At 43.7% G+C, this 57,392-nt stretch carries 59 protein-coding genes (1 of these 59 running past the window's edge); 25 read left to right on the top strand and 34 right to left on the bottom strand.

The features are described from left to right. The 3 genes from C4S61_RS13435 to C4S61_RS13425 form a co-directional block, all read right to left on the bottom strand. Positions 1-727 carry the start of a glycerol-3-phosphate dehydrogenase/oxidase gene (locus tag C4S61_RS13435; RefSeq protein WP_103925325.1) on the bottom strand. Its footprint begins 872 nt before the window's first position, so only the first 727 of its 1,599 coding nucleotides appear in the window; the start codon lies at positions 725-727; the stop codon falls past the left edge of the window. Positions 728-787: 60 nt separating this feature from the next. After that, on the bottom strand, positions 788-1,285 hold the full coding sequence (locus C4S61_RS13430; RefSeq protein ID WP_103925324.1) for a SixA phosphatase family protein: 498 nt from the start codon (positions 1,283-1,285) through the stop codon (positions 788-790). Between the two features lie 163 nt (positions 1,286-1,448). After that, positions 1,449-2,183: an RluA family pseudouridine synthase gene (locus tag C4S61_RS13425; protein ID WP_103925323.1), complete on the bottom strand. Its 735-nt coding sequence runs from the start codon at positions 2,181-2,183 to the stop codon at positions 1,449-1,451. Between the two features lie 108 nt (positions 2,184-2,291). Here C4S61_RS13425 and C4S61_RS13420 point away from each other — a divergent pair, with 108 nt between their 5' ends. Further along, positions 2,292-3,479 (top strand): hypothetical protein, encoded by a 1,188-nt coding sequence (locus C4S61_RS13420; protein ID WP_103925322.1) that lies wholly within the window; start codon positions 2,292-2,294, stop codon positions 3,477-3,479. A 60-nt stretch (positions 3,480-3,539) separates the two neighbouring features. On the opposite strand, the gene C4S61_RS13415 is transcribed toward C4S61_RS13420, so the two are convergent. Then, complete coding sequence (locus C4S61_RS13415) at positions 3,540-4,019, bottom strand: GNAT family N-acetyltransferase (protein WP_103925321.1); 480 nt, start codon at positions 4,017-4,019, stop codon at positions 3,540-3,542. A 70-nt stretch (positions 4,020-4,089) separates the two neighbouring features. Between C4S61_RS13415 and C4S61_RS13410 the strand changes: the two genes are divergently transcribed. The 4 genes from C4S61_RS13410 (at position 4,090) to C4S61_RS13395 (ending at position 9,210) form a co-directional block, all read left to right on the top strand. Further along, on the top strand, positions 4,090-4,860 hold the full coding sequence (locus tag C4S61_RS13410; RefSeq protein WP_103925320.1) for a type III pantothenate kinase: 771 nt from the start codon (positions 4,090-4,092) through the stop codon (positions 4,858-4,860). Between the two features lie 82 nt (positions 4,861-4,942). Then, positions 4,943-5,983, top strand: a complete 1,041-nt coding sequence (locus C4S61_RS13405; protein WP_103925319.1) for a quinone-dependent dihydroorotate dehydrogenase — start codon at positions 4,943-4,945, stop codon at positions 5,981-5,983. Positions 5,984-6,036: 53 nt separating this feature from the next. Continuing rightward, positions 6,037-8,523, top strand: a complete 2,487-nt coding sequence (locus tag C4S61_RS13400; protein ID WP_103925318.1) for an FtsK/SpoIIIE family DNA translocase — start codon at positions 6,037-6,039, stop codon at positions 8,521-8,523. A 33-nt stretch (positions 8,524-8,556) separates the two neighbouring features. Next, positions 8,557-9,210 (top strand): LolA family protein, encoded by a 654-nt coding sequence (locus tag C4S61_RS13395; protein ID WP_103925317.1) that lies wholly within the window; start codon positions 8,557-8,559, stop codon positions 9,208-9,210. A gap of 157 nt (positions 9,211-9,367) precedes the next feature. Here the strand turns inward: C4S61_RS13395 and C4S61_RS22670 are convergent, their stop codons facing one another. The 4 genes from C4S61_RS22670 to C4S61_RS13380 form a co-directional block, all read right to left on the bottom strand. Continuing rightward, complete coding sequence (locus tag C4S61_RS22670; RefSeq protein WP_146064409.1) at positions 9,368-9,586, bottom strand: AAA family ATPase; 219 nt, start codon at positions 9,584-9,586, stop codon at positions 9,368-9,370. A 186-nt stretch (positions 9,587-9,772) separates the two neighbouring features. Continuing rightward, complete coding sequence (locus C4S61_RS13390) at positions 9,773-10,339, bottom strand: anthranilate synthase component II (protein WP_103925316.1); 567 nt, start codon at positions 10,337-10,339, stop codon at positions 9,773-9,775. Further along, positions 10,323-10,868: a CvpA family protein gene (locus C4S61_RS13385; RefSeq protein ID WP_103925315.1), complete on the bottom strand. Its 546-nt coding sequence runs from the start codon at positions 10,866-10,868 to the stop codon at positions 10,323-10,325. Before C4S61_RS13385 ends, C4S61_RS13390 begins: the two co-directional genes overlap by 17 nt. Position 10,869: 1 nt before the next feature. Then, complete coding sequence (locus C4S61_RS13380; RefSeq protein WP_103925314.1) at positions 10,870-11,322, bottom strand: GatB/YqeY domain-containing protein; 453 nt, start codon at positions 11,320-11,322, stop codon at positions 10,870-10,872. Positions 11,323-11,382: 60 nt separating this feature from the next. On the opposite strand from C4S61_RS13380, the gene C4S61_RS13375 reads away from it, so the two are divergent. Both C4S61_RS13375 and C4S61_RS13370 read left to right on the top strand, forming a co-directional pair. Then, positions 11,383-12,099: a pyridoxine 5'-phosphate synthase gene (locus C4S61_RS13375; RefSeq protein WP_103925313.1), complete on the top strand. Its 717-nt coding sequence runs from the start codon at positions 11,383-11,385 to the stop codon at positions 12,097-12,099. Positions 12,100-12,582: 483 nt separating this feature from the next. Continuing rightward, the gene (locus tag C4S61_RS13370) at positions 12,583-13,341 is read left to right on the top strand and encodes an alpha/beta fold hydrolase (protein ID WP_103925312.1); all 759 of its coding nucleotides are present in this window, start codon (positions 12,583-12,585) and stop codon (positions 13,339-13,341) included. 62 nt (positions 13,342-13,403) lie between these two features. Here C4S61_RS13370 and C4S61_RS13365 read toward each other — a convergent pair whose 3' ends face one another. Continuing rightward, on the bottom strand, positions 13,404-14,738 hold the full coding sequence (locus tag C4S61_RS13365) for an amidohydrolase family protein (RefSeq protein WP_103925311.1): 1,335 nt from the start codon (positions 14,736-14,738) through the stop codon (positions 13,404-13,406). Positions 14,739-15,130: 392 nt separating this feature from the next. Between C4S61_RS13365 and C4S61_RS13360 the strand changes: the two genes are divergently transcribed. From C4S61_RS13360 to C4S61_RS21680, 3 genes are read left to right on the top strand one after another with little or no spacing between them, the layout of a single operon-like run. Further along, on the top strand, positions 15,131-15,487 hold the full coding sequence (locus C4S61_RS13360; RefSeq protein ID WP_146064406.1) for a hypothetical protein: 357 nt from the start codon (positions 15,131-15,133) through the stop codon (positions 15,485-15,487). Between the two features lie 10 nt (positions 15,488-15,497). Then, positions 15,498-16,331 carry a S8/S53 family peptidase gene (locus C4S61_RS13355; protein ID WP_103925309.1) on the top strand — a complete coding sequence of 278 codons (834 nt, stop codon included), beginning with the start codon at positions 15,498-15,500 and terminating at the stop codon, positions 16,329-16,331. Continuing rightward, on the top strand, positions 16,300-16,470 hold the full coding sequence (locus C4S61_RS21680; RefSeq protein ID WP_146064405.1) for a T9SS type A sorting domain-containing protein: 171 nt from the start codon (positions 16,300-16,302) through the stop codon (positions 16,468-16,470). Before C4S61_RS13355 ends, C4S61_RS21680 begins: the two co-directional genes overlap by 32 nt. An 18-nt stretch (positions 16,471-16,488) precedes the next feature. Here C4S61_RS21680 and C4S61_RS13350 read toward each other — a convergent pair whose 3' ends face one another. The 4 genes from C4S61_RS13350 to C4S61_RS13335 form a co-directional block, all read right to left on the bottom strand. Then, the gene (locus C4S61_RS13350) at positions 16,489-16,701 is read right to left on the bottom strand and encodes a hypothetical protein (protein WP_146064404.1); all 213 of its coding nucleotides are present in this window, start codon (positions 16,699-16,701) and stop codon (positions 16,489-16,491) included. An 82-nt stretch (positions 16,702-16,783) separates the two neighbouring features. Then, positions 16,784-17,521, bottom strand: coding sequence for a hypothetical protein (locus tag C4S61_RS13345; protein WP_103925307.1), 738 nt, complete (start codon positions 17,519-17,521; stop codon positions 16,784-16,786). Next, complete coding sequence (locus tag C4S61_RS13340; protein ID WP_103925306.1) at positions 17,503-17,850, bottom strand: hypothetical protein; 348 nt, start codon at positions 17,848-17,850, stop codon at positions 17,503-17,505. The genes C4S61_RS13345 and C4S61_RS13340 overlap by 19 nt, the downstream gene beginning before the upstream one ends. Before the next feature lie 11 nt (positions 17,851-17,861). Then, positions 17,862-18,176 (bottom strand): hypothetical protein, encoded by a 315-nt coding sequence (locus C4S61_RS13335; protein ID WP_146064403.1) that lies wholly within the window; start codon positions 18,174-18,176, stop codon positions 17,862-17,864. Between the two features lie 174 nt (positions 18,177-18,350). Between C4S61_RS13335 and C4S61_RS13330 the strand changes: the two genes are divergently transcribed. The 5 genes from C4S61_RS13330 to C4S61_RS13310 all read left to right on the top strand — a co-directional run bounded on the left by C4S61_RS13330 (position 18,351) and on the right by C4S61_RS13310 (position 24,218). Beyond that, entirely contained in the window at positions 18,351-19,061 is a 711-nt protein-coding gene (locus C4S61_RS13330; protein WP_103925362.1) for an SAM-dependent methyltransferase, read from the top strand. A 4-nt stretch (positions 19,062-19,065) separates the two neighbouring features. Continuing rightward, the gene (locus C4S61_RS13325; RefSeq protein WP_103925304.1) at positions 19,066-20,136 is read left to right on the top strand and encodes a dipeptidase; all 1,071 of its coding nucleotides are present in this window, start codon (positions 19,066-19,068) and stop codon (positions 20,134-20,136) included. A 58-nt stretch (positions 20,137-20,194) separates the two neighbouring features. Next, on the top strand, positions 20,195-20,458 hold the full coding sequence (locus C4S61_RS13320; protein WP_200820584.1) for a hypothetical protein: 264 nt from the start codon (positions 20,195-20,197) through the stop codon (positions 20,456-20,458). Between the two features lie 224 nt (positions 20,459-20,682). Continuing rightward, positions 20,683-22,164, top strand: coding sequence for an MFS transporter (locus tag C4S61_RS13315; RefSeq protein ID WP_103925303.1), 1,482 nt, complete (start codon positions 20,683-20,685; stop codon positions 22,162-22,164). A gap of 98 nt (positions 22,165-22,262) precedes the next feature. Then, entirely contained in the window at positions 22,263-24,218 is a 1,956-nt protein-coding gene (locus tag C4S61_RS13310; protein WP_103925302.1) for an alpha-amylase family glycosyl hydrolase, read from the top strand. A 15-nt stretch (positions 24,219-24,233) separates the two neighbouring features. On the opposite strand, the gene C4S61_RS13305 is transcribed toward C4S61_RS13310, so the two are convergent. Further along, a complete protein-coding gene (locus C4S61_RS13305; protein ID WP_103925301.1) occupies positions 24,234-25,262 on the bottom strand; it encodes a LacI family DNA-binding transcriptional regulator in 1,029 nt (342 codons plus the stop codon). 182 nt (positions 25,263-25,444) lie between these two features. Here C4S61_RS13305 and C4S61_RS13300 point away from each other — a divergent pair, with 182 nt between their 5' ends. From C4S61_RS13300 to C4S61_RS13285, 4 genes are all read left to right on the top strand, one after another. After that, positions 25,445-25,867 carry a beta/alpha barrel domain-containing protein gene (locus C4S61_RS13300; RefSeq protein ID WP_103925300.1) on the top strand — a complete coding sequence of 141 codons (423 nt, stop codon included), beginning with the start codon at positions 25,445-25,447 and terminating at the stop codon, positions 25,865-25,867. Positions 25,868-25,870: 3 nt separating this feature from the next. Then, positions 25,871-26,914: a zinc-binding dehydrogenase gene (locus tag C4S61_RS13295; protein WP_103925299.1), complete on the top strand. Its 1,044-nt coding sequence runs from the start codon at positions 25,871-25,873 to the stop codon at positions 26,912-26,914. 194 nt (positions 26,915-27,108) lie between these two features. Continuing rightward, positions 27,109-27,996, top strand: coding sequence for a sugar phosphate isomerase/epimerase family protein (locus C4S61_RS13290; RefSeq protein WP_103925298.1), 888 nt, complete (start codon positions 27,109-27,111; stop codon positions 27,994-27,996). 128 nt (positions 27,997-28,124) lie between these two features. Further along, positions 28,125-29,003, top strand: a complete 879-nt coding sequence (locus C4S61_RS13285) for an SMP-30/gluconolactonase/LRE family protein (protein ID WP_103925297.1) — start codon at positions 28,125-28,127, stop codon at positions 29,001-29,003. A gap of 199 nt (positions 29,004-29,202) precedes the next feature. Here the strand turns inward: C4S61_RS13285 and C4S61_RS13280 are convergent, their stop codons facing one another. Both C4S61_RS13280 and pheS read right to left on the bottom strand, forming a co-directional pair. After that, positions 29,203-30,348: an IS110 family RNA-guided transposase gene (locus C4S61_RS13280; protein WP_103925296.1), complete on the bottom strand. Its 1,146-nt coding sequence runs from the start codon at positions 30,346-30,348 to the stop codon at positions 29,203-29,205. A 334-nt stretch (positions 30,349-30,682) separates the two neighbouring features. Next, positions 30,683-31,711 carry a phenylalanine--tRNA ligase subunit alpha gene (gene pheS / locus C4S61_RS13275; protein WP_103925295.1) on the bottom strand — a complete coding sequence of 343 codons (1,029 nt, stop codon included), beginning with the start codon at positions 31,709-31,711 and terminating at the stop codon, positions 30,683-30,685. Between the two features lie 177 nt (positions 31,712-31,888). On the opposite strand from pheS, the gene C4S61_RS13270 reads away from it, so the two are divergent. Further along, complete coding sequence (locus C4S61_RS13270; protein ID WP_200820583.1) at positions 31,889-32,449, top strand: fasciclin domain-containing protein; 561 nt, start codon at positions 31,889-31,891, stop codon at positions 32,447-32,449. Positions 32,450-32,515: 66 nt separating this feature from the next. Here C4S61_RS13270 and C4S61_RS13265 read toward each other — a convergent pair whose 3' ends face one another. The 5 genes from C4S61_RS13265 to ytxJ all read right to left on the bottom strand — a co-directional run bounded on the left by C4S61_RS13265 (position 32,516) and on the right by ytxJ (position 38,072). Then, positions 32,516-32,983: a hypothetical protein gene (locus tag C4S61_RS13265; RefSeq protein WP_103925294.1), complete on the bottom strand. Its 468-nt coding sequence runs from the start codon at positions 32,981-32,983 to the stop codon at positions 32,516-32,518. Between the two features lie 2 nt (positions 32,984-32,985). After that, positions 32,986-33,612, bottom strand: coding sequence for a hypothetical protein (locus tag C4S61_RS13260; RefSeq protein ID WP_103925293.1), 627 nt, complete (start codon positions 33,610-33,612; stop codon positions 32,986-32,988). A 50-nt stretch (positions 33,613-33,662) separates the two neighbouring features. Next, positions 33,663-34,502, bottom strand: coding sequence for a hypothetical protein (locus C4S61_RS13255; protein ID WP_146064402.1), 840 nt, complete (start codon positions 34,500-34,502; stop codon positions 33,663-33,665). A gap of 224 nt (positions 34,503-34,726) precedes the next feature. After that, positions 34,727-37,606: a TonB-dependent receptor gene (locus C4S61_RS13250; RefSeq protein WP_103925291.1), complete on the bottom strand. Its 2,880-nt coding sequence runs from the start codon at positions 37,604-37,606 to the stop codon at positions 34,727-34,729. 130 nt (positions 37,607-37,736) lie between these two features. Then, positions 37,737-38,072, bottom strand: a complete 336-nt coding sequence (ytxJ, locus tag C4S61_RS13245) for a bacillithiol system redox-active protein YtxJ (RefSeq protein WP_103925290.1) — start codon at positions 38,070-38,072, stop codon at positions 37,737-37,739. Between the two features lie 74 nt (positions 38,073-38,146). Here ytxJ and C4S61_RS13240 point away from each other — a divergent pair, with 74 nt between their 5' ends. After that, positions 38,147-39,547, top strand: coding sequence for a DUF4403 family protein (locus C4S61_RS13240; RefSeq protein WP_103925289.1), 1,401 nt, complete (start codon positions 38,147-38,149; stop codon positions 39,545-39,547). Position 39,548: 1 nt separating this feature from the next. On the opposite strand, the gene C4S61_RS13235 is transcribed toward C4S61_RS13240, so the two are convergent. The 7 genes from C4S61_RS13235 to C4S61_RS13205 all read right to left on the bottom strand — a co-directional run bounded on the left by C4S61_RS13235 (position 39,549) and on the right by C4S61_RS13205 (position 48,327). Next, positions 39,549-40,220 (bottom strand): 3'-5' exonuclease, encoded by a 672-nt coding sequence (locus C4S61_RS13235; protein WP_103925288.1) that lies wholly within the window; start codon positions 40,218-40,220, stop codon positions 39,549-39,551. After that, positions 40,217-42,163 carry a DUF294 nucleotidyltransferase-like domain-containing protein gene (locus C4S61_RS13230; protein ID WP_103925287.1) on the bottom strand — a complete coding sequence of 649 codons (1,947 nt, stop codon included), beginning with the start codon at positions 42,161-42,163 and terminating at the stop codon, positions 40,217-40,219. The genes C4S61_RS13235 and C4S61_RS13230 overlap by 4 nt, the downstream gene beginning before the upstream one ends. A gap of 138 nt (positions 42,164-42,301) precedes the next feature. Beyond that, complete coding sequence (acs, locus tag C4S61_RS13225; RefSeq protein WP_103925286.1) at positions 42,302-44,194, bottom strand: acetate--CoA ligase; 1,893 nt, start codon at positions 44,192-44,194, stop codon at positions 42,302-42,304. A gap of 30 nt (positions 44,195-44,224) precedes the next feature. Next, entirely contained in the window at positions 44,225-45,910 is a 1,686-nt protein-coding gene (locus tag C4S61_RS13220; protein ID WP_103925285.1) for a sodium:solute symporter family protein, read from the bottom strand. A gap of 9 nt (positions 45,911-45,919) precedes the next feature. Further along, on the bottom strand, positions 45,920-46,183 hold the full coding sequence (locus C4S61_RS13215) for a DUF4212 domain-containing protein (RefSeq protein ID WP_103925284.1): 264 nt from the start codon (positions 46,181-46,183) through the stop codon (positions 45,920-45,922). A 233-nt stretch (positions 46,184-46,416) separates the two neighbouring features. Continuing rightward, on the bottom strand, positions 46,417-47,169 hold the full coding sequence (locus C4S61_RS13210; protein ID WP_103925283.1) for a ZIP family metal transporter: 753 nt from the start codon (positions 47,167-47,169) through the stop codon (positions 46,417-46,419). Positions 47,170-47,265: 96 nt separating this feature from the next. Next, positions 47,266-48,327, bottom strand: a complete 1,062-nt coding sequence (locus C4S61_RS13205) for an FAD:protein FMN transferase (protein ID WP_103925282.1) — start codon at positions 48,325-48,327, stop codon at positions 47,266-47,268. Between the two features lie 106 nt (positions 48,328-48,433). Between C4S61_RS13205 and ruvB the strand changes: the two genes are divergently transcribed. Further along, on the top strand, positions 48,434-49,465 hold the full coding sequence (gene ruvB / locus C4S61_RS13200) for a Holliday junction branch migration DNA helicase RuvB (protein WP_103925281.1): 1,032 nt from the start codon (positions 48,434-48,436) through the stop codon (positions 49,463-49,465). A 60-nt stretch (positions 49,466-49,525) separates the two neighbouring features. Here ruvB and C4S61_RS22665 read toward each other — a convergent pair whose 3' ends face one another. From C4S61_RS22665 to C4S61_RS13175, 5 genes are all read right to left on the bottom strand, one after another. Beyond that, entirely contained in the window at positions 49,526-49,822 is a 297-nt protein-coding gene (locus C4S61_RS22665; RefSeq protein WP_160111247.1) for a type II toxin-antitoxin system RelE/ParE family toxin, read from the bottom strand. A 2-nt stretch (positions 49,823-49,824) separates the two neighbouring features. Then, a complete protein-coding gene (locus tag C4S61_RS13190; RefSeq protein WP_235009981.1) occupies positions 49,825-50,079 on the bottom strand; it encodes a hypothetical protein in 255 nt (84 codons plus the stop codon). A 150-nt stretch (positions 50,080-50,229) separates the two neighbouring features. Next, the gene (locus tag C4S61_RS13185) at positions 50,230-51,582 is read right to left on the bottom strand and encodes an FAD-dependent oxidoreductase (protein WP_103925279.1); all 1,353 of its coding nucleotides are present in this window, start codon (positions 51,580-51,582) and stop codon (positions 50,230-50,232) included. A gap of 23 nt (positions 51,583-51,605) precedes the next feature. Next, the gene (gene kynU, locus C4S61_RS13180) at positions 51,606-52,892 is read right to left on the bottom strand and encodes a kynureninase (protein ID WP_103925278.1); all 1,287 of its coding nucleotides are present in this window, start codon (positions 52,890-52,892) and stop codon (positions 51,606-51,608) included. Between the two features lie 104 nt (positions 52,893-52,996). Next, positions 52,997-53,509, bottom strand: coding sequence for a 3-hydroxyanthranilate 3,4-dioxygenase (locus tag C4S61_RS13175; RefSeq protein ID WP_103925277.1), 513 nt, complete (start codon positions 53,507-53,509; stop codon positions 52,997-52,999). A gap of 410 nt (positions 53,510-53,919) precedes the next feature. Here C4S61_RS13175 and C4S61_RS13170 point away from each other — a divergent pair, with 410 nt between their 5' ends. The 3 genes from C4S61_RS13170 (at position 53,920) to C4S61_RS13160 (ending at position 56,946) form a co-directional block, all read left to right on the top strand. Beyond that, complete coding sequence (locus tag C4S61_RS13170; RefSeq protein WP_103925276.1) at positions 53,920-54,906, top strand: dipeptidase; 987 nt, start codon at positions 53,920-53,922, stop codon at positions 54,904-54,906. Beyond that, positions 54,906-55,610: a thiamine pyrophosphokinase gene (locus tag C4S61_RS13165; RefSeq protein ID WP_200820582.1), complete on the top strand. Its 705-nt coding sequence runs from the start codon at positions 54,906-54,908 to the stop codon at positions 55,608-55,610. The genes C4S61_RS13170 and C4S61_RS13165 overlap by 1 nt, the downstream gene beginning before the upstream one ends. Positions 55,611-55,746: 136 nt before the next feature. Further along, positions 55,747-56,946 (top strand): hypothetical protein, encoded by a 1,200-nt coding sequence (locus C4S61_RS13160; protein WP_146064401.1) that lies wholly within the window; start codon positions 55,747-55,749, stop codon positions 56,944-56,946. Between the two features lie 156 nt (positions 56,947-57,102). On the opposite strand, the gene C4S61_RS13155 is transcribed toward C4S61_RS13160, so the two are convergent. Continuing rightward, on the bottom strand, positions 57,103-57,392 hold a 290-nt coding region (locus C4S61_RS13155), incomplete at its 5' end, for a transposase (protein ID WP_146064400.1).

Below are 57,392 nucleotides of genomic sequence, written 5' to 3'. Positions count from 1 at the left end.
TTTTTTCTGCCTCGGGATTGTCCATTTGAAGAATTTTATCTGCAAAAACCCCGGTGGCATTCACGACCATTTTGGCATTAACCGAATATTTCTTCTTTGAAATCAAATCCAAAACTACCAAGCCTTTCAACTTTTGGGAGGGATCTTTTTCAAGGGAGACTACCTTGGCATAATTGATTATGCAGGCACCGGCATGATCCGCAGTTTGCGCTATGGAAAGTGCAAGCCGGGCATCATCAAACTGTCCGTCATGGTAGACTATGCCTCCAAAAAGACCTTCGGATTTGATTCCGGGCATTCGTCTGATGGTTTCTTCTTTAGAAATATAGCGCGAGGAACCCAAGCTTAGATTTGCCGACATGTAATCGTACATCTTAAGTCCGGCGCTGTATTGGATCCTATCCCAACGATTGTAAACCGGGATGATGAAAGCTTGATTTTGGGTCAAATGCGGCGCATTTTTGATCAGTCTACCGCGCTCTCTCAATGCTTCCAGGACTAAAAAAACATCGCCTTGAGCAAGGTAGCGCACACCTCCATGAAGGAGTTTTGTGCTTCGGCTGGAAGTGCCTTTGGCAAAATCAGCCTTTTCAAAAAGTGCTACGGAAAGTCCTCTGGAAACTGCATCCAGCGCAACTCCCAGTCCGGAGGACCCTCCACCGATCACGGCAATGTCCCAGATCTTTTCAGTGTTTTGAAGTTGTTTTAGGTTTTCATCACGGTTCATAGGTCCCTTTAACTTGTCAGTTCAAGATAAAGGAAATGAATTGGGATAGGAAAAATCGGGTTAAAAATCCTTGTAAACTTTTCGCTCAACAGAAGAAGTGTTTTCCTCCAAGTTGACTACATAAATAAAATCATATTCCAGATCGTCCAAATCTTTATATTTTTCGGCTTCCCCAATAAAATAATTTGCCAATTGGCTTACAGTATTACTGTGTCCAACCACAAGAACATTTCCTTCCAGGCTTTTTAGCTGCTCGACCAGCGCATCATGATTTGAAGGGTCATAAGATTGAATAGGTATTCCCACTGCTTCAGCAGTTGGCAGTGCTGTATTTCGAGTTCGGAGGTAATCTGTGGAAAAAATATGCTTGATATTCTGATCTTCTAAAATCTGCGAAAGTTTTAACGCTCTGACTCCACCGGCATAAAGTAAATCCGGATCATTGCCCACGAGTTGCTTCTCAGCATGGCGAACGATGTAGATCGTTTTGGGTTGGTTTTTGGAAGTGCAAGCACTCAGAATCAGGATGAAACTGAAAATAAAGAGAAGGTTTTTCATAAATTTTAGAAATAGGCTTCGCGAGTTACAATTGAGATATGCTGCGCGAAATACAGTTCTAATACATCCGCTAAAGCGGACGAAATAATTGAGGAATTTTTCTGGGATAAAGCAAATACCAACCTTTAAAACGAAGGTATTTCAACTGTATTTCTTTTTCAAATTACCCCGAAAACGTATTATCCAAATGCTGGTCTTTTACCCTTCGCTCTTCAAATTCAAGGAATTGCTCCCAGAATTCTGACTCAGGAAGTGCTGCTCGCATGTAGAGTTTTTCCTTTCTGGTCGGATGTACAAAGATCAGGTGAAACGCATGCAGGTTAATGCTTCCGTCGGGATTCGGCTTGGCAAAACCATATTTCACATCACCTCGGATCGGGCAACCCATAGAAGCCAACTGCACTCGAATCTGATGCGGACGACCTGAAATCGGACGAACTTCCAATAGCCAGTGATCATTCATGTAGCCCAAGGTCTTATAATTCAGCTCGGCTTTTTGTGATCCAGGAACTTCCTTTTCATGTGCAGTAACCACATTTTTGAATTCATCCTTGGTCAGGTAGTGCGTCAGTTTGCCCATCTCTTCGCGAGGCTTTCGCTTCACGATCGCCCAGTAGACTTTGTGGATCTCCCGCTTGCGAAAAAGCTCCATCATGCGCTCCAGGCCTTTGGAGGTACGGGCAAAAGCCACCAACCCACTTACCGGACGATCGAGTCGGTGAACAGGGTGAAGGAACACTTCTCCCGGCTTATTATATTTTTCTGCGATGTATTCTTTGCAATAGTCAGTCAGTGTTTTATCACCGGTTTTATCCCCTTGAACCAGGATGCCCGAGGCTTTATTGACAATCAGGAGGTGGTTGTCCTCATAGACAACGGTGAATGGCTTCTTTCTCATAACAGCCCGCAATTTAGCTATTTACTTTGAAGAGCATTGGAGAAAAAAACGGGCACAGTTGTTTCTAACTAAGATTTAGTATAGAATCGTCTTATTAACTGTATACCAATGAGACCACCCTTGATTTTTCTGACCGCTTTTTTGATCTTGAGCTGCGACAATTCTTCGACCAAGACCAAACAGGAACCTTCCAATCCACAGACATATTTTTTTGAAAAACTAGATTCGATCATTGTCAAGGATGTCATAGCTCGTGTGTTCATTTTCCAAGGCTTTCACGAAGGCCAATATTTTTTCAGGGATATGGCTTCCTCTAAGGTGTATCTATTTGACCAAGCTGGAGAACTTGTGGACCAATGGAATAAAGAAGGCGATGTGCCGGGAAAATTCTCCATGACTGCCTCCAATATTTCTTTTGATAAAAAAGGAAACCTTGTGCTGTTGGACATCATGGAAGGAATCAAGATTTTGAAGAAAAATTCAGACGTAGTCCATGATTTTAGAGTCTATCAAAATCAAGTGAGCCTTGGGGCTGCCTTCTCACTATTTGATACGGAGCAATTGATTCAAAAAGAAGGAAAGGAATACTTGATTTATTCATTGGATATCATCGAAGAATACAACCAAAAATATGATCCGGAATTCTTAGCTCGAAGGAAAAACCTCCTTGTTACCGATTTGGAAACGAATGAAACAAAAGAACACATTCCCTTTCCGGAAGGATCTCTTTTTCTTAATGGGAAAGTTTACTATTTCAGGGATTTAAGGCCAATTTTCCAGTATGATGAGACATCAGAGCGTCTGTATCTCATGTTCAAAAGTGAGCCGATTTTATATACCTACGATTGGTCTGGGGAAACTCCGGAATTGATTGATCAGCAAACGCTGCCATTGGAAGGTTTTCAAGTATTTGAAGGTTTTGAAGTAGGGGCTATAGACATGGGTCAAATCGGAAATTTCCAAACTCGTCCTTATCCTTCTGACATTATCAATATCTCAAAGTATGGAGATGACTTGTTGATCAGCTATTCCCCAACTCCTCAAGACAAATCAGCAATAGAACGTGTGATCGCGGGACAGTCCTCTGATGAAACCAAGATAAGACTTAGAAAAGAAGCCCAGATGAGGACAGTTTTACGCCGTCAAAACGGAGAAATCGTACCCGTTGAGCTTCCTGAAATGTATTACAACAGTTTTAAGGTCGATGGAAATACCATTTATTGGATGAAAAAACCTGACCCAAACACAGAAGCTGAAGAATTTACACTCTATTGGGGTGAGTTAAAGGCGAAATAAAGACCGGAGACAGTAGACCGAAGATTTCTTCCGTGTTCGGTCTACTGTCTTCCCGCCCAATTAACTTTTCAACAACTCCCTAATCTCATAATCCTGCAAGTGTGCATTTAGCCAGCCTGCCTCCAGTGTTGCTCCGTATTTTTTGTAAAAATTGATCGCAGGCTCATTCCAGTCCAGGACCTGCCACATCATCCCGGTACAGTTTGTCTCCAGGGATTTGGCCATCACCCGGTCAAAAAGCAGCTTTCCGGCACCATTTCCACGCTCAGATTCGGTCACTACAATATCTTCCAGGTAAAGTCTTTTCCCCTTCCAAGTCGAATAGCGATAATAATAGATGGCGATGCCGATGATTTCATCTGTTTCATTTTTCTCGCAGACATAGAAACCATAAACCGGATTTGGTCCAAACCCGTCTTCTTTCATCAGCTCAAGGGAATTCGTGACTTGCTCGGGAGCTTTTTCATAGCGTGCCAGTTCTTTGATCAGTTCGAGGACACGGGGTAGGTCTTCTAGTTTGCCTTCGCGGAGAGAATACATAGCGAAAAAGGGATTTGAATTTGGTATTTACTTCTTTGTTGGCCTAAATTAGTCAAAACCTGAGAATAGCATGTTTTTAGCCATCGATGCCGGCAACTCGAATGTCGTTTTTGCACTTTTTGATCAAAGAAGCGGAAAATGGACCAACCAATTCCGACTCGAAACTAAGACTCCGAGGCTGATTTCTCAGCTCAGCAAAAAAGTACCGCTCTATTTTATCGAGCATGGAATTCAGCTTTCGCAGATTGAAAAAATCGGCTTTAGTTCGGTAGTTCCCGAGGTAAACTTCATCATTTCGCAATTTTGTAAGAATTTCTTTGGTCTTGAACCCTACTTGATTTCACCCAAAAGCTATCCCAAACTTCCTGTCAAATCCCTTCGGCCAAACGAAATCGGCAGCGATCTGATGTGCAACGTTGTGGCCGCTTTTTCGAAGCATCGCAGCCCGGTCATTATTGTGGATTTTGGAACTGCCCTGACCTTTACAGCCGTAGATAAAAAAGGAGAAATCCTCGGAGTCAACATCGTGCCGGGACTACAAACTGCCATCAAGGCTTTATTTTCCAATACTTCCAAGCTGCCGGAAGTCGAGCTGAGCCTTCCCGATTCTGCACTTGGGAAAAACACGATCCACGCGATTCAAGCCGGAGTTTTGTACGGATATACCGGTTTGGTCAAAGGAATGATCGAGGCAATTGAAGAAGAAACAAAGCTGAAATTCACCATCATTGCCACAGGCGGACTTGCAGCGATATTGACCACTTTGGAAAATACGTTTGACGAAGTCGACCGGAATCTGACCTTGGAAGGACTGAGATTAATCTCAGAAGCAAACTCCTAGATCTTGGAATATCAGGGCATATTTCTGCCTGATTTTCTGCTTGCAATCCCTAACTTTGGTGCTCAATTCTGCTCCAGTCTACGTGTATAAATCTCTGCTCAAACCACTTCTTTTCCTCAAAAATCCGGAGGCAGCGCACCACTTCACTTTTTCGCTTATTAAAACCTTTTTCAATCTCCCGATTGCTCACGCTATAGTCAAATCCACCTTTGGCTTGGATGATCCAAAGCTGGAACGGGAGGTTTTTGGATTGAAATTCAAAAATCCGGTGGGTCTGGCCGCAGGCTTTGATAAGGATGCCAAACTCATCGACGAAATGGCAATGCTCGGATTTGGATTCATCGAAATCGGTACTTTGACACCTAAACCGCAAGAAGGAAATCCACTTCCCCGCCTTTTCAGATTACCACAGGATGAAGCACTGATCAACCGCATGGGCTTCAACAATGGGGGTGTTTTGGCAGCTGTGGATCGATTGAAGCAACGAAATTCCGATGTCATCGTCGGAGGAAACATTGGCAAAAACAAAGTCACTCCCAATGAAAATGCGGTGGACGATTACCTGTTTTGTCTGGAGACACTTCATCCCTATGTGGATTATTTTGTAGTCAATGTCAGCTCTCCAAATACGCCAAATCTTCGTGATTTACAGGAGAAAGAACCGCTAAAGCAACTTCTCCAAGCAGTCAAATCTGCTAACGATAAAAAACCGAATCCAAAGCCGATCCTGCTAAAAATCGCTCCTGACCTCACCGACGGACAATTGGATGACATCGTGGAAATCGTCCAAGAAACCGAAATTGACGGAGTCATTGCCACCAATACGACCATCGACCGTTCGAATCTGAGCACTTCTCCAACTGAAGTGAAGGCAATCGGAGCCGGCGGGGTTAGCGGCAAAGTTCTTGCAAAGAGAAGTACAGAAGTCATCCGATACCTACATCAAAAGTCAAAAGGAGCGTTTCCGATAGTCGGCGTGGGAGGAATATATTCGGCGGCCGACGCAATTGAAAAGTTAGAGGCAGGTGCGAGCCTGATTCAGGTCTACTCAGGCATGATTTATGAGGGACCCGCATTGATAAAAAATATCAAAAAAGGACTTCTGGCATATTTTTCCCGGTAAGATCCGATTCAATAGCCACGTGGCTAAAATTAAAATTGTACTTTCAAGCTTAAATGGCATCAGAATCTTCCGCTAAAAATACATTTCGAAAGAAAGCAGAGAACACTAAAAAAAGCCCTGTCAAACCAAAAGGGCCGGGGTTTTCTTTTGGGAAAATCCAATTTAAGCAATTACCGCTGACGCTTGGGATCATTTTAATTTCAGCGTCAATCTTTTTATTTATTGCCTTCATCAGCTACTTGATCAATGGTCCTGCCGACCAAAGTTTGGTCATGAACAATCCGGATCAGGCGGTTCGGGATGCCGCAAGAGAATCGCGGAATTGGGTGGGTTACCTGGGAGCCCAAGCATCGCACTGGCTCATCTTTCGCTGGTTTGGAATTGCCGCATTTTTACTTCCTCCATTCCTGTTTTTGCTTGGGTTTAGGTGGACGTTTAAGTTTTCCCTGCTACCGCTCACGCGATATGTGGTTTTTTCGCTGTTTTTCACAGCTTGGCTCGGATTATTGATGGGCTACATCGTGATTTTGGTGGAAGGTTACTCGTATTGGAGTTTTCTTTCAGGAGGATTTGGGTATGAGTTGGCCAAGCTTTCCAGTGATTTTCTGGGAATGGGAACCTTCATCATTATTGTTGGCGCATTTTTGATTTTCGTGGTTCTTTTCTTCGGTTTGGAGAAATTGACCTGGTTTTCTCCAAAGGATGAGGAGATGGCTGATAGTTCTGCTCTACAGAAAAAAGAACCCAAAACCAGTCCTTTTTCGATCAATGACGGTTCCGAAGAAAATGACGAATTGGAAGAAGAAATCGATGATGACGGAAGCGCTTGGGAAGTGAAAAGTAATCCCTCAACCGAATCTAAGCCCGAGCTTGCCTTTGATGTCAAAGGAGAAATGTCAGAGGAGCAGGAAGAAGATCTTTTTGAAGTTCCTCAGGTCAATCTTTTGGATGAGGGAAAAAGTGCCGTGAAACAAGGCAATTTCTCAGTAAATAAAATAGAAGAGGAAAAAACAGCCGAAGAGGTCGAAAACCTGGATCCCTACGATCCTACGCTGGACCTCCCCCGATATAAATATCCTACACTTGACCTGCTGAATGAATACGACATCAAAAAGGTGACCGTATCGATGCAGGAACTGCAGGAAAACAAGGATAAAATCGTCACCACACTCAAAAATTTCCAAATAGGAATTCAGGGAATTCAGGCAACGATCGGACCTACGGTGACTTTGTACGAAATCGTCCCCGATCCGGGGGTGAAGATCTCAAAAATCAAAAATCTCGAAGACGATATTGCTTTGAGTTTGGCGGCATTGGGGATTCGAATCATCGCCCCTATCCCAGGAAAAGGTACCATTGGTATCGAGGTTCCCAATAAAAACCGGGAGCTTGTGCCAGCTCGGGCGGTATTGGGCACGGAGAAATTCATGCGTTCAGACAAGGATCTTCCTATTGCTTTGGGCAAAACCATTTCCAATGAAGTATTTGTGGCCGATCTGGCTAAGATGCCTCACCTCCTGATGGCTGGAGCAACTGGCCAAGGTAAGTCCGTCGGACTAAACATGATCTTGGCTTCCTTGATTTACAAAAAGCACCCTTCCCAGTTGAAGTTTGTCCTCGTAGATCCAAAAAAGGTAGAATTAACGCTCTTTAACAAGATCGAGCGGCACTTCTTGGCCAAGCTTCCGGGATCGGAAGAAGCCATTATCACCGATACCAAGAAGGTTATCTATACGCTGAATTCGCTTTGTATCGAAATGGATAACCGATACAATCTACTCAAAGATGCGGGCTGTAGAAACCTCAAAGAATACAACGCCAAGTTTATCGCCCGCAAACTCAATCCTGAAAAAGGACACTATTTCATGCCATACATCGTCCTCGTGATCGATGAGTTGGCGGACTTGATGATGACCGCGGGAAAAGAGATCGAAGCTCCGATCGCTCGCTTGGCACAGCTTGCACGGGCCATAGGAATTCACCTGGTGGTGGCCACCCAACGGCCTTCGGTGAACGTCATCACAGGGATCATCAAAGCAAACTTTCCTGCCCGGCTTTCTTTCCGGGTTACCTCCAAAATCGACTCCAGAACCATTCTGGACGCAGGAGGGGCAGACCAACTCATTGGCATGGGAGACATGCTGCTTTCCCATGGCTCAGAAATGACCCGAATCCAATGTGCCTTCCTGGATACTCCCGAAGTGGACGCCATTTGTGATTGGATAGGTGAGCAAAAGGGCTATTCGGATGCTTATTTACTTCCGGAATTCGTCGGAGAAGATGGAGATGGCTCCATTTCCGGCGTGGATCTTTCAGATCGTGATCCGCTATTTGATGAAGCAGCGCGACTGATCGTTTTGCATCAGCAGGGAAGTACTTCTTTAATTCAAAGAAAGTTAAAGCTGGGTTATAATCGAGCCGGAAGGATTGTAGACCAGTTGGAGGCAGCTGGAATCGTAGGTTCTTTTGAGGGCTCAAAAGCAAGGGAAGTCCTTATCCAGGATGACGCCAGTTTGGAACGGTTATTGAATAGCTTGTAATCGCTGTAAATCCAGTTCCAACAGCTCCAATTCATGAAATTTCCAAGTCAACTTTTCCTTCTTTTTTGTCTGGTTTTATGGAGCTTTCAGGCCACAGCGCAGAAAGACCCAAAAGCCAAAGCCGTGCTTGATGCGATGAGCCAAAAGTACCAAAACATGAAAGGGTTTACCGCAGGTTTTGACTACACCTACCAGGATGCCGGTGTAGCCGGTGACAGGCAAGCCGGTGAAATCGCTGTAAGTGGAGAAAAATACCGATTAAAGCTTCCTGATCAGGAAATCTATAACGACGGAAAAACGGTATGGACCTATATCCAAACAGCCTCTTACAAGGAAGTAACCATCAACGATGCGACTCAGATGGAAGGTGAACTGACTCCCTCAAACATCTATAAAATGTATCAGACTGGCTTCAATTATCGGCTTTTAGCAGACAAAACCTATCAGGGAAAAGCAGTCAATGTAGTCGAACTCACTGCCATGAAATCCAATGCTCCATTCAAGGAAGTGAAATTGATGGTGGACAAATCCTCCAAGGATTTACTGGGATGGGAAATGTCCGACGGGCAGGGAGGGATCTTTTCTTATTCCTTCAAAAATCTAAAAGCTGCTCCTGATCTGGCTGTTGACTATTTTACCTTTGATCCAAAAAAACACCCGGGAATTGAGGTGATTGATTTGAGGTGATTGGATTTAAAGTTACGATTGACCATTTACGACGCATTAAGTTTTTTCTTAGCAATTAGGTGGGATCGAGAATCCGGATTGTTTTGATTATTTCTATTAACTAATTTTATTTTTTAATTGAAAGGTACGGGAGACCGAAATAAACAGGTCAAAATTTTTATTCAGTTTTAGAAAATCGATCGCAACAAATTGAGTGGATTGGAATCCAGTTCAGCCAAAAGGTTTTTTTTTCCAGATTGATATAGACTGTAGGGATATTTTCTGATTCACAGGCTGATTCAAGCTGTTTCAGCAGGGTAGATTTTCCACTCTGTCTTGGCCCGATCAATAGCGTAGCTTCCTCTTTTTTGAGGTGCTCCTTGAGTCTGGCGAAAATCTATCTTTGCATGGTGCTAAACCTATTGAATTTCAAAGGATATGTGAGGCAAAGATAAGTTTGAATTAGATAATTTACCTATTTTACTAGTGAAATTATCTGATATTTTACCTAGTGTACTAGTAAAAATATCGGATATTTTCTCTATTTTAATTAGAGAAATTAGTTAAATATTGATCCCTCTTCTCAGGAATCGAGCATTTTGACCCAGTTTTTTACCAGCTCCAGCCCATACTCCGTCAGATACGCCTCCGGGTGATATTGGATTCCTAGGATCGGGAGCGTCTTATGCGCCATTCCCATGATCTCTCCGGACTCAGTCTCCAAAATGACCTCTAGACAATCAGGCACGTTTTGCAGCTGAAGCGAGTGATAGCGCGTGACTTGGAATTGATCTGTTAGGTTTTCTGTGAAAAAATGAGGTTGAGTTTTTCTAACCAAATGGACTTTACCATGGGTTGGAACTCGATTTTTTACCAATTCTGCTCCAAAAAATTCACCAATCGCCTGATGTCCCAAGCAGACACCCAAGACTGGAACTCGCTTGTAGAATTTTTCAAAAACAGATAAAAGATTTCCTGCATCCCGTGGAATTCCAGGTCCTGGTGAAAGAATCAAGCCTTTGAAAAAGATTTTTTCAATCTCTTCCAAACTTGCATCATTTCGAACGACGCATAATTCCTCGCCTGTCTGTCGAATCAGATCCGCCAAAATATGGCTGAAGGAATCGAAATTATCAATCAGCAGCAGCATCCTTAAACCCTTCCACGATCTCTGCAATCGTCTCCTGCAGCTCTTTGACTTTAGGCACCAGTGGCTCCAACACCCAAATCACACCCGGTGCCAAAGGTTCAATGTATTGGAGATACTCACTTTTTGCACTCCATTCTTTTGGTATTTTAAGCTCAAAACCCAATGCCAGCCACATAAACAGGCTAATAAAAAACGCGGATTTTAAAATCCCCAAAATTGCTCCAGCGATACTGTCTACACTACCCAGCAGGATCATATCCATCATTTTCTTGAGCATCCAACCCGCAATGTTGACGATAAGGAGCGTGATGATAAATACAATCAAAAATGCGATAATCGGAAAAGCAAACGTGAGTTCATCCAGTCGCTCAGCAAGCATTTTGCTTACAGGGTCCATAAAATAAACTCCCAAAATAATCGCCAAAACGAAACCTATAAGACCTACAATAGACATCAACAAGCCTTTTTTGTAGCCCTCATAGGCTCCCAAAGCCAGAATAATCAGGATGACAATATCAATCGGTGCCAACTCAGCCGTTCAAAAGTGATTTTACTTTGTCCGCAATCGCTTTTCCGTCAGCTTTTCCCGCGAGTTGCTTGTTGGCTGCGCCAATGACTTTACCCATTTCTTTGGCACTCACCGCACCTGTGATAGTGATGATTTCCTGAATTGCGGCAGTAAGTTCGTCATCGGTCAAAGCTTTTGGCAAAAACTCCTGAATCACCGCAAGCTCAGCCAATTCCACTTCCAAAAGATCGGGTCTATTTTGTTGTTGGTAAATATCTGCAGAGTCTTTGCGCTGCTTGGCTGCCTTGGTCAAAAGCTTCATTTCTTCATCTTCACTCAGCGCTCCACTGAAGCCTCCTTTTGTTTCCTCGAGAAGAATCATTGATTTGATCGCACGCAAGGCGGTCAACCGTACCTTGTCTTTGGCAATCATGGCGGATTTTATTTCGCCTTCTACTTTCTGCTTTAAAGCCATTAGTCCTAAGTTTGTGTTATATCAATAATACCCTGTAAAAATACCTTTTTCAAAACGGATATGACTCAACTTAGTGTAAATATTAACAAGATTGCCACCCTCCGCAATGCCCGCGGAGCGGACAATCCCAATGTGGTCAAAGTCGCCTTGGACTGTGAGCGATTTGGTGCTCAGGGAATTACGGTTCACCCGAGACCGGATGAGCGACACATCCGCTACCAGGATGTGTTGGATTTGGCAAAAGTGGTGACTACAGAATTCAATATCGAAGGCTACCCCAATCAACGCTTTATGCAACTGATCCGGGAAGTCAAGCCTGCCCAAGCCACGCTCGTACCCGATCCGCCGGATGTGATTACCTCGAATACCGGTTGGGATACCATTACAAATCATAGCATGCTTCGTGAGATCGTTGCGGAACTGCATGAGATCGGTACACGGGTATCCATTTTCATCAACCCTGAAGCAAAATACTTCGAGCCAGCCAAACTTACCGGTACCGATCGAGTGGAATTGTACACTGAACCTTATGCGGCACATTATCATCAGGACCGGGAAAAAGCCGTGAAAGCTTATGTGGAAGTGGCCCATATCGCCCGAGAATTGGGCTTGGGACTAAATGCAGGCCATGACTTAGATCTGCACAACTTGGCTTACCTGAAGCAGCAGATTCCGTTTTTGAAAGAAGTCTCTATCGGACATGCCTTGATCTGCGATGCACTGTATTATGGATTGGAAAATACAATTCAGATGTATCGAAGGCAGTTGGAGATTTGATTGGAAGATTGAAAAATTGGAAGATTGAAAAATTTGTATTGAACCAAGGTGGGTGTCCTCATACCCTATTATAAAATTTTGTGAGGTCGGTTTGTGAGGACACTAACTACGGGGCTTGAAATATAATAATTTAATGATGACCACGAAGTGGTCAAACCTCTGAATAGCCCTAGGCGAAACCTAGGGAAAAATGGAAGGAACAAATTTGGAAACAACCCCGAATGGGGTTGAACATCTAAAATAAAGGGAATCTATTATTGTTCGACCCTTTTCAGGGTCGTCTGATATAATTCAAATCATCTGTTGTCCACGGGTTTCACCCGCGGCTATTTAAAGGTTTGACCCCATTCGGGGTCTAGAAATTGTCTCCATCAAAGTCAAAAGAAAATTTAAAAACTTAAGTAGGGTGTAATTTCCTTAGGTCAAGGGCCAAAACACACAATAATCGACGTAAATCGAAATTCATAAATCGTAAATCTCAACATGCTTTTAAACTTCAAAAAATCCGGCTCCGGCCCACCACTCGTCATCCTTCACGGCCTTTTTGGCTCGCTGGATAACTGGTTTTCCATTGCCAAAGAGTTGGTAGAACATTACACGCTTTACCTCGTCGATCAGCGAAATCATGGAGATTCTCCGCATTCAGAGGAATGGAATTACGCGGTGATGGTTGAGGATTTGAAAGAACTTTTGGATGCTGAGGGATTGGACAAAGTCTTACTCTTAGGTCATTCAATGGGTGGGAAAACGGTCATGAATTTCGCCGTGAAATATCCAGAGCGGGTAGAAAAACTGATAGTTGCGGACATTGCGCCTCGCTATTATCCGGTTCATCATGAGTCAATTTTGGAAGGATTGAACTCTCTAAACCTGAAGGAAATCAAATCCCGGAAGGAAGCCGATGAGCAATTGGCGAAATACATCCCGGAATTGGGAGTTCGTCAGTTTCTGCTGAAAAGTCTGACTCGTGACAGTGAAGGTTTTACCTGGAAGATTAACCTGAAAGTCATCACCGAAAAGATTGAAAATGTCGGAGAAGCCTTGGCCGAAAGTTCAATCTTCGAAGGTCCAACTCTTTTCCTTGCTGGTGCCAATTCCAATTACATTCAACAAAAAGATTTACCAGATTTAGAAGCCCATTTCCCCAACTATGAATTGGAATTTATCGCCAATGCAGGCCATTGGCTTCATGCGGAACAGCCACATGCGGTGGTAGAGGAGATGAGAAGGTTTTTGAGGTAATCTTTTTATGCGCTATTGCAACTGAAAACTGCCCACTTCTGCCTACTGCGACTGCCCACTGATCACTTCACCTTCTTCCCATGCTTTATCACCAGATCCACATTCTGAAGTAGGTTAATATAGCGTAGCACATCTCCGCTGACAGCGATGATATCAGCGTATTTTCCTTCGGAAATGGTCCCATAGTCTTTGTCCACTTTCATGGCAACCGCCGGCCAATAGGTCGCGGCTTTGATCGTCAGCAATGGATCCATTCCAAAATGATTCACCCAGACATCCAGCTCATTCCAGGTGCTTTGGCTGTGAAACTTCATCGGAATGCCGCTGTCAGTTCCCACCAGCATCACCACGCCACTTTCTCTCAATTGGGCAAACTTTCGGTCCAAAGTCGGCTTTCTGACTGGAGTAAGTTGGAAATAGGACATCCTTCCGGGAAAGCGAAGACTAGCCCGAATATCCCGAATAATGGAATCCGGCAAACCCAAATGCCAGGAAGGATCATCCAGCTTCTCAGGATTATCACGCACATATTCGTAGTTGAATAGCCCCTCCACGGTGGGGGTCCAAAAGAGTGGGCCGAGGTTCATTTTGGCTGCCCGCTCTTTCAACATCAACATGATGTCCTCGGGATATTCAGGCGATGAACTCAAACCCGTATGTTCAAAATTGTCCACTCCAATTTGAAGGCCGATACGGATTTCGTCAGGGCGGTGTGAGTGGCCGACGACCATTTTACCGTACTTGTGCGCTTCATCGACCACGGCTTTGGCTTCCTCAAGGGTCATCTGATCCTGATCGATCAGTTTGATCACATCAACTCCGGCATCGACGAGTTTTTTGACTTTGGCTCGGGCATCGGCGGCCCCATTCACGCCCCAACGGAAGGCTTCGGTATTGGGATAAGGCGCTTTTTGGATAAATGGTCCTGACACATAAATCGTAGGGCCGGGAATTTCACCTTTGTTGATTCGATTACGCACATTGATGCTGGCTTCCAAGGGTGCGCCCAAATCTCTGGCACTTGTTACACCCGCCATCAATAACTGATGCGCCGAAGAAGGCATGATCACGGATTCAAATACATCGATATAGGTGCTGTCCCAATGGGTGTAGTCGCTGTGTCCATTGAGCATCAAGTGCACGTGCATATCCCAAAGTCCAGGCAGGACGCTCATACCTTCGGTGGAAATAACTTCTGCGCCAGCAGGAATGGCTAAACTTCCCACTTGGCCAATGGATTTGATCCGTTCATTTTCGATAATAATCACTGAATTTCGAATGGGTGTTCCTCCAAATCCATCGATTAATGTTCCGCCAACAAGGGCTTTGAGATTTTGTGCAGGTGAATTGAAAGAAATGATGAGAAATAAGAGGGAAAGAAATTTGGTTGACTTCATAAGTTCGGTGGAAATAAGAACCAAAAAGGTACAAAACTTAGATGAATTGAGGTGGTCATCATTAGCTAAGAAAGTGTAAAAACACCTGTCAGGTTTTCAAAACCTGACAGGTCTAGTCCAATCATTTTGTTTTTTTAGACTTTCAGAAAGAAGCTGCCAGAATTTCTGACAGATTTTGGGTAAATGTAAACATTCGGTATTTACTTCAAGAGAATCTGATAGCCCAACTGTATTATCCAAAAATCTCCCTGGAGTTGATGTCTGGAATTGGTTAGGTTCCTTCCAATCCCCAATTGAGTTTAGTTCTCTTTTTCCAAGAAACTTTCATTTTTTTCTTTTCGAACTGTAACGAATTATCTATTATGATCGTCTTAGAACTAAATTTGAAAGATATGAAAACCCTGATTAAGAGTATTCTAGTGTTTTTAACAGGCTTTATTTTTTTTGCCTGTGAAGACGACTCCTTGCCAGAAAGTGTGAAGGGAAGGCTAATAGAATTTCCATCTTGTAATTTTGTAAATGTAATTCAGATAGAATCTGGAAACCTTAAAGGAGGATCGATTTCCTCAACAGGTTTACAAATAGAAAATGTTGTTTTATTTCCCGGAAACCCTATACAAGACAGTATTATTTATTTTAATTATCGATTTTTTGACCAAAAAAAAGATCGGGATTCGGTTTACTGCACAGCAGACGTGTTGATTAAGGCTCCTAAAATAATTATTACGAATTATTCAACTTCAGACTAGTTTTTAGCCCATGAAAAGTAATTTAACCCTTCTATTTCTTTCCTTTTTATTATTCACTTCCACATCATTGATGACCCAACAGGATAGCTATTACTGGTCGGCGAACCAAAAGCATTCCCTTCAGGAGGATAGAAATCATGTAATCATTAGTGTGGCCTCAGCCAATGTGGATGTAGTGAAAAGTAAAATTCAGGCTGCGTATTCTGTGAGGAATATAAACCTCCTCAGGTCAGCGAGCGGGTTGTTGATCGAGTTTAGCCAAAATGCACCTAGCCTGGAATCACTCATTCGTTCCCATCCTCAAATTGAGGCCGCGGCTTATGGTCAAAGGTTGGTAGGAGAAGGACCTCCTGTTTTCCTCACAGGCGAGATCTTATTACAGCCGAAAGTAGGCATGGAAATCCATGAAATATTGAGACTAATTTCAGGAGAGTATCTTTCATATGAAGCTACAAAGCATGATACCTATACCATACGGATAAAGGATTGGCAGAAAGTTATTAGCCTAGCCAATAAAATTTATGAAAGCGGTTTGGTCAGGTATAGTCATCCCAACTTTATTGCTGCTATTGAAAGATACCAGGTTACCCCCACCGATCCGCTTTACGCACAGCAATATTACCTCAACCAAGGCAATGACATAGACATCAATGCTCCACAGGCATGGCAACTAAGCAGGGGGCTGAACCAAGTGAGAGTGGCGGTGATAGATGATGGGGTGGAGGCCCATGAAGATCTGAATGGCAGAGTTTTGCAAGGATTTACCCCAACAGACCCCAATGGATTTGGTGCTCCATTAAATAACGGAGCACATGGACAAGCATGTGCTGGGATTATTGGATAAAGAAGGCAGAGAAATTGCAATAGGAATCAGTGTGGCTGGGAAAATGACCTTTGAAGTTTCGCACCTTCAAAAAGGAATTTATTTTATCCATGTGGTGGTCGATGGAGAGCTCACGAGGGAGCAAATCATCATCGAATAAAAATCATCAAACCAATAGCTATCGTGGGTTGCACCCGGGGCAACTCACGATAACTTTTCCACTTCGCCCACCACTTTTCCCCTCACCTTCGATGAGGATCACCGAATTACGGATCGGAGTACCTCCAAAACCGTCGATCAGGGTACCGCCTACGAGGGCTTTGAGATTTTGGGCAGAGGCCTGAAAGGAAAATGCAAGAAATAATAGGGTGAGAAATTGACTTGGCTTCATAGCTTGGGGGGAAAACTGAACCAAAAAGGTACAAAAAAAGCCGTCAGAATTTCTGACAGCTTTTGGTAGTTGTGAATAACTTTCACTTGACTCTGTAAGAATATCCAATTTCCAAGCAAGAATAGCTTAGACTGGTCGAATGAGTGACTTGATACTCCTCAGATTCATAGATGATCTCGGGAAAATCCCTCACGATCACATCCTCCACCAAAGATATTCCCAGGGTTCCTTTTGCAAACAGTGTTGATCTTCCACCAATAGAATAATGAAGTTCAATATTCGGTTTAATCAAAGGGAAAATTCGGCTTTTGATTTCTTGGGAACCAGAAAACGTAAGATCGTATAGTGGTACGCTATAGGTACTTCCATCAGCATTCTGTTTTACGACACGTCTTATTTGGAATGTACTATCACTTTCATAAAATTTATTTTCAATAGGTATAATCCCAATACCGAATGCCGAGTTAAATCGGACAGAAAACTTAGTTTCACGCAGGTGATGTTCATACCCAATTAAAGGCAATATTGAGAAATGATGAATTTCTTTAAGGTCATACCGCATAAATTCAAATTGAAATCCGTTCCCGTATCTATTTACGCCTAGATCTATTCCATAAATAAAACCGTTCTTTTTGATTTTTAAACCCGAAGCGGTAATTGACCATCCGTTTCTATAGACAGTTCTCAACCCGTCAAAGTTTCCACTATAATCCCAATTGATCTTTGGAAATCCAAAGGAAAGATTGATAGTGCTTTGTGGATAAACTTTGGACTGAAGTGCTAAAAATAGCAGTAAGATTATTAGTACATTTTTGAACATGAATAAAATTTTGCTTCTAAACGATAATCCATACCTGTAGTACCGGGAGTGTCTTCGTTGTAACGACATTCATCCCATTCACAATTATCTCCCACATAAAAAGCATTAACTCTTCTATTTTCTATTTCATTTTTGCTTTTTGAAAAAATAGTTCCTTCAGATCCTTTTTCTAATAATTCAAGAACCTCGTCCTTAAAAGAAAAAAGATAAACCTCATTTGAATCGAATTCTCCATTTTTCAAAGATTCCCGTAAGGAGAGATCAGAAGTCACAGCCACCAAACGATTGGCGAAATCGAGATAGAATAATTTATTATCAATGATTACCATCCCATCCTCATCTAAAATATCAAGGAACCTTGATATTCTTTCAATGCTTTGGATTCCTCATCAGAAAAGATTCTGGCATTTGAAGAAGTACTTTCCGTCTTCGTCAGCTTTGCAATGAAATAAAAATCTAAGGATAGGATTTCTTTAGGATCCTGAATCGCATTTTCATAAGATTCAAAATCAGCAAAACTCAATGTTTTGCCTACGACTTCCACTCCTTTGTCTCGCGATAGCTCAGGAAAGTCTTCATTTTGGTCTGGAATACAGGCCGAAAGTGTGGCTCCGAGGAGGATAATCCCTCCAAAATTTTTCAAGCGTTTATTCATAAAAGTTTGTTTTAAAAGTTTAATCAAATGAATAAAAAAAAAATGAACTGCAAAATACTCTAACATTTTTTTTAGAAGAATTTTCAATTTATAGTTGCCAATTAGTTACTGGTTAAAAATGAGATTTTGACAGTAATTTCAGATGGTTGCCATTTTTCTTCCGAATTTTACCCCATGCCCAAAGGAAAGCTTTTCTTAATCCCCAATGTCCTCGCCGATAACACAGCCCATTGGGTGATTTCGCCACAAGTACAAGATGTCATTGCTCATACCAAGATCTTTTTGGTCGAGAATCCCCGCTCCGCCCGCCGTTATATTTCCAGCTTGAAGCTGGGGGTAAACCTGGAGGAAGTTCACATGGAAACCTTGGACAAAGGCACCCCTCCCGAATCGATCAATCGGCTCATGCAGCCCCTGATGAATGGAGCGGATATCGGGGTCATTTCGGAGGCAGGCTGTCCCGGCATTGCCGATCCCGGAGCTCTTGCAGTAGCATATGCGCACTCAAAGGATATTCAAGTTGTCCCGATCTCCGGTCCAAGCTCTATGTTTTTGGCACTTATGGGTTCCGGGTTTTCGGGACAGTCTTTCGCGTTTCACGGTTATTTACCCATTGACAAAAAGGAGCGTGCTGCTGCTTTGAAAAAGTTGGAATCTGAATCGCTCCGTGAACACCGAGCCCAGATTTTCATGGAGACACCTTTCCGGAATAATCAGATGCTGGAAGAAGTCTTGGCCACACTCTCCGGAAACACCAAACTTTGCATCGCAAAAAATTTGACAGCCGCAGACGAATTTATCCAAACCAAGACCATCGCCGATTGGAAGAAATTCCCGATTGACCTTCATAAAATCCCAACCGTTTTCATCCTTCAATCCTTCTAAAGCCATGTTTACCATCGACGCGCACCTTGACCTGAGTATGAATGCCCTCGAATGGAATCGGGATCTCACCCGACCCGTCTCGGAAATCAATGCACGGGAAAAAGGCTTGACTGACAAGCCTGATCGGGGCAATGCGACCGTCTCTCTTCCAGAGCTGCGCAAAGGAAATATAGGCTTGGTCGTGGCTACTCAGATAGCACGATTTGTTGCTCCTGACAATAATCTTCCCGGTTGGCACTCTCCCGAGCAGGCTTGGGCGCAGACGCAAGGTCAATTGGCATGGTATCAGGCGATGGTCGAGAAAGGCGAGATGGCTCAAATCCGGAATTTGAATCAGTTGGAAAGTCATTTAGCGCTTTGGAATGAAGGAAAAGACAATTCTGCCAAGCCTGTTGGTTTTATCCTTTCATTGGAAGGAGCGGACTCGATTGTGAATTTGGATTATCTGGAAAAAGCTTACGAAAGTGGCCTAAGAGCTTTGGGTCCGGCACACTATGGGCCCGGACGCTATGCCTTTGGCACAGATTCTTCTGCGCCTTTGAATAATCAGGGGAAAGAACTGGTAAAGAAAATGGATGAGCTCGGGATCATTTTGGATACCACCCACCTCTGTGATTTGGCTTTTTGGGATGCGTTGGAGATTTATCAAGGACCAGTCTGGGCAAGTCACAACAATTGCCGGGCTTTGGTCGATCACAACCGACAGTTTTCCGATGAGATGATCAAAGCCTTGGTAGATCGCGGGGCTGTAATCGGAGGTGCCTTTGATGCCTGGATGCTGAGTCCGGGTTGGGTCCGCGGCAAGTCCACTCCCAAAGAAAGAGCGGTCACGATTTCTACTGTTTTAGACCACTTGGATCACATCTGTCAAATAGCAGGAAATGCAAATCACATCGGAATAGGATCGGACTTGGATGGCGCTTTTGGTACCGAACAATGTCCATCGGATCTGGAAAGGATCGCTGATCTGCAAAAAATTCCTGAATTACTCCAAAAAAGAGGCTACAAGGCTTCAGACATAGAAAAAGTAATGCATGGCAATTGGTTGAACTTTTTGAAGAAAGCTTGGGCCTGAAGAATCCTGGAAAATCCTCAGTTCCATCATTACAGGCTACTTTGATATCCTCGAGACGGTGGATTACAACACCGGCTATTTGACTACTGCTTGGCAGGTACAGAACTTCCAATCCAGCATTATCCGTACTCGGGTGATTGTATCCAGTGGAGGAAATTCGGATCAAGTAGCCTATGCGGTTAAACTGGTCAGTCAGGAAGCATTTTTGGACGGAAAAAATCCCGTGACGGTCAAAGACGATGAGAAATTCCAAGACTGGGCCCGAATTCTGAAAAAGTACGACGGTCTGATTCAGGAAATTCAAATCCGACTGCAGAATTAATTTCAATCAGCTATGACAGAAACCCTGAAAGTGCTCCTTTCGGGGTTTTCTTTTTCATTTTCCTCCGAAACAATTGTGGGAATATCAAACGATTTCCAAAGGGATTCGGCAATAAAACTTTCATTGCTGACTTTTGAGGGGCTTTTTTCATCCTAAAAACTTTGTATTTTTTGAAGTTGAAAAACGAACTGACTTACCTTTTGCAATAACCCAAACCTCACCCGATGCAAAAACCCAAACTCTCCTTTTCCCAAATAATCAATATGAATGTTGGGTTTTTTGGGATCCAATACAGCTTTGGACTACAGCAAAGCGCAGTCAATCCAATCTACGACATGCTGGGTGCTGCACCGGATGAGATTCCGCTTTTGAATCTGGCCGGACCGATGACGGGATTGCTCATTCAACCCATCATCGGAGCACTGAGTGACAGCACCTGGAGTGAGAAGTACGGGAGAAGAAAACCCTATTTTTTCATTGGCGCTTTGATGTGCAGCATCTGTTTGTTCTTTTATCCATTCAGTAGCACGCTTTGGATGGCGGCTGGCTTACTTTGGGTGCTGGATGCGGCAAACAATACGGCGATGGAACCTTACCGGGCGCTAATCGCGGATTCACTTCCCAAGGAGCAGTATGGTCAGGGATTTTTGACCCAAAGCTTCTTCACCGGACTCGGTATCACTTTGGCCAATATTTCCTTATTTATCTTCCAGATTTTCTTCAAGGGAACCATCGGTTCGCTTCCAATGTGGGTCTATGCCTCCTTTTTCCTGGGGACGATCTGCTCCATCACCTCGGTGCTCTGGAGCATGTCCAAAACGCCTGAATATCCTCCCTCCGCGGAAGAATTGGCCCTTTTGAAAGAACGGAACAAAGGGATGCCTCATCCTGCCATTCAGTTTTTTCTTTCGATATTAACCACTTTGGTCGCTTACTTGGTCTTTTTCATTCTGCTGATTCCCTCGATTTTTGATCGAAAACTGATCCGAAAAACCATCCATTGGGCTGAAAACAACCCTACGACCAAAGTGCTATTTGCCCAAAACCTGGAGATTATCGAGTCCATCATCCAGATGCCATCTGTGATGTGGAAGTTGGCATTGGTTTACCTTTTCCAGTGGTATGCACTCTTTTGCTATTGGCAAAATGCCGCAAAAAGTATCGCCCTATCAGTTTGGGATGCCACGCCCGCGAGTGATCCGGGGAAATATGAAGAAGCCGTCGGCTGGACAGGCCTAGTCAATGGCTGGTATAACATCGTCACTTTCCTTTCTGCCTTTTTTCTGGTGGGAATGGCGAGAAAATTCGGACCCAAAAAAGTCCATTTCTTTTGTCTCATGATGGCAGGATTGGGATTGATCATTTTCCCCATGATCGAAAATAAATACCTGCTTTTTGCGCCGATGACCGGATTTGGGATCGCTTGGGCGAGTATGATGGGCATTCCTTACCTGCTCGTGGTCAACGAGATTCCGAAAGAGCGCTACGGAGTCTACATGGGCATCATCAACATGATGATCGTAATTCCGATGATTTTGCAGACGCTTACATTCGGTTTTATTTCCAAAACTTTCCTTCAAAACGACGCGGGCCAAGCCATCACTTTCGCAGGAATCTTCCTTCTCATCGCAGCAGCTGCCACCTTAAGGATCAGGGAAAATAAGCAAATCGACCCCGACATTTCACCGGTTTCAGCTGGGCATTAATCAAAAATTCAACTTAGACCTGGCAGGTTTTCAAAACCTGCCAGGTCTAGTTTCAGCGGGACATTAATCAAAATTTCAACCCATTATACGTCACGGTAATGACCACCGAATCCCTACTTCACCAAAAAACTCAAGACATTCTCAGAGCAGCCGGTTTGGATGAAAAGAAAAAAGACAAAGCTTTTGTCTCCCGCCTTTTTCAGCATCTTCCCCTCATTCACCGGCTTTTTGGTGAAATCTACGCTTTGCATCCCGAGGCCGAAAATCAGTTTCTAAAACTGATTCAAAGCCTGATCCAAGGCTATCAAAACCGGGAAAATGCACTTCGGAAACGCGACGAAGAAAAGGCCAAAAAAGACTTTTGGTTTCTCAGCAATCAACTCACCGGAATGAGTTTGTATGTCGATCGATTTGCGGGAGACTTGAAATCCATGCCCGAAAAGCTGGGTTACCTGGATAATTTGGGGGTAAACTTCCTTCACCTCATGCCGATTTTCGAAAGTCCAGCGGGCGAAAGTGACGGAGGCTATGCGGTCTCTGATTTCCGTAAAGTCGATGAGCGTTTCGGTACCCTCGGGGATTTGATTTCTCTTCGGAAAAAAATGCACGATCAAGGTATGTTCCTCATGCTGGACATTGTGCTCAACCATACTTCGCACCATCACGAATGGGCCAAAAAAGCCAAAGCAGGGGATAAATACTACCAGGATTTCTTCTACACCTATGACAATCGCTGGATCCCGAATGAATTTAATGCGACCATGCCCGATATTTTTCCCGAAAGTGCTCCCGGCAATTTTACCTGGAATGAAGAAATGGGCAAATGGGTCATGACCGTGTTTCACTCCTATCAGTGGGATTTGAATTACACCAATCCGATCGTCTTCCGGGAAATGCTGGAAAACATCCTGTTTTATGGGAATCTTGGGGTCGACGTACTTAGAATAGATGCACCGGCTTTTATCTGGAAAAAAACCGGGACAGCCTCTCAAAACCTCCCCGAAGCGCACACGCTACTCAGGCTAATTAAGCAATGCGTCCAAGTGGCGACACCGGGAATGGCGCTATTGGGAGAGGCCATCGTCGCTCCAAAAGAAATCATGAACTATTTCGGAACAGGAGAATTTATCGCCCAAGAGTGTGACTTTGCCTACAACGCTACCCAAATGGCTCTTCAGTGGGATATGTTGGCTACCGGAGAAACGAAAATCATGCTGAACGCTCAACATGAGATTTTACAAAAACCATACGGTACATCCTGGATCACCTACACCCGCTGTCATGACGATATCGGACTTGGGTACGATGACTACATGATTGCCCAGGCAGGCAAGGATCCCTATCAGCATCGGAAGTTTCTCAAAGAATATTATTCCTACTCGGGTGAGCAGTGGATGAGTCCGGCTCGGGGGGCACTTTTCTCCTCCAATCCCAAAACCGGCGATGCCCGCATCAGTGGAACATTGGCTTCGCTTTGTGGTCTGGAAAAAGCCGTAATCGAGCGAAATGAAAATTCGATCGACCAAAGCATCCAAAAAATCCTGTTGATGCAGGCACATTTCATTTTTCTGGGAGGATTGCCAATGTTGTTCTACGGAGATGAAATCGGCTATACGAATGACTATAGCTTCCAAAATGATCCCGGAAAAAGCTACGACAACCGCTGGATGCACCGTCCTGTGATCGATTGGGAAAAAGTCAGAAAAGTGGAGATCGAAGGATCGATTGAAAACCGGGTTTTCTTCGGAACGAAGAAGCTGCTGGAAATCCGAAAGCAAAAGCCTCTTTTCAGCGATTCAAGTAACATCTCCTGGCTGAGTCCGCACAATATCCACGTTGCTGGCTTTATCCGAAGACTCGGAAATGAGCGCGTTTATTGCCTTTTCAACTTCTGTGATAAAGTTGCCAACCTGACTTGGTACGCCTTTCGGGAGCAGGGCGAAGGAGCAGAAAAGCTGAAGGACCTCTGGAGCGGAGCAGAATTTGGGATAGGCCCTGACCATGAGCATTTGAATTTGGAACCCTATGGATTTATGATTCTGGAGCCAAAGTAAAGGCTCCATTTTTTATCAAAGTCGTTTTTGAGAAGATTGCCTGACGATCAGTTCGGTTTTCATTTCGATCAAATCATCCTCGCCAAGACTGTGTTCTTTGATCAGGTTGATCAAAATTTCGGTTGCCCTTTCACCCATTTCAAAGCCGTGCTGATCCACCGAACTCAGGCTAGGCGAAATATATTCTGAAAGCATCCAATTGCTAAAACCCATCAAACCAACTTTTCCAGGCACTTCATAATCCGCTGATTTCAGGTACTTCAAAGCACCAAGAGCCACCAAATCTGTGATGCAAAAAATCGCATCAGGAGGATTTGAGCTTTCCATCAATTCCTTGGTAAAATCAAACCCCTCCGATTCGATGATGTCCCAGCAGCCTTTTACCCATTCCTCGCGAAATTCCAATCCATGATCTTTCAAAGCTTTTTTGTAGCCTTGGAATCTTCCCTGCGCATTTTTTACTTCCAATCTTCCGCTCAGATGGGCGATTTTGCTGTATCCATTGTCAATCAGATTTTTGACAGCCTGATAGGCTCCATCAAAATCATCCACCACAACTTTGGGTGAATGAATGTGGTCGGTGATTTTATCAAATTGGACGATAGGTTTCTCTTCGTCCAAAAAATCCTGAAGGTGTTCCGCCACAAAAGTTTCATTGGAAACAGAGATAACCAGGCCATCAACTCCCATTCCCAGCAGGGTACGGCAGGCAAAGATCTCACCGTCCTTCACATCTCCGGATTGAGTCACCAACACATGGTAACCCTGTTTTTTCGCCGTCTCTATTACTCCTGAGATCGTAGTGGAGAAAAAATGATGCACGATATGCGGGACTACCAAACCGATCAGGGAAGTTCGGCTTTTTCGAAAATTGACGGCAAGCGTATTGGGCACGTAATGGTGCTTTTCTGCATATTCTTTGACTTGTCTTACCGTTTCATCAGAAATTGAATGGTAGCCATTTAGTGCTCTGGATACGGTCGAGGGAGAAACATTCAAGGCAATTGCAATATCTTTTAAAGTAACTCTTCTCTTTTCCGACATGTTCAGGATAGTTTGTGTTGGATAAGTTATTTGATTTGATTCTGGTTATCAATGCCATTAGTAAAAAGGATTTTGGAAAATGTAAGAATCACCTCGTCAAAATCGTGTCCGATGCATTTTGAAAAACTTTTATATTGATCCTAGATAATTCTTCAAAACTCAATTAATCTAGCCCAAAAACCATGCAACCTATTGTTCAGATATCGCTCGACCTGACAACTATCGCTGAGGCACTGGAAACCGCCGCTTTGGCGCTTCGAGCAGGAGTAGACTGGTTGGAGGCCGGTACACCCCTGATTTTAGCCGAAGGCCTTCATGGAGTAAGAAAAGGAATTGCAGCTGCAGGACATCGGATGCCAAGCCCACTGGATCAGCTTCGGGAAGTGGTCAAAGCCGTGAACATCCCCGTGCAGGCTGTGGGAGGTCTCTCCCTAGAGCAAGCAATCAAATGTCCTGAGTATGGCGCACCACTTGTAGTTTTGGGTGCGCCGCTGACGATTGATGCGGATTCTTTCAAAACGGCAGACGGAAATCTGGAAGAATCCCTTCGCATGATCTGTGCCGCTATTCACGCTCAAAAAACCGTTTTTCCCCCTAAATCCTAAGCCATGTCCAGCACCAAAATACCTGCGGTAGTCAATTTTTCAGAGAAAAAGCATTCTGTCGAAATCCGCGAAATTTCCATTCCTGATATCGGGGAGGAAGATATTTTACTTGAAGTGGAAAATGTCGGAGTCTGTGGCAGTGATCTGCATCAGTGGACTTCAGATCACAGTTGGCCGGTGAACTATCCAGTCGTATTAGGCCATGAGTTTGGAGGAAAAATCGCTGCAATTGGAGATCGGGTTTCTGGCTGGAAAGTCGGAGATCGCGTCGTCTCCGAAACCGCGGCAGTGATCGACTCCCAAAATCCCATGAGCAAAGTTGGCCTTTACAATCTTGATCCAACGCGAAAAGGCTTTGGCTATGGTGTGAATGGTGCGATGACAAGATTTGTCCGGGTACCTGCCCGCTGTCTTCATACCGTTCCGGAGAATCTTTCCTTCGAAGAAGCCTGCCTCACTGAACCCTGTTGCGTGGCTTTCAATGCGCTGGTGGGAAATTCCCAAATCAAACCAGGTGACAGAGTGGTAGTAATCGGCCCGGGAACGATCGGAATCCTTTGTGCCGCAGTAGCCAGACTTTGCGGAGCAGAAGTGGCGATTTTGGGTTTGGAACGCGATAAAGGGAGGTTGGAGATCGCCCAAACTGCCTATGGATGTGCTCCGCTGATCGGAGAAGATGCAGCAGAGACTTGGGCCAGAAAGCGGGATGGCCTGGGTGCTGATCTGGTCGTGGATGCAGCGGGACACAGCAGCACTTTGAAAATTGCCATGAGACTCGTTCGTCAAAATGGTCAAATCACCAAAGTCGGTTGGGGACCACAGCCGCTCAATTTTTCCATTGATCCGATAGTGCAAAAAAACGTCCGACTTCAGGGAAGTTTCAGTCACAACTGGCCGATTTGGGAGCGGGTGATTGTCTTGCTGGCTAGCGGAGCATTGAATGTAAAGCCCATCATCGGAGGCATTTGGCCGATTACTGAATGGGAAGAGGCATTTGAAAAAATGCATTCTGGGCAAATCGTAAAAGCAGTTTTAAAGCCTGTTTGATATGCGCCTCAAAGACAACATAACTTTCAAATAAATAATTATCCGTCACTTTGCCAGAAGGACATAAAAGTTATGAGTAACGGATAATTAGTCAACGGTCGACAGTCGACCGACCGCAGCAGCTCTAATTGCACTTCAGACTTTTTTACTTGGGTAAGTGGTAAAAAAGTGTTTAACCATAATGATAAAGAATCATGCCAAAATTAGCCGCCTTTCCCAAAGCCTTTATGCAGCAGCTCTGCAATGACGGAAGCATGAAAATCGCCGACTGGGTGAGCCTTGCCGCGCCACTTAAGATCGACGGATTGGAATGGTATGCCGGTTTTTTGGAAATGGAAAATGAAAAAAACTGGCCCAAATTTCGAAAGATGGTAGAAAACGAAGGCATGGTCATTCCGATGATGTGCTGCTCCCCTGATTTCACCCACCGGGACAAAGCCTTCAGGGAAAAGGAAATCCAAAAGCAGCGGCGCTGGATCGATATGACCGATGAACTTGGCGGTAAATATTGTCGGGTCTTATCCGGCCAATTTCGCCCCGAACTTTCCATCGAAGAAGGGGTCAAACTCGCCAAAGACTGCATCGAAGCTTGCCTGCCTTATGCCCAAAGTCTGGATATTACACTAATTATCGAAAACCATTACAAAGACGACTTTTGGGAATATCCTGAGTTTGCACAGAAAAGAGCCGTTTTCACCAAGCTAGTCAAATCCATTCAGCATCCGAATTTCGGGGTGAATTACGATCCAAGTAATACTTATTTGGCAGGAGAAGATCCGCTGGATTTACTGTATGATGTGTCTGATCGGGTGATGACGATGCATGCCAGCGATCGGTTTTTGAAATATGGCACACTCGAAGACCTTCGGAAAGAAGACGGAGGAGCGGTTGGCTATGCCAAACGGCTGAGCCACGGCGAAGTCGGAAAAGGAATGAATGACTACGATGCCATTTTCACCGAACTCAAGCGCGTCGGTTTTGATAACTGGATCAGTATCGAAGACGGCGTGGACGGCATGGATCAGCTAGAGCGCAGTGTGGCGTTCTTGAAGAAGAAAATTGCGCAGTATTGGAAGGAGTAATTGTCAACAGTCCACCGTCGACAGTCGACCGCAAATAGAATTTACGTTGGAATTTGTACTCTTGAATTAATAAACAAAACGGCTGTGGTCCGTGGACTGTAGACCGTTGACAATTAAACTTTAAAACCTTGCAACATTCAAACCTTACCACCCTTCCCTCCCAATGCTATCTCGGTGAAGGTCCACTCTGGATCGCTGATTTAGGCTGTTTCTTTTGGGTAGATATCGAAAAAGGAAATCTACACCGCTATCATCTGGAATCTGAAAAGCTGGAAATCCGACATTTTCCCCATCGATTAGCAGTGGTTTTGGAAGGTCAAAATGGAAAGCTGATTCTGGGTTTGGACCGAAAGTTAGTTCGCTACGATTGGGAGACTGAGGAAATAGAAGAGCTGTGTGAAGTGGAAGCCAATGAACCGCTGCATCGCTTCAATGATGGGAAAGTTGATGCTCAGGGTCGCATCTGGATTGGGACGCTGAGCACGCTTTTCACCGAAGGTGCAGGTTCGCTGTATCGAATCGGACCAGATTTGCGGCCTGAAGTCCAGCTGAAGAACCTCAGCATTTCCAACGGCATGGCTTGGACGGAAGATCAAAAGACCTTTTATTTTATCGACACCCCAACCCGGAAGATTCAAGAATATTCATTCGCTCCTGAGACAGGAAAAATCGGATTCAGAAGGATTGCGGTGGAAATACCGGAAGAGCTGGGTTTCCCTGATGGAATGTCTAGCGACCGGGATGGGATGCTTTGGGTGGCGCATTATGGAGGTTCGGGAGTCTATCGCTGGAATCCCGAGACCGGCAAATTGGTTGACAAAATTGAATTGCCGGTGCCTCACGTAACTTCCTGCTGCTTTGGTGGAGAAAATCGGGACGTGATGTTAATTACCACCGCTCAAGAAAATCTGGCTGAATCGGACTTGAAAAAGTATCCAAAAAGCGGGGATGTGTTTTTGGTGAAGTTAGAGGTGGGGGGATTTAAGGCTAATCAGGCTTCGGTTTAATTTCCCGCTGATTAACGGAGATAAAATTCGCCGATTAACGCTGATTTTTCACTTGACTGGTTCAAGACCCACCTTGGTTCAAGGTTTCAAACTTGGCCCCGTCATTATGCAGTCTTCGGACTGCCATGTATTGATTCCTTTACCAAACAGGTTCAAGGTACTATCTTTCAAACCAAGAGTTTTCTGAAAATTTTTACCTTTACGATACCGGAGAGGAAGCATACAGTGATCGTTCACTTGGATGTTTACCTTGTGTAGTGCCGACTTGATCGGCACTACTTTTTACAGCTTTTGCAAAGCTGACCGGAGAGGGAAGCTCCAGCTCCTGTTCTTTGGATATTTGGGGTTTATAATCATTTTCAAAATGGGTGTTGTTTTTCCATAATGCGTAGATGGTGGTCAGAATTTTCTTTTGGACAGCCACATAGCTTTTCATTTTTAGGCCATGCTTTTCGAAGGTCCGATCAAATAGGTTGCAGAAAGGTTTGACTTGGTAGGTGACAGCCTGGAATGCCGGCATGAACATCGCCCGCCTGATTCTTGAATTACCTTTTTTTGATATTCTGGTTTTACCGTTATGCTTTCCCGACTGGTTTTCGATCACGTCATATCCGCTGTAGCTCACTAATTGCTTGGCGTTTTCAAACAGTTCAAAGCCGTTGGTTTCGGCTAGTAGAATAGCTGTTGTCAATACACCTACTCCTTTAATCGTACAGATGTTGCAGACCTTTTGCCAGACTTCTTCTTCACTTTGGAGCAGATTTTTGATCGTGATTTCAAGTTGTTCGAGCTGCTTGTCAATCAGTTTGATCATGCTTTCCAACTGTTTTTCAACAGCTTTTGAGGAATACATGCCATTCTTGATGGCGTGGAGCTGATTTTTTGAACTCGTCTTTTGTTCCTGCAAGCTTTGGTGATGTCTGGTTAAGGATCGTAGTTCATAGAAAAACCTTCCAAATGGAGACCAGATAGACAGGCATTGTTCTGCTCCCATCTGGGCAAGGCCCTTAGCATCTATACTGTCGTTTTTGGACTTGTTCCCAAGCGATTTAAGATAATTCTTCGCTTTATTGGGTAAGATCACTGAAACAGAATAGCCTTTCTCAAACAGATACAAAGCGCAAGACTCATGGTAATTGCCAGTAGCTTCCATACAGATGACCAGAGGAATGCTTTGGTCTTTCCAGTTTTTTCGGATCCAAGTATCCATGGATTTGAAACCAGATTTGGTATTGGCAAACGTGTGAGTGGTTTTTACCGTGACCTTTTGACCGTTATCTATAGTGGATAAACAGCCGTTGATAGATTTGCTGGAAATATCCAGTCCGACAGAATATTTTAACATAGAATTTGATGATTTGAAAAAACAAGATCCCCCCTAGATCTTTACTCATAGTATGGAACATTGAAAGAGCTAATCCCTCATGTTTAGGTACTATTCAGATTCGAAGAGGAAAGAATAAAGATGTGATCCCTTGAACACAGTATCGGTATTGCCGTACTTCGTCTTCGAGTCTGGCTACACCTTTATCCTGTTTTTTTTCATTCAATTTAAAGATATGAGTCAGGAGCCTTGAACCAATTCAAAATCCGCGCTGATCCGCGACTTTTTCTGCATACATCTGCGGGAACCTTTAAATTTAAAAAAGCCAATCTCTCGATCAGCTTTTCTCTATTTTCTATAGCAGCGGCCTGAATTGGCTCAGGAATCGCACGTCATTTTCGGTAAACAGTCGCAAGTCACGGATCTGATACTTCAGCATCGCGATTCGCTCGATTCCCATTCCGAAAGCAAAGCCTGTGTATTTTTTGGAGTCAATTCCGCAGTTTTCCAGGACGTTTGGATCCACCATTCCACTTCCACCGATCTCTACCCAACCGCTACCTTTGCAGACGTTGCAGCCTTTCCCTCCGCAGATCAGGCAGGAAATATCGATCTCCGCACTGGGTTCGGTGAATGGGAAAAAGGAAGGTCTGAACCGCACTTTAGTCTCCTTGCCAAACATCTCCTTGGCAAAGTGATACAGGGTATTTTTCAAATCGGCAAAACCTACATTTTCATCCACATAGAGTCCCTCCACTTGGTGGAAGATGCAATGCGCACGTGCTGAAATGGCTTCATTTCTATAAACCCGTCCCGGAGAAAGCGTCCGAATCGGAGGCTTTTGGTTTTCCATTACCCGTACTTGTACCGATGAAGTATGGGTTCTCAGCGCGATATCGGGATTTTTCTCGATGAAAAAAGTATCCTGCATCTCACGGGCAGGATGATTTTCAGGGAAATTCAGTGCGGTGAAGTTGTGCCAATCGTCTTCGATCTCAGGTCCTTCGGAAAGATTAAACCCGATGCGCTCAAAGATCTCGATGATGCGCTGACGGGTTGCGGTAAGGGGATGAATTCCGCCCAAAGGATAATTGGAAGGAGGCAAAGTCAGGTCAATATCCGCAGATTTCGACTTCTTGTTGGATGCAGCAACTTTCTCGATCAGCTCCTGAAACTTCTCCTCAGCCAGCTGCTTCACACTGTTGACCACCTGACCGTAGCTTCGCTTTTCTTCATTCGGGATCTGGCCCATCGCTGCAAAAAGCTCCCCAACGACACTTTTCTTGGAGATAAACTCCATTCTGTAAGCCTCTAATTGATCGGGGGTAGTCGCGTCAGCTGCTGCTATGGCGGCTTTGATCGCCTCAATTTTCTCTTGGTACATGACTGCAAATTAATCCAGCCACAAAGCTATCAATTTTGAGCTTTTGGGAGCAAAAGTCGGCGAGTAACTCTTTGCCTCCTTTTGATTTTTACAAAAAAATAAATCCTGCACTCAATCCACCTGCGATTTCTCACTCGTAAGTGCATCCATATCAGAAAAACCAAAACAATTAAAAACATGAACAAATTATTCAAAATGGCTTTCGCAGCCTTCGTATTCCTTACAGCAAATGCTGCTTTTGGACAAATGGAAAAAACAGTAGAAGTAGGTGGCGCACCGATGTATCCTTCTAAAAACATCGTGGAAAATGCAGTGAATTCTGCAGATCACACAACATTGGTAGCAGCTGTGCAAGCGGCAGGTTTGGTAGAAACTTTACAGAGCGCAGGTCCTTTCACAGTGTTCGCTCCTGACAATGCAGCTTTCGCTAAACTTCCAGCTGGAACAGTTGAGACACTTTTAAAGCCAGAGAACAAAGCACAATTGCAAGCAGTATTGACTTACCACGTAGTAGCCGGTAAAATGGGTTCCAAAGAAATTGCTGCTGCGATCAAAGCGGGTGACGGCAAAGCAACTTTAACAACTGTACAAGGCGGAACTATCACTGCATGGATGAAAGGCAAAGACCTCTACATCACAGATGCAAACGGTGGACAGTCTAAAGTGACGATTGCCGACGTATGGCAGTCAAACGGTGTGATTCACTCAGTGGATACCGTGGTACTTCCTAAGATGTAATTGAAAGACATTGTTATTAAATAAAAAAGCCCAAATCGAATTGATTTGGGCTTTTTTATTAATTCATCATTCAACTCCACCAGTGTGAATCTTCACTTCATAGGCAGTGAATAAATGGTCAGGGTCTAATGAGCCTTTTACCAAATACTCGTCTTGATAAATGATGTAGTATTGTTTAAAATTAAGACGGAACCAATCCATGTAGCCCATTTCTGAATCAAACCAGACATTCATTTGATCCAAGTCCCGCCTAATAATTTGAAGTTTATAATTATCAAGTCCATGAAAAACACTTATATGGAGATTAGGATCATCGAATGGAGGATCAAAATTCTTCCTCCAATATTGAAAACTTTCCTTTGAGGCAGTTGACCTATCTATATATTCTGTGTTTTTTTCTACTCGATTAAATATAATTAAAAGAGGACTTTCCTCAGAAAGAAATTCAACTTTCTCCTTTTTGGAATTACTGTATTTCTCGGGCTGACAAGAAGAGTAAATGAAAATTAGTAAGAATAAGAAATAGAGCTTCATAGTTAATTACAATCATTATTTAAATTATCTAAGGCTAACTTTTGATAATCTTCATAATTAGTCCTTTCTGGCAAACGATACCTCCACATGTCTGTTGCTTGTAATCCAGACCATGCCAAACCTTTGTAGAAATCAGATGGCAATCCATTTGGGAAAGCATTTTTAACGTTTGGATCGTTTAGAAATTGCAGCTTCCCTAAATTGGAATGAATTAGTGAAAGTACTATTGACATATTATTTACCATGTTCTCAGCCATATAATTATGATGAATAACAGCATTTCCGTCAGGATAATATTTTTGTATGTACGTATTGAAATTTGCCTCAAAATCACCATCAATTGGAGACCCTCCTTTATGAAAATTTGCTACAAACAACTCAGCATGAATCATTTCATGGAGGATTATTCTCGCTAATTCAAGTGAACTTAAATTCACCCTATCTTTATTTATGGTAATCTGAATATGGTATGGCCCAAGGTCATCATTTGTTTCGGCATTAGCTGCCGTCATTTGACCTGGTCTTTTAGGTATTTCCCCAACTTTTAGAACCACATTTCTTCCATTCGGAACAGTCCCATCGAAAATAGCCAATCTATCCACAAATCTTGTGAGTTGCAGCTTACTCAAAATACAATTTAAATAAGCATTGTCACTAAATGATTTGTCGATTTGAATTCTTAAATTTGGGCTAGGGGCAGGACTTTAGGCGGATCATATTCGCATGTGCTACAAGTTCCATTCCCATCCGTATTTGCAGTGCCTCCGGATCCCCCCGAAGGAAATCCGTAATTATAGGATGTACCTAAGTCTCCTCCACCAGCACAGCTGGTTTCAGCTATATAGTATTCTATGGTGGTATTGCAATATCCATCAATACACGTTTTATACCCTACAGGATAATAGTGAGTAGTGCAGCCCATATCCATAATTCTTAGACCTTCTGTCTGATCTCCCACATGTGGACTGAAAGTATAGTTCCTAATTACTTCTCCTTCTTGAATTTCAAAGCCTACAAAGTGATGTTCATCGTAGGTGAACAATTCAAGCCTTCCGCTCCAATCATAGTCAATCGCCTGATAATTTATCTCCTCAAAGGACTTTTCATTACTTGAATTCGCAGGATAATACCTGGCAATCAAGGGATCAAAGCGATCCAGCGACTGATGTTTGACAAACATGATATTCTGAATAACAACCTCCGCTGGATTGCGGTTTGGGAAGCTGTCCACCATGCTTGTAGGAAAGTACTTGGTGGCATTTTCTAGTGAAATCTCGAACACCTCCCGTCCATCCGGAAAGTAATAATGATGAAACTTATCCCAGTCGGGTTCTTTTTCAAAAAATGGGAGGATGAGTTCCTGAGACTCTGATCGGAAATTTGAGGCCTTTTCCGGAAGTCTAAGTTTCGTCTTATTCTCTTCAAACCAAGACTTCACTTGAGCAATCTGTGCATCTTCGTCCATCTCAATTTGTGGAGCTTCGGATTCTTCCACACAGGAAATCAAAAGGAGATTCATCGTAATCACAAGGGCTAGAAAACCTAGAAATCCTAATCTACCTGGATTTTTGTACTTGGGGGGAGGCAAATGTGTTTTTCATAAAAAAGGGGTTTTTGGTTGGTAAAAATTTAAACAAAAGATCAAAACGAATTGTCTAAAAGTCAATAGTAAAAACTACTTTTTTTGCATAAAAAAGCCCAAATCTTCCGACTTGGGCCTTTTCAGACTTCTGACTTCAACTTTTACCAAGTTCTTCCTCCACCCGGTCTTCCCATTTGCCAAGGACGATCCGGCTGCGCTTCAGGCTGCTTGAAGTTGCCAAGGATATAAGTGAACGTAATCATCCCGTAGCGTGTCAGCACGTTGGTGAAGACATCTGTTACAGCCACATCCGATATGGTTCGGGTGATGCTGTTGTTCTGATTGAGCAAGTCGAAAACGACTGCTTTAAGTTCGGCCTTGTTATTTTTCGCGAAGCGGAAACCTCCCTCGATATTCCACAGGAAAAAGTTTTGGTTGAATCCTTCGGAAAGTCCGGAATAAAGCGTGTGAGCGACAGTATTTCCCATGAAGACTTTCCCGTTTTTGGAGGCAAAATAAAGCCGCGCATTGGATTCCTGTTGGTAGAAGTTATTGTCCAGGTTTTGCTGTAGGGAAGAGTTAACGATGTTGTAGGAACCCGAAGAGCTGATCGAGAAGTCCACATTTTGGCTGATATTGGAGCTTAGCGTGATCCCCTGACTGAGCGTGAGATTGTCATTGAGGTTACTTTCACCATTGATGATACCCGGAATCCGGTTGAAGCTGACCCGAGAGTTGGTGTTGAATTGGGTTTTGATTTTTTTGATTGGTGCACCGTAGGTCAAGAAAAGGGAAGTTCGGAAGTTCCCGTCCAGATTAACAGGAGTTGTGATTTGTCCTCCGGGTCGAAGAAGAATCTCCCCATTGATCAGGGTGTCCTGAGTGGCTAGAAAGGTATTATTTCCGATGTAATCACTAGTCGAGGAATAGTTGATAAACGTGAATAGTGTGCGGGATTTCTCCAAATTCACTTTGCTGATATTGAAGAAAATGTTGTGGTTGAAGCTTTGCCCCAAACTAGGATTTCCGACACGAAGATTCAGCGGGTTTTGGTTGTTAACCACATTTTGAAGCTCTGCTACACTTGGCTCGTCGGTATCTGTCCGATAGCGCATTCTCCAGCTAAATCCTGTTTCCCGGTTTCGGTAGTTAAGATTCGCGCTGGGTAAAATATTGTTGAAGGACCTTTTGAATACGCCCTCAGTCGGGAAAAAGGCTTCATTATCCAAGCGGGCATTTTGGTAATCCAGGTTTAGGTTGACATTCCATCCCTCGTTATTGTAAGCATAACCTGATCGAAGTCGCTGCGTGATGAACTTGTTGTCAAATTCATTGGAAAGTGCCGTGTCCAATACATACAAATTTTCCTGATTGAGTACACGGGTTTTTTGATCCGCCCGGGTTTTGTTGTTGGCGATTTGATATCCGAATGTTCCGATGGATTTTTCGCCTAGTGGCTCAGTCCAAGTCGTATTGATTCGGTAATTAAAGCCTTCATTAAGCGAACTCGTCTCCTGCTCTGCAGTATCGATGAGACTTCGTTGGTAATCCTGACTTGCCGCTAAGAGTGTCGAAAATTGGTCCCGATTGTTCCAAGCCGTAAATATGTCCGTTGAGAAGGTTCTTCCCCTTTTCTCAAATTTATATCGGTAGGTAATGTTGTTGGAAATATTGAAAGCTATTGTCTCAGCCTCTGATATTGAACGCAATGCAGAAAGCGAATCACCTCCATTTGTAGTAGTCAAGGCATCGCGGTCGCCAAATGTCTTGTTGGTTTGAAAAGAGATATTAGGCGTGATGATGATTGAATTTTTCTCATTCAGATCGGCCTCTATTCGGGCATTTGCGCGGTGATTGTAATTATCCACGGTATTGATCAGATTTTCCTGATAGAGCTGACGCAAATTTTCATTGACAACCGTCTCCCGATTGGTAATCTGTCTCAGCGAGTTGGTGGTATTGTTGAAGAAGTAGCTTCCCGTGAAATTGACTTTCTGACCCCATTTGTCGGAATAATTTAAACCCAATGCATTGGTAGAAACAATCCCTCCTGTGTTACCCACAAAGAAATTATTGTTTCCGCCACCGCCCCATCGACCGCCTCCACCGCCGCCTGGACCTCTTGGACCACCACCTCCACCGGCATTGGCTGTCACTCCGGCAAGATCCTGGCTGGAGAAATTCTGCTGATTGTTATTATTGAAAAGCCCCAAAACCGAAATGCGTTGATCCCCTTTAAAGAAATTCACACTTCCGCCTGCGGCATACCTGTCCTCGGTTCCATATCCTGAATAAAGCCTCCCAAATGAACCGTTTTTACGGTCCTCCCGAAGAATAATATTGATTGTCTTGGTATAATTTCCATCATCGAATCCAGTCAGCCGGCTTTGATCGGATCGCTGATCCAAAACTTCCACCCGGTCTATGGCATCTGCCGGAAGATTGCGTAAGGCGATATTGGGGTCATTGCCAAAAAACTCCCGCCCATCCACCAGGATCCGTTGTACCTGCTCTCCCTGAGCCTGAATTTGTCCATTTTGCATGGTAATTCCGGGCATCTTTCGAATGAGATCCTCGGCTTGTGCATTGGTTTGGGTTTTAAATGCATTTGCATTAAATGATGTGGTGTCGCCGCGTTGCTCTCCGACTGGGACCTGGCCTTCGATGAGCACCTCACCCAGGACTTTCGTATCCTCCAAAAGGATCAAATCCCCGAGATTTAGCGATTGTCTGATTTGGTGAACGATAGATATGGACTTATATCCAATAAAAGTAATCTCGACCTTGACGGAAGGAATATCAGGCCGGTTGATCTCAAATGCTCCATTTACCCCTGTGACCGTTCCGAGAAGAAGTGAATCTGTCACGGTCTTTACCAAAACGTTGGCTCCGATCATGGGAATATTTGCAGCTCCGTCGATTACTTTTCCGGTCAGTTTTCGCTCCGGTGTATTAGTAGGGCCTACTGGTCGTTGACCATGGGCTAGATAGCTGATTAAAAGACTGAAAATCAGCAAAAAAAACAGGGTAAAATTTTTCATATCAGATCAAAGTTCAAGTCCTTTGACCGAACCTGAATGACAAAGGTTTAAGCCTGATCCCCTAAAAAATTAGAACGGATATTTAACAGGATAAATGGCGGATTTTCACTTTGAAAATTCAAATTCCATTTTAAATCTGCTCCATAATTTCGTGGTAAGAAATCCCATAATGACTGGTATTGTAAACAGCCTTACCATCACGGATGAGAATCACTTGTGGTGATTCATGAGGAATTCCAAATTCAACCTCGATTTGGTTAGAGAGAGACCGATTAGAAATCAAATCCAAAAAATATGGAGTTACCTTTTCCTGATCAGCCACTTTCCAGTTGCGAAGCAATCTGTCCAGAGACATACTACTTACCGAACAACGTGTGCTATGCTTGAAAATCAAAACAGGCTTTTCATAACTCAATCTCTTGATCTCTTCGATTTGAGTTGCTTCGGTCAATTTGTTCCAGTTCATATCGGTGATTGTTTACTTTTGGGGCAATTGTTGCAAGAGGCAAATAGTTCCCTTTTGAAAACGAAAATACTTCAATGAAAATCAATAAAAGAACGCTATCCTATCATTTTGCAAAGCTAATCGTAGTCACCTTGATCTTTTCTATGGCCTGCAAAAGTCTGGACCCTACGTTAAACCCAAGTCCAATACCGCTCCCAACGGCTTATTCCCGAGTAAACCTTCCCGTGGAAATCCCAATGCAAACCCTGGAAAACTTACTGAATCAGCGTATTCCTCCCGTACTGTTTGAGGAAAAAGGAATGGATCTCGGAAATGGAGTAATGGGTGATTTGAAGTTTTCCAAAAATGGCCTGACTACGATACAGGTTGAGGATAATCAGAAAGTCAGAATTCAGTTACCCATTCGGGTGAGCGGTGAGGTCGGTCTGAAACCCGGTGGACTTCGTAATCTTTTTCAGTCAAAAATCCCGCTAGACCAGGTATTTACACCTGTATTTCTGATCAATCCTGAGGTCAACGAAAACTGGTCCATGGGAATTTCCGAATTTGAATTGGTGGATTTGGGAGGGAAAATGACCTTCAGCATCCTCGGAATGGAACTTGATCTGAGCCAGCTTATCTCCAGAGAAATTCAGGATTATGCTCAAAAGAATCTGACCTCCAATCCTGATTTGATCAAATTAAAACCTTTGGTCGAGCAGCTTTGGAGTCAGGTCGGCAAACCGGTATTTGTGGAGTTTCAGGGTAAAAAAATGGCTTTTTCGATTCAGCCGGATTCGGTAAAACTATCTGAAAATTTTTCATCCACAGGAGCATACCACCTCAACTTGGGTATGATAGGGAAGGTAAATTCTCATCCGGCCGATGCCACCCCGAGCCGACCCTTTCCCTTGCCAAAGCTGACCGAAAACAGCAACACAGAAAACTCCCTTGATATCAGGATTCCCCTTCGCTTGTCTTATTCTGAAATTGATGAGCTACTTCGGGAAAATTTTGCAGGTCAATCTATCCGGGTAAACAAGACTACGATATTCCAGCCCGGAAATTTCAAATCGAGAGCTTTTGGTGAAAAGCTGGGCATCCTCATGGATTTCCATGCGGTGCAGAGTAATGGTAAGGAGATAGACGGTCAGTTGTTTTTGGTAGGAAAACCTACCTATGACAGTGAAAATCAGATTTTAATTTTTGATCAGGTCAATTTTAATCTGGAGAGTGACAGCAAAAAGGCTAAGACCGCAGCGGTGCTGAAAAAAGGCAAAATCATCCGTCAGCTGAATCAAAAACTTCGGTTCCCCATGGCGGAAGTACTTGAAAGTAGTTTGGGTGGAATTCAGGAGCGTTTGGCCCTTGAAACCCCAATCGCGGATTTGAAAATAGTAGATCTGGAAATCTTTCCTGGTGGATTCTATCCAACAGCAAGCGGCCTTGAGATCCAATTGAAGGCAAGGGGAAAAGTGGAGATTGGCTGGAAATAACCTATCTGATCAACTCTTTGTAAGTCCGAATGCCTTTTTTCTCAGCCAATTTGAGAAGCCTAATAAAAAGTTGAGCAGTCAAAAAAGCATCCCCTCCGGCAGTATGCCGGTCATCCCGATCAATCCCATAGCGCTTGCAAAGCTCATCCAAACTGTAAGCTCCCATGGAAATCCTTCTTTGGTCCGCTCGGGGACCATGTTCCAATCTGATAGCCAGATCCAAAGTGTCAATCATGGGATTGGGCAGTTGTTCTAAACCAAATGGCTTGAGCAGCTTTCCAATCATCTCCAAGTCAAACCCAATGTGGTGACCGACAATGATGGAATTACCAAGGTAAGAAAGTACCTTCTTTATGAATTCCTCGATGGAAATCTGATTCGATATTCCCACCAACCCGTGAATTTGCGCAGCTTTTCCAATGCTATGCGCTGATTTCGGATACCATTCAACAGCTGTGGAAATCTGGATTTTCAAATCGGAAATCTTCACCGCTCCAAAGGACAAAATCGAGTCCTTTGCAGGTTCTAAACCCGTCGTTTCTGTGTCCAAAACGGTAAATTTCAGCTGGCTGATCGTCCTAATGCTTGGAATGGGGTCTTGATTGACTTCCAAAAAATCCCGAATGAAGTCAAGCCGCTCGGTCTTCGGTTTCCAAAATTCCCACCAGCTCATCGTCTAAAATAGTCTAACTGAAACCGAATATTGACAATTTCCTGCAGCTCGGAAATAGGCACAAAGGCATTTTTCAATAATTGCCGCTGAAGTTTTCCCAGCGATCTTGGCTTGATAAATCGGCCATTGCTTTTGCTTTGCATTCCTTCCAAGGCACGCATCCGCATCAGAATTTCATAGGCTTTGCCAGCTTGTGAAAAAAGCTCCGCATTGGCAGGCTCGAGCTCTGCCAACTTCTCAAACCTTCGGAAGGTATTGTTGATTCCGACGATTTGATGACTAAGCACAAGCAATCTTGCCAAATCAGTCAAAGGCAACATCGCCCGGAGCTTGATGTCAAACTGATCCCGATTTTCGCCGGATCGCTCCAGGACAAAGTCTCTGAAGAATCCAAGCGGAGGCGGATTCTTCATCGCATTGAGGGCCAAAAAGTTCAGAAACACCTGCTTTTTGCCTATCTCCTGATAGATATGGGCTGAAAGTTCTTCCGCCAATGCCTTACTACCGGCTACTGACCGGAAATCAAAAAAGATCGAAACCTTCATCAATGCTTCCGGAGAAGGATGAAGGATCCACTCTGTGAAATAAGATTTCCAGACCGTAAGTGGCTGAACCCACTCCGGGTTACTCGCCATGATTTTGCCCGGACAGGGATCAAACCCACAAGCCAAAAGAACTTCAACAACGCCTTCACCTAACTTCTGAAAATATTCAACAGCTCTAGATTTAAGGTTTTGAGCTACATCTTCATACAAAATAGCATTGTCCAGATCTGTTCTGAGTAGCTGCTCTGCTCTGCCTTCACTTCCCATGGAAAGGAAGCAAAAACGAATTCCCATCATTTCAGGATAGACTGCCTTGAGTTGGTCTTTGACGATTTCCAAAGCTTGTCGGATGATTACATCATTGATCTCAGTCATCACTGAAGCTACAAATTCCATGGAGACTTCATTTTCCAGATAATATCCCAGCATCTGCTCGGCACGATCTCGAATCTTTCGCATCTCGACTACCTCCAGGGTATTCATCAAGGCGTGAATCAGTACCGCCGGACTGTTACCCATCGAAAGAAATACATCGTGATCAGAGATAATCCCGCAAACCGCACTTTGATCCGAACCGTCTTCCGTCAGCACCAAGTGATGAAGTCGATGACGAATCATGGTCAGGTATAGGTTGGAAAATCCGTCTTGCTTATTGCGAGTGATCACCGGACTGGTCATGACTTGGGAGACAGGATTTTCAGGAGAAATCCCCGCCGCCAAAACCCGAGTTCTCAGGTCTTTGTCGGTAAGTATTCCTACGGGGAATTTATTTTCATCACAAATAACGATACTGCTTACCTGTGCCTGCGCCATTTCTTTTGCTGCACTTTGAATGGCTGTATCGGGAGAACAGCATACTACTTTTTCGGAAAAAATTACCGCGGATTGATCGGAAAAGATCAGCAAGGAATGATCTCCCGAGTCTTTTTTGAATTCCCCCCGAGCTTTTTGTCCCTGAGAAAGATCCTGTCTGACGACCACCTGACCTGCTGCAAAACCTGCTGCAAAAAAGAGTGCAACCCTACTGTTTTCTTCCAGAATTTTCTCAAAAACAGCAACAGGAATAGCGTAAATCAGGCTGTTCTCGATGACTTTGGAAGTCAGAACATAAGGCCGCTTTCCCAATAATGCCAAGACTCCAAACACATCACCCTCATCGCAAACTTCGCGGATTTGCTCACCCTTCGGTGAATTTTCAACGAGCTGAATCAATCCTTCTTTCAGTATAAAAAAATGAGGCCTTGCAGCCTCACCTTGTCGAAACAGCATCTCGCCTTTTTCTAAAAATTGAATCTCCACACTTTGAGCCACACGCGTCAAATCCTCCTTTCCCAAAAAAGAAAAAGGAGGGAATCGTTTCAGAAACTCAGCGACCCGATTGACAATGACGTTGGACATTTTGAAAGTATCTAGTATCTAGATTTAGGATCAGGTTCAGAGTAAAGAAAAAAGAGGCTAGAAATTTAAAATGTAGAAATATTGGTGAGCTCAACCAAAAACTCCCCAGCTTCCAAACTTCCTTGCCTCCTAACTCCCCTACTTTCTACCCTCAATGATCTTTTCTACCACATCGGGATCGAGCAAGGTACTGGTGTCGCCCATGCTGTCCAGACTGCCTTCAGCTACTTTTCTAAGGATTCTTCGCATTATCTTTCCAGAGCGGGTTTTTGGAAGTCCCGGCACAATCTGAATCTTGTCTGGCTTGGCGATCGGACCGATAATTTTGGAAACCATCTCTTTGATCTCATTGATCAGGTTGTCCTCGGTGCGATTGGTCATGTCACAGATCACATAAGCATAGATGCCCTGACCTTTGACTTCATGAGGATAGCCAACCACCGCGGATTCGATGACTTTTGGATGCTCGTTGATCGCATTTTCTACTTCTGCGGTCCCCATTCGATGACCGGACACATTGATCACATCATCTACCCGACCCAGGATTCTGTAGTACCCGTCGTGGTCACGCTTGACACCGTCTCCGGTGAAGTACATCCCCTTGTAAGTAGAAAAGTAGGTCTGTTTGCAACGCTCGTGATCTCCATAAGTAGTTCGGATCATCGATGGCCAAGGGAATTTGATGCAGAGATTGCCCTCTACTGAATTTCCTTTGAGTTCTTTTCCCTCCGGATCCACAATGCAAAGTTGAATTCCCGGCAAAGGCAAAGTAGCGTAAGCTGGCTTTGTGGGTGTAATTCCTGCTAGAGGAGAAATCAAAATACCACCAGTTTCAGTTTGCCACCGGGTATCGACGATTGGACATTTTCCTTTCCCAATATGGTTATGATACCAATGCCAAGCTTCCTCATTGATTGGCTCGCCGACAGATCCGAGTACTTTGAGTGAGCTCAAATCGTGTCCATGAACTGGGTCAGTACCGAAGGCTTGCAGCGCTCGAATGGCGGTAGGTGCAGTGTAGAAGACGTTGACTTTGTGTTTTTCAATCACTTCCCAGAAGCGACTTGGGGTAGGATAGGTAGGTACTCCCTCAAACATTAAAGTGGTCGCTCCGGCCAGTAACGGCCCATAGACAATGTAGGAATGGCCGGTAATCCATCCAATATCCGCCGTGCACCAATACACATCACCAGCATCGTATTGGAAGACATTGTCAAAGGAATATTTGGTATAAACCATGTAGCCACCAATGGTATGGACCACGCCTTTTGGCTTCCCAGTGGAGCCGGATGTGTAGAGGATGAACAGCATGTCTTCGCTGTCCATTTCTTCTGCCACATTCTTTTCTGACTGGCCTTCCATGACCTCATGCCACCAGAAATCCCGGCCCTCTTTCATCGTAACTTCCTGACCGGTTCGTTTGTAGACGATTACGGTTTCCACAGTTGATTTTTCCAGCGCTTCATCGACCACGGATTTCACCCCGATTTTCTTATTACCCCGATAATTCCCGTCTGAGGTCAATAGTGCTTTAGCCTGGCAATCAATCACCCGATCTGCCAAAGCAGTACTGGAAAAGCCCGCAAAAACCACCGAATGAATGGCCCCGATTCTGGCACAGGCAAGCATCGCAATGGCTGCTTCCGGTACCATGGGCATGTAGATGATCACTCGATCCCCTTTTTCAATTCCTCTGCTTTTCAGCACATTTGCAAACTTGCAGACTTCCACAAAAAGCTCCCGATAAGTGATCGTTCGGATAGGTTCAGTGGGTTCACTTGGCTCCCAGATGATCGCAGGGCGATCCCCAATGGTATAGAGGTGACGCTCAAAAATATTTTCGGTGATGTTGAGCTTGGCATTCACAAACCACTTCACATCCGGGCCATCAAAATTCCACTCCAGGACATTGTCCCAGCGCTTTCGCCAGTGAAAGGAGTCTGCTATCCTTGCCCAGAATTCTTCAGGTTGAGCTACACTTTTCTGGTATTCATAAAGGTATCCGCTGAGGGTATGTAATCGGTCACTCATGATTAAGTAAGGTTTTTGGGTACTGAATTTCTAATGATTTTGAGCTGATCCTGCCCCTTTTGGAATCCGGATTTCCTGGATCAGGTCTTGGACATGTTGGGGTGGGGCGGGTGTGAATTTCGAAACAGCGAAGCACATCACGAAATTGATCATCATGCCAATAGAGCCTATTCCTTCCGGAGAAATTCCAAACCACCAATGGTCTAAGTTATTCATTTCAGGACTGATAAACTTGAAATAGGTGATATAACCCAGGGTAAAAATCAATCCTGAAATCATGCCGGCGATAGCGCCTTCCTTATTTATTTTGGTGGAAAATATCCCAAGAATAATCACCGGGAAAAAGGAAGCAGCGGCTAATCCAAAGGCAAAAGCGACTACTTCTGCAACAAATCCCGGAGGATTAACTCCAAAGTAACCCGCAAAAATCACGGCCCCGGCGGCAGCAAATCGGGCGATTCGAAGTTCCTTTTTCTCCGAAATCCCGGGATTAAAAGTCTTGACCAAATCACGGGAAACTGAAGTAGAAATAACCAAAAGTAATCCCGCAGCAGTGGAAAGCGCTGCTGCCATTGCTCCGGCAGCTACCAATCCCACCACCCAATTGGGAAGATTTGCGATTTCGGGACTGGCCAAGACCATGATGTCTTTGTCGATGGTCAGTTCATTGGCAGATGGATCGGCGAGGTATTGCACTTTGCCGTCCCCATTTTTATCGTCAACTTGGATGAGACTGGTTTTTTGCCAATTCTGAACCCAAACAGGTAATTCTGAAATGTTCTTTTCCGAAGTGGAATTGATCGCATTGTAGATGCCAAAAGCAGCCACCGCCGGAGCAGTTGTGTACAAAATCGCAATAAACGCCAAAGCATATCCTGCCGAAAGTCGGGCATCTTTGACCCTTGGAACTGTGAAAAATCGCACAATTACATGCGGCAAACCGGCCGTGCCGACCATCAGGGCAAGCGTAATCATAAACAGATCGGCCATGCCTTTTCTGCCTGCTGTGTATTCTGCAAAACCCAAATCAGCGAGTACTCCATCAAGCTTTGCCAAAAGGGGTGTCCCATCTGCCACACTACTACCCAATCCCAATTGAGGGATGGGATTCCCTGTCAGCTGCATGGAGATGAAAATAGCAGGAACCATGTAGGCGAATATCAGCACACAAAACTGCGCCACTTGGGTGTAAGTGATACCCTTCATTCCACCCAAAACCGCATAAAAAAAGACAATACACATCCCAATCACTACGCCCCATTCGATCGGGATTTCCAAGTAGCGAGAAAATACAATTCCTACACCTCGCATTTGACCCGCGACATAGGTAAAAGAAATAAACAGCGCACAAATCACGGCTACCACACGGGCTTTATTGGAATAATACCGATCTCCTACAAAGTCAGGTACGGTAAATTTGCCAAACTTCCTGAGGTACGGTGCCAGCAAAAGCGCCAACAACACATAGCCCCCCGTCCAGCCCATCAGGTAAACTGAGCCGTCATAACCTGAGAATGAGATCAAACCCGCCATGGAAATAAACGACGCTGCTGACATCCAATCCGCCGCTGTTGCCATACCATTGGCAAGTGGGGAAACGCCCCCTCCTGCTATGTAAAACTCATTGGTCGAACCGGCGCGGGTCCAAATCGCAATTCCAATATAGACTGCAAAAGAAAGTCCGACGAGTATATACGTCCAAGTAAGAATATCCATTTTCAGAAATTAATCTTCGTTGACGTCAAATTCCTTGTCCAGCTTATTCATCCTCGCTACATACACAAATATCAGGATGATAAAAACAAAGATCGAACCCTGCTGTGCAAACCAAAAGCCGAGTGGATATCCTCCGATTTTTAGTTGATTTAGCGGCTCGACCAGAATTATCCCGAACCCAAATGACACTACAAACCAAATTGAAAGTAGGATCCAAAGTGTCCGAAGGTTTTTCTTCCAATATTCGGTCATTCTTCCGGAAGAATTAGGCATGATTAGTTGGGGTTTAGGATAAAAAGAGATAAAATGATTGTAGAAATGTCATTTTAGGAATAGAAATTTTCGGATTCTGATTCAAAAATGAAATACTTGAATCTGCTGACAGAAACCAAATGTTTTTCCATGAAAAGCTAAAGATTTTTGAAATCTGTAAGCACGGAATCAATTTTTCAACGCCTCACCTGGAAAGAATGGAAGAATGAACTGCGATTGCTGAAAAATGAAAATCACATCAAATATTCCGATGCAATCGCCAATCCGGCAGCAAAAAAAGTAACCAAAAGCTTATTCATCTGAAATTTGTGATGCGGGCTACTTTCGAAAAATATTGTAGTCGAAATATGCAAAAATCCACCTGTCACCAAACCATATAGCAGCCCGACACCCTCTTTGGAGAGCAATCCTTGATCAATAAAAAACGCACTGGAGTACATCCCCATTGGCGATGCCAAGGCAAAAAGTATCAACAATAGAATTGTCCATTTTTTACTCAAAGAAGAATACAATACTGCCGCCAAGGCAAAAGCTGCGGGACCTTTGTGCATTATAATTCCTAAAAGCACCGTCTTATCGCTGTGAGAATGTCCAGAAACCAAGGATTCCTCAGCAATGGCACTTCCATGAGATAGTAGCGTCCCTTCCAGGAAGGCGTGAATAAACAAGCCCAGCATCAGTGTCCAAACTCCCTTTGAAGTCTCGCTTTGATGCTTATGGATATGTCCATGCTCAATTCCACTGGACCAAAACTCCAAAATCTGCTGGAATAAAAACCCGATCAAGATATAAAGCCCCATACGGGTACTGGTGTAGCCGCTGTCAAACAGCTCGGGAATGATATGAAGAATCGTAATGGAGAAAAGATAGGAACCGGCAAATACCAGCAACAATTTAAAATACTTCTCCCGAAAGGAGGGAAATATAAATACCAGCAAACCCGCAATCATTGCAGTGAAGAAAAGAAGCAGAAAATTTATTCCCATGAGTATGTTTCAGCTTTTCCTTACTTTGGAAAAATGCTTCGCAGGTGATAACCGTCGCAAAGATAAGAAAATTCAATAATGTTGCATTTAGGCAAATTATTTTATCGGAAAGGATAAAAACGGCTCTAAGTCCGGGCTGACATATTGTTTCATTTTTCCTCCGCGCTCATTGAAAATCAAAATCATCTGTATGTCATTCCGGATAGAATCCAATTGTATAGCCTGACTCCTACCCATTACCAATAATGCATCGGCAAGGGCGTCGGCAGTCTTGGCGTCCAAACTGATTACAGTCGCACTCAAAAGGCCATTTGTCACTGGATAACCGGTCCTCGGATCCACTTGAAATGTCAATTTGAGCGAATCGCGGGTATAAAATTGTTCAAAATTACCGGCCGTGGAGATGGCCTGATTCTGAAGTGCTACTACACCTTGAGCTTTTTTGCCAAGGCTGTCGCCTAGGTAATTTAGACCGATTTTCCAAAGCTCCCCTTGTTCATTCACTCCTTTGGCGAGATTTTCTCCCCCGATTTGCACCAAGAAATTTTTAACTTTTTTGGCCTCCAAAAATTCTCCTATCCTGTCAAGCGCAATTCCTTTAGCAGATTTCGAAAAATCAAGGATCATACCTCGGGTTATTTTTCGGATCACTGAATCCGTGACGCTAATCTTTTTCAGTCCTACCAAAGACTGGAAAACTCTGACATCCGTACTATCTGCCAGTTGGGCCCCTGACGTGGAAAAGTTCCAGATTCGTTCTATCGGCCCTTGAGTTGGGTCAATCGCTCCCGAGGTCAAATCATACATTCGGTTTGCCTCCTGAAGGACCTCTACCAAGGTTTGGGATGGATTTAGTAAGGTGTCCACCAGATTCAGCCGATTGACCTCGGATGTAGGTTCATAGCCGGAAATACTCAGATTAAATGCATTCAATAAAGAATCAATCGAGCTTTGAAAATTCCGATTTCCCTCATCCAAATAGCTCACCCGATAGTCAACACCCATCGTTTTGCCAACAAAAGAAACAGACCCAGACACCTTATCGATGGCAACTTTCCCCTCCGACTTAGGTTCTCTGCTCCGCCAGGCATATACCAATAACAACATGGCGAAAAGGACAAGGGAATAAATGATGTTTTTTCTGGCGTTGGGATTCATTGAAGTCAATTTATGACGCGAATTTAGGGCAATTTTGTCAGTGTGACCTTAATTGAAAAGTTCATCGCTTCGGGTTTTGTTTATATTTGTCTGGATACAAAAAAACATGAGAGAAGATTACCTGAAAGGAGACGAGGAACAACTCAGCCCTAAAGACCGAGAATTTGAGCGGGCATTGCGTCCGTTGAGTTTTGATGATTTTACCGGGCAGGCCAAGATCATCGAAAACCTCAAAGTCTTCGTTCATGCAGCTAAAATGCGGAAGGAACCTTTGGATCATGTCCTCTTGCATGGTCCTCCGGGTTTGGGTAAGACCACCCTCAGCAATATCATTGCAAATGAGCTCCATGCAGGGATCAAAATCACCTCTGGCCCGGTACTCGACAAACCCTCCGATCTGGCAGGACTTCTTACGAATCTGGAAGAAGGCGACGTGCTTTTCATTGATGAAATCCACCGATTGAATCCGATTGTGGAGGAATACTTGTATTCGGCCATGGAAGATTTCCGGATTGATATCATGCTGGATTCAGGTCCAAATGCAAGGTCGGTTCAGATTTCCTTGAGTCCTTTCACCTTGATCGGTGCGACTACCCGGTCAGGTTTGCTGACTTCTCCGCTTCGGGCCCGATTCGGGATCAATTCAAGGTTGGAATACTACGATGCCAAATTGTTGACAGATATCGTAATCCGATCCGCCGGTATTTTGCAAACGCCAATCGATGAAGTGGCAGCTTATGAACTGGCGCGAAGAAGCCGGGGAACGCCCCGTATTTCCAATATGCTGCTTCGCCGAACACGGGATTTTGCCGAAGTAAAAGGCAATGGAACCATCACGCTGGAAATCGCCAAAATCGCCCTTAACGCATTGGATGTGGATGAAAATGGCTTGGATGAAATGGATAACAGAATTTTGCTTACTATCATCGAAAAATTCAAAGGCGGACCGGTTGGTCTAAGCACCATCGCTACCGCTTGTGGAGAAGAAGCGGAGACGATCGAGGAAGTGTATGAACCGTTTTTAATACAGGAAGGCTACCTAAAGCGAACTTCCAGAGGCCGAATGGCTACCGAATTGGCGTATAAACATTTGAAAATCAAGCCTACCGGAGCTAGTGGGAGTTTGTTTGATTTGTAAATAATTGAGCCTGAAGAAATTTTTACTATTTTCTCAAAAGAATTTTTCTTGAGATTTTGGCTAAAGCTTAAACTTCTTGGGGTCAATTCCATTGGGTCTAAAACTCACAATTTCAATATAATCCTCCTTAATCCTGTAATAAATACTTGTTTGCCTGCTGAAAACACATTTCCTCAATTCTGGCTTTTTGAGAGAAGTAGGAAACATTTCGGGATTTTCAGCTATCAATTCTAGCGTATTTTCAATTCTCTGGTAGATCTCATTGCCTTTGTTAACACCAAAATTCTTAATGATATACTCCAAGAGTTGGATTTGCTCATCTAGTGCACTAAGCGAATATTTTATTTTTAAAGGCAAGGCTAAAAATTGAATTTGCTTTTCATTAGCTCTTTCACTTCTTCATGCGAAATGCTCTTTCCTTGATCCAGTTGTCTTATTCCTTCATTTATTGCTAACTGATCTTCTTCAGTTAACTCATCCCAGAAATCGTACGTGTCTTCAATTTTCAACAATTTCTTGATCTCATTCAGAATTTCATCATCCGAGGTTTGAAGAATTGCCGTTATCAGATTTTTTTTAGTCTGGATATCCATGGTTTCTACATTCAATTTCAATTTAACGGATTTCTCCCAAACCTGATTTCTCTTGCTGCTAAAACATTTTGGTTGAAAAAAATCATTTCTGGAAATCAGTTCTTTTTGTAATTCCAGAAAATCTGTGTCTTTTTCTGTGCTAATCTGCGGGAAAAACAAAAAAAGCGGCTATTACACCGCTTTTGCTGTTTCCATCTGATTGATGATATCCTCGTAGTCCAGTTTATCCCAATTTTCTGTGATCAGGGGACTAGCCATTACTTTATTCATAATGGCCTCTTGAAGTTTGCCTTGCGCATAGGCTTCGGCATAACTCATATCAGTAAAGGTCACCATCGTATATAGTGGAATCCATTCCTTTGGATAGAGTTCATGCAGCTTGGCTTCGATTTTTTTGCGGAGCAAAAACTTGGGACTGGAGACGGAATCACGCATTTCGATGAAGTTTTCCATCGCAAGCTGACAGATCGCATCAGTATCCGGCTTCCTTTTTTTCTGGAATTTTTCAAATACCAAGTCCCAAGAATTCGTACCGAGTTTTTCAATCAGCCCATTCAAAATGGAGCAATCCTCAAAACCGCAATTCATCCCCTGTCCATAGAAGGGAACCATCGCGTGCGAGGCATCACCTAAAAGAAGTGCATTTCCCTGAACCCAAGGATAGCATTCAATATTTACCAAGGCTGCTGTCGGGTTTTTGAAAAACTCAGTTTTCAAATCCGGCATCACTTGATAGGCATCATCAAAATAAGCTCTGAATACTGATTCCAGATCTTTTTCATCCTGAATTTTCTCAAAACAAACCTTCGTCCCTTCAAAAGGAAGAAAAAGTGTACAGGTGAAGGATTTGTCAGGATTTGGAAGAGCAATTAGCATGAATTTCCCGCGTGGCCAAATGTGCAGGGCATTGGGATCCATGGCAAATTCGCCTGAAGCTGTAGCAGGAATGGTCAGTTCCTTGTAGCCATGGGAAATGTATTCTTGGCGATAGTTGAAGCGGATCTGCTTTTGCATGGACAATCTCAAGGCAGAATAGGCACCATCTGCTCCGATCACGACATTGGGAGTCAGCGTCTTTTCTCCCTCAGGGGTATCAAGGATTACCTCATTGCTTCTGAAATTCACATCAACGCATTTGTGCTCAAAGTGGATTTCCGCTCCCAGACGTTCAGCTTCCTCAACCAGCAATTGATTAAAATTTCCTCTGGAAATGGAATAGATTGCCTGATCTGCTTTGCCGTAAGGGACGAAAGTTGTACCTCCATGCTCGTCATGGATTCTTCTTCCGTACATCGGAATCGCAAAGGGCATGACCTTATCTTTCAATCCAACTTGCTCCAGACTTTTCCAACCTCTATGACTTAGGGCCATATTGATCGATCTGCCAGCTTCGGAATAGGGATTTTTACGCTTATCAGGACGCTTGTCGTACATCGATACTTCGAGTCCTTGACGTCTGAAGTAGATGGCCATTAGACTGCCGATCAAGCCGGCACCCAAGATGGTAATTTCGTTTTTCTTCATCGGATATGTTTACCCACGCTTCTTTAAGCGAATTTTTTCAGGGATTGTTCCAAAATCTTTGCAAAGCGAAACACATCCAAGAAACTGTTATAGAGCGGAGTAGGTGCAAGACGAATTACGTTTGGATTTCTCCAGTCACCTACCACTCCCTGATTATACCATTCATCGAAGACTTCTTTGCCGCCGCAATGAATGAACAAAGATAACTGACAACCTCTTTCGGCTGGGCTTTTTGGGGTAATTATTTCCAAAACACCTGATTCACCGCTGATTTCATGGATCAGAAACTCGAGGTAGCCGGTAAGTTTTTCGCTTTTTGCCCGAAGATTTTCCATTCCTGCTTCCGCAAAAATATCCAAAGAAGCCTGATGTACCGCCAAAGCCAATACGTTGGAATTGGCCAATTGCCAACCATCTGCGCCGTACATCGGCACAAAGCCCTTTTCCATTTTAAATCGCTCGCCCTCGTCGTGACCCCACCACCCTGCAAAACGTGGTAAATCAGGCCGCTCCGCAAAGCGCTCGTGAACAAAGATCCCCGAGACATTTCCAGGCCCGGAATTCAAGTACTTATAGCTGCACCAAGTGGCAAAGTCCACATTCCACTCGTGAAGTTTCAACACAGCGTTTCCTGCCGCATGAGCCAAGTCAAAGCCTGCCAAAGCTCCCACGGAATGCGCAGCAGCCACAATTGCTTTTATGTCAAAAAGCTGTCCGCTGTAATATTGCAAGCCGGCCATATTGACCAATGCCAGGGAATCGCCATGCTTTTCGATTTCAGCGACGATGTCCTCCGTTCTTAGGGTAAATTCACCTGTCCTCGGCGAAAGTTCTACCAAGACCTCCTTGGGATCCAATCCGTGAAACTTGATTTGAGTCTCCAGCATATATTGATCCGAAGGAAAAGCCCCTGCCTCTACGATAATCTTGTATCGCTCTTTAGTCGGACGATAGAAGGAAACCATCAACAGGTGAAGATTCACGGATAGGTTATTCATCGCCACGACTTCATGCTCCTGCGCTCCGACAATGTGTGCCAATGCAGGTTTGGACTTTTTCCGCACATGATACCAGGCATCTTCTCCATGAAAATGCCCATCCACAGCCCGATCCGCCCAGTTGTTGAGTTCTTTTTCCAGGTAATCTTTTACTGATTTGGGCTGAAGACCAAGGGAATTCCCGCAAAAATAGATCGCTTTCTTTCCGTTTACTTTTGGGAAATAAAATCGAGAACGGAAGTGGGCTAGTGAGTCTTTTGCGTCCATTTCACGGGCAAAAGATTCGGAGAATTGGAAAAGACTTTGGTTCATTTTAGAGTTTTGATTTTGTTGCAGGATTGGAAGGTTGCAAAGTGAAAAGTTGGAGGACTCCAAGAGTAAACTTTACAACCTTTCCACTTTACCACTTTCCAACTCTACTTCTCCATTTTTGTCCCACAGCTTTTACATGTTCTTAGTTCTTCGCTAGACCAAAACCGCTCCATAATCGGAGGAAGTTGGGTGACAATGTCGGTAAGCTCCACATATTCTTCGTGAAGTTTTTCCCCGCAGTTTTCACAGTGCCAAAGGAAGCCGTCTTTTTCTCCCGGTCTGCGGTAGCGTTCCATCACCAGGCCGATGGTATTAGCTGGCCGTCTGGGAGAATGAGGCACTTTTGCCGGAAGAAGGAAGATTTCCCCTTCCTTAATTTCGATGTCGACAGGCTTTCCGTCTTCGATAATCTTGAGCACGATGTCACCTTCTAACTGGTAGAAAAACTCCTCGCCTTCATCGTAGTGGTAATCCTTCCGGCTGTTAGGACCACCAACGACCATCACTATAAAGTCGTCGTTTCCTTTGTACACCTGCTGGTTTCCCACCGGCGGCTTGAGCAAATGGCGGTTTTCATCGATCCACTTTTTGAAGTTAAAAGGCTTTGCAACGGACATGTTTGGGGTTGGTTTGAGTAAAGATTATTCCAAATATAGGTATTGGTAATAAAAACAAAGGTTAGATTGTTTTTGGGATAGGGTATTAATTTCCAGAACTAGAAATTAGGATTATTTACAATGAATTCAGATTCACAATTTCATATTCCACCTCGACTTCGCTCGGTGACCGGAGATTTTAATTGTGAAAGAGGGAGAGGAAATGCGGCTGTGCCGCATTTCCTCTCCCTCTTTCTGATAAAATCATAAGTTCGGAGGCCGAGCGAAGTCGAGGCCAAGCTAGAGTAATAATATAAGTTGGAAAAAAAGCAAAGACTTTTGTTCTATATCCTATTTCAAGCAGGTCGTAAATCAAAAATCGTAAATCTTAAATCCAATTTGCCGTATTTTGCCCAAAACCACTTCAAATCATGAATTACCCCATCGCCGATCTACACTGTGACCTACTCTCCTTTTTGGCAGCAATTCCCCATGCGGATGCATTTGCCAAAGACCAAATTGCCTGCGCATTTCCATGGCTGAAGGAAGGTGGGGTCCGAATGCAGGTAATGGCGATCTACACCAATGTAGATGCCTCCAGCATGAGAATGGCTGGAAAACAAGCCAAGATTTTCCATGATTTGCTGCGCAAAGAAGAAAAAACAGTAACAAAGTTTGATTCAGATTTTCTGAAAAAGGAAACTTCCGATGGTCGAATCGGCATCATTGCCTCGGTTGAAAATGCGGCAGGATTAGGAACCGAAAAAGCCACTTGGCCGGAAATCTATAAGCAGTTTGACAGCATGCTCGTGACAGTCGGTCAACTTGCCTATATCGGTTTGACTCATCATACCGAAAACCGCTTTGGCGGAGGAAATTACGTCGAGGGAGTTGGGCTGAAGGAGGATGGCAAGCGACTGCTCGACTACATGGCTGGGAAGAAGATTCCGATTGACCTTTCGCATACCTCCGATTTATTGGCAGAAGGAATTCTGAATCATATCGACCGACACCATCTTCCGATTCCGGTGATTGCCAGCCACTCAAACTTTCGGGCACTTTGGGATCACAAACGTAACCTGACGGATGAATTTGCCCAGGAAATCATCAATCGGGGCGGAATTATCGGTGTGAATTTCCTGCGGGAGTTCTTGGATCGGGATGTTCCCGAGCGCCTTTTTGAGCATATTTTGCATGGAATTAAACTGAGCGAGGATGCCATCTGCTTTGGCGCTGATTTTTTCTACACCAAGAATTTTCCCGACCAAAGCAGACTGCCGTTTTATTTCCCTTTGGCCGAAAATGCAGGAAAATATCCCTCGATCTTAGAATCGCTAAGCCAAAACCTGAGTGAATCGCAACTAAGGAAACTGGCTTCGGTAAACGTCTTCAACTTCTACCAAAAACTCTGGAGCTGATGTCAAGTCATCATTTTGTCAAGGAGCAGCAGGAACCTGCCGTGTTTATTCTGGATACTGAGGGACTGGCTTTCGATATCATTTCACCGCTCTTGGAGTGGGTGCCGACGGTGTTGGTTTGGCAGGAATGCCTGGAAACGGTTTTGAGCTGGGGGATTAAAATCGACGTGATTCTGGCTACGGAAGCCTATCAAAAAGAAAATCTTCAGCTACTGGAAGAACAATATCCGGTCAAATTCCTAACAGCTGCCCCAGAAAACCCGCTGGACGAAGGATTGCAATACCTTTTGGCCACCAAGCATCCGGCAGCGCATTTAGTCGGAGTTTCGCATTTGAGGTGTATGGATTTAGAGGAAAAACTGGACTTGTTTGACCTGACGATCATGGACGCTGGTTGGAAATACTATCCGGTCAAAAGTGGTAAATTCAAAAAGTGGTTTGCCGAAAGTACAATCCAACTTCTTGGTCAAGAAGGAATGCCTGTAGAAATCTCCAATGAAAACGGCAAACTGATGCTTCCTTTGGTTTACCTGACTCAGTTGGAGGTACCGGAGGGGATTACGGAGATTGTGGGGAATGGGATTTTTTGGGTTGGAGAGGAAGTGAATTCTGAAAGCTGGAGCGAGAAATTTGAAGGTGTTAAGCCCAAGTCGAAAGATTTGGGCTTTTTTATAAAAAAAATAGTTGTATCTCTTGACTTTTAAAGAAATCGTTTTGATCTTTTATTCAAATTTTTACCAACCAAAAACCCCTTTTTTATGAAAAGCACATTTGCCCCCCCTCAAGTACAGAAAACTAACTAGATTCGGATTTTTAGGTTTTCTAGTCCTTTTGATCACTATGAATCTCCTATTAACCTCATGCGTCGAAGAACCAGAAGCACCCAAAATCGAGGTCAACGAAAATGCACAGATTGCACAGGTGAAGTCTTGGTTTGAAAAAAATAAGACCAAGCTCAGACTCCCAGAAAGGGGCTCTAATTTCCGGTCCGAATCTCAGGAACTCATCCTACCATTTTTTGAAAAGGAACCCGATTGGGATAAGTTTCACCATTACTACTTTCCTGATGGACGGGAAGTTTTTGAAGTAAGTTTGAAGAATGAACAAATATTTTTTCCTTGGCCTGAGTCTAAAAAGGAAAGCAAGGAGAAAATTAGGAGTAGAGTGATCCAAAACATACTTTTTGTCAAGCACCCAACAATTAATCGTTATGATCCTCTGATAGCAAGGTATTATCCCGAAGAAAACTCTAAAAGAAATTTTAAAGAGATCAACTATCAAATGATCGACCAAAAATGGAGCGGAATAGTTGATATATTTACTTATGATGAACACTATTTTATTGGTTTTGAAATTGAAAAAGGACAAATTCTTAATTCTCGTAAAGTAGAGCAAATAGCAGATGGGAACCGTAAATCAATTAATTCTGAAAACAAAGACTACAAGTGTTCTGTAGTAACAACAACAACAGATTGGTATCAAATAACTTATGTTTTAGAAACTAATACTTGGTATGTGGAAGCACTTTCTCCCACTAGTTCAACTTCTTATAGTTGTCCCATGGATTATGGGATCGACAATACCACATCCGGAGGCAACTATACTTGTGGGGGAGATGGGCTTCAATGGTATAGTTCTAGTACTGGCACAAGCTCTTACGATCCTCCAGATGTACCTCTTCCTATTTTAAAAATTTTGATATCAATTTCAGATGAAAATCCATGTATTAAGAACGCAGCCCAAAATGCCGTTTCGGCAGATTTTGCAAATGAAATAACAAGCCTAATAAATGGAATTTTCCAAGAGAATGAGGATTATCGATTAGAAATTGAATCATTTGATCTTGATGATAACACATTAGATGGTATTCATTTTTTCAGTGGTTCTTCAAATAATTCATATGGAACTTTTTCTATTGTAATAAATTCAACTTTAGAAAATTCTTCAAAGGAATACATTACAGCTACTATTTTTCATGAGTTTCTCCATGCATATTTAGGATATTTAAACTTAGATAATTTTTTAAGTGAATCTCAATAACATGAAGAAATGGCAGTTGAATATATCGGTATTCTTAGTCAGATTTTAGTTGAAAGATATGGGATAAGAAAAACAGATGCCATGGCATTGTCTTGGGGTGGACTTCAGGAAACTAAGACATTCTCAGATAAATCAATGATCGACAAAAATAAGGTTCTAAATGGAATACCGTGGGTAATCGAATTTGAGGTTACCAACTATAAAATAAATCATATTGATGAAGTTTTGGATATTTCTGTATCCTCTGGCTCTTTTTTTAGCGAGTTGAATTTTTGAGTTTATTCCTTCCAAAATACCATTATTCAGATTTGTTTCTGAATAACTCACTATTCCGAACCAGTGCGCTTTCAAAGTTTTGGCGGCTTGCATGAATGGAAAAATCTTGGATTCTTCTACTAGATCACACCAATAAGAAAGATAAGCTCCCGCTTCATCTTTGGTTTTAA

Origin of the sequence: Algoriphagus boritolerans DSM 17298 = JCM 18970 (assembly GCF_900108085.1) — a bacterium.
Lineage (GTDB): Bacteria > Bacteroidota > Bacteroidia > Cytophagales > Cyclobacteriaceae > Algoriphagus > Algoriphagus boritolerans.
The sequence above is the reverse complement of the archived record's forward strand: the minus strand, read 5'-3'. Positions and strand labels throughout refer to the sequence as shown.

Excerpts from the sequence above, each read along its gene's own strand:
- C4S61_RS13430 (WP_103925324.1), bottom strand. The coding sequence starts at position 1,285 with ATGAAAAACCTTCTCTTTATTTTCAGTTTCATCCTGATTCTGAGTGCT.
- C4S61_RS13425 (WP_103925323.1), bottom strand. The coding sequence starts at position 2,183 with ATGAGAAAGAAGCCATTCACCGTTGTCTATGAGGACAACCACCTCCTG.
- C4S61_RS13420 (WP_103925322.1), top strand. The coding sequence starts at position 2,292 with ATGAGACCACCCTTGATTTTTCTGACCGCTTTTTTGATCTTGAGCTGC.
- C4S61_RS13415 (WP_103925321.1), bottom strand. The coding sequence starts at position 4,019 with ATGTATTCTCTCCGCGAAGGCAAACTAGAAGACCTACCCCGTGTCCTC.
- C4S61_RS13410 (WP_103925320.1), top strand. The coding sequence starts at position 4,090 with ATGTTTTTAGCCATCGATGCCGGCAACTCGAATGTCGTTTTTGCACTT.
- C4S61_RS13400 (WP_103925318.1), top strand. The coding sequence starts at position 6,037 with ATGGCATCAGAATCTTCCGCTAAAAATACATTTCGAAAGAAAGCAGAG.
- C4S61_RS13395 (WP_103925317.1), top strand. The coding sequence starts at position 8,557 with ATGAAATTTCCAAGTCAACTTTTCCTTCTTTTTTGTCTGGTTTTATGG.
- C4S61_RS13390 (WP_103925316.1), bottom strand. The coding sequence starts at position 10,339 with ATGCTGCTGCTGATTGATAATTTCGATTCCTTCAGCCATATTTTGGCG.
- C4S61_RS13380 (WP_103925314.1), bottom strand. The coding sequence starts at position 11,322 with ATGGCTTTAAAGCAGAAAGTAGAAGGCGAAATAAAATCCGCCATGATT.
- C4S61_RS13375 (WP_103925313.1), top strand. The coding sequence starts at position 11,383 with ATGACTCAACTTAGTGTAAATATTAACAAGATTGCCACCCTCCGCAAT.
- C4S61_RS13370 (WP_103925312.1), top strand. The coding sequence starts at position 12,583 with ATGCTTTTAAACTTCAAAAAATCCGGCTCCGGCCCACCACTCGTCATC.
- C4S61_RS13365 (WP_103925311.1), bottom strand. The coding sequence starts at position 14,738 with ATGAAGTCAACCAAATTTCTTTCCCTCTTATTTCTCATCATTTCTTTC.
- C4S61_RS13360 (WP_146064406.1), top strand. The coding sequence starts at position 15,131 with ATGAAAACCCTGATTAAGAGTATTCTAGTGTTTTTAACAGGCTTTATT.
- C4S61_RS13355 (WP_103925309.1), top strand. The coding sequence starts at position 15,498 with ATGAAAAGTAATTTAACCCTTCTATTTCTTTCCTTTTTATTATTCACT.
- C4S61_RS21680 (WP_146064405.1), top strand. The coding sequence starts at position 16,300 with ATGGACAAGCATGTGCTGGGATTATTGGATAAAGAAGGCAGAGAAATT.
- C4S61_RS13350 (WP_146064404.1), bottom strand. The coding sequence starts at position 16,701 with ATGAAGCCAAGTCAATTTCTCACCCTATTATTTCTTGCATTTTCCTTT.
- C4S61_RS13345 (WP_103925307.1), bottom strand. The coding sequence starts at position 17,521 with ATGTTCAAAAATGTACTAATAATCTTACTGCTATTTTTAGCACTTCAG.
- C4S61_RS13340 (WP_103925306.1), bottom strand. The coding sequence starts at position 17,850 with ATGGTAATCATTGATAATAAATTATTCTATCTCGATTTCGCCAATCGT.
- C4S61_RS13335 (WP_146064403.1), bottom strand. The coding sequence starts at position 18,176 with ATGAATAAACGCTTGAAAAATTTTGGAGGGATTATCCTCCTCGGAGCC.
- C4S61_RS13330 (WP_103925362.1), top strand. The coding sequence starts at position 18,351 with ATGCCCAAAGGAAAGCTTTTCTTAATCCCCAATGTCCTCGCCGATAAC.
- C4S61_RS13325 (WP_103925304.1), top strand. The coding sequence starts at position 19,066 with ATGTTTACCATCGACGCGCACCTTGACCTGAGTATGAATGCCCTCGAA.
- C4S61_RS13315 (WP_103925303.1), top strand. The coding sequence starts at position 20,683 with ATGCAAAAACCCAAACTCTCCTTTTCCCAAATAATCAATATGAATGTT.
- C4S61_RS13310 (WP_103925302.1), top strand. The coding sequence starts at position 22,263 with ATGACCACCGAATCCCTACTTCACCAAAAAACTCAAGACATTCTCAGA.
- C4S61_RS13305 (WP_103925301.1), bottom strand. The coding sequence starts at position 25,262 with ATGTCGGAAAAGAGAAGAGTTACTTTAAAAGATATTGCAATTGCCTTG.
- C4S61_RS13300 (WP_103925300.1), top strand. The coding sequence starts at position 25,445 with ATGCAACCTATTGTTCAGATATCGCTCGACCTGACAACTATCGCTGAG.
- C4S61_RS13295 (WP_103925299.1), top strand. The coding sequence starts at position 25,871 with ATGTCCAGCACCAAAATACCTGCGGTAGTCAATTTTTCAGAGAAAAAG.
- C4S61_RS13290 (WP_103925298.1), top strand. The coding sequence starts at position 27,109 with ATGCCAAAATTAGCCGCCTTTCCCAAAGCCTTTATGCAGCAGCTCTGC.
- C4S61_RS13280 (WP_103925296.1), bottom strand. The coding sequence starts at position 30,348 with ATGTTAAAATATTCTGTCGGACTGGATATTTCCAGCAAATCTATCAAC.
- pheS (WP_103925295.1), bottom strand. The coding sequence starts at position 31,711 with ATGTACCAAGAGAAAATTGAGGCGATCAAAGCCGCCATAGCAGCAGCT.
- C4S61_RS13270 (WP_200820583.1), top strand. The coding sequence starts at position 31,889 with ATGAACAAATTATTCAAAATGGCTTTCGCAGCCTTCGTATTCCTTACA.
- C4S61_RS13265 (WP_103925294.1), bottom strand. The coding sequence starts at position 32,983 with ATGAAGCTCTATTTCTTATTCTTACTAATTTTCATTTACTCTTCTTGT.
- C4S61_RS13255 (WP_146064402.1), bottom strand. The coding sequence starts at position 34,502 with ATGAATCTCCTTTTGATTTCCTGTGTGGAAGAATCCGAAGCTCCACAA.
- C4S61_RS13250 (WP_103925291.1), bottom strand. The coding sequence starts at position 37,606 with ATGAAAAATTTTACCCTGTTTTTTTTGCTGATTTTCAGTCTTTTAATC.
- ytxJ (WP_103925290.1), bottom strand. The coding sequence starts at position 38,072 with ATGAACTGGAACAAATTGACCGAAGCAACTCAAATCGAAGAGATCAAG.
- C4S61_RS13240 (WP_103925289.1), top strand. The coding sequence starts at position 38,147 with ATGAAAATCAATAAAAGAACGCTATCCTATCATTTTGCAAAGCTAATC.
- C4S61_RS13235 (WP_103925288.1), bottom strand. The coding sequence starts at position 40,220 with ATGAGCTGGTGGGAATTTTGGAAACCGAAGACCGAGCGGCTTGACTTC.
- C4S61_RS13230 (WP_103925287.1), bottom strand. The coding sequence starts at position 42,163 with ATGTCCAACGTCATTGTCAATCGGGTCGCTGAGTTTCTGAAACGATTC.
- acs (WP_103925286.1), bottom strand. The coding sequence starts at position 44,194 with ATGAGTGACCGATTACATACCCTCAGCGGATACCTTTATGAATACCAG.
- C4S61_RS13220 (WP_103925285.1), bottom strand. The coding sequence starts at position 45,910 with ATGGATATTCTTACTTGGACGTATATACTCGTCGGACTTTCTTTTGCA.
- C4S61_RS13215 (WP_103925284.1), bottom strand. The coding sequence starts at position 46,183 with ATGCCTAATTCTTCCGGAAGAATGACCGAATATTGGAAGAAAAACCTT.
- C4S61_RS13210 (WP_103925283.1), bottom strand. The coding sequence starts at position 47,169 with ATGGGAATAAATTTTCTGCTTCTTTTCTTCACTGCAATGATTGCGGGT.
- C4S61_RS13205 (WP_103925282.1), bottom strand. The coding sequence starts at position 48,327 with ATGAATCCCAACGCCAGAAAAAACATCATTTATTCCCTTGTCCTTTTC.
- ruvB (WP_103925281.1), top strand. The coding sequence starts at position 48,434 with ATGAGAGAAGATTACCTGAAAGGAGACGAGGAACAACTCAGCCCTAAA.
- C4S61_RS13185 (WP_103925279.1), bottom strand. The coding sequence starts at position 51,582 with ATGAAGAAAAACGAAATTACCATCTTGGGTGCCGGCTTGATCGGCAGT.
- kynU (WP_103925278.1), bottom strand. The coding sequence starts at position 52,892 with ATGAACCAAAGTCTTTTCCAATTCTCCGAATCTTTTGCCCGTGAAATG.
- C4S61_RS13175 (WP_103925277.1), bottom strand. The coding sequence starts at position 53,509 with ATGTCCGTTGCAAAGCCTTTTAACTTCAAAAAGTGGATCGATGAAAAC.
- C4S61_RS13170 (WP_103925276.1), top strand. The coding sequence starts at position 53,920 with ATGAATTACCCCATCGCCGATCTACACTGTGACCTACTCTCCTTTTTG.
- C4S61_RS13165 (WP_200820582.1), top strand. The coding sequence starts at position 54,906 with ATGTCAAGTCATCATTTTGTCAAGGAGCAGCAGGAACCTGCCGTGTTT.
- C4S61_RS13160 (WP_146064401.1), top strand. The coding sequence starts at position 55,747 with ATGAATCTCCTATTAACCTCATGCGTCGAAGAACCAGAAGCACCCAAA.